The organism is Niastella caeni (assembly GCF_004834005.1).
GTDB lineage: Bacteria > Bacteroidota > Bacteroidia > Chitinophagales > Chitinophagaceae > Niastella > Niastella caeni.
Map to the genome: position 1 here is coordinate 1 of NZ_STFF01000001.1, position 57,671 is coordinate 57,671.

At 42.8% G+C, this 57,671-nt stretch carries 52 protein-coding genes and 3 tRNA genes; 19 read left to right on the plus strand and 36 right to left on the minus strand.

Features of this window, described 5'->3' with window-relative positions; genetic code table 11:
- A partial coding sequence (locus FAM09_RS00005) for an integrase core domain-containing protein (protein ID WP_153825432.1) occupies window positions 1-416 on the plus strand: 416 nt, incomplete at its 5' end.
- 534 nt (window positions 417-950) lie between these two features.
- Here FAM09_RS00005 and FAM09_RS00010 read toward each other — a convergent pair.
- Window positions 951-1,223 (minus strand): hypothetical protein, encoded by a 273-nt coding sequence (locus FAM09_RS00010; protein WP_136575029.1) that lies wholly within the window; start codon window positions 1,221-1,223, stop codon window positions 951-953.
- Between the two features lie 86 nt (window positions 1,224-1,309).
- Between FAM09_RS00010 and FAM09_RS00015 the strand changes: the two genes are divergently transcribed.
- The 5 genes from FAM09_RS00015 to FAM09_RS00035 all read left to right on the plus strand — a co-directional run bounded on the left by FAM09_RS00015 (window position 1,310) and on the right by FAM09_RS00035 (window position 4,412).
- Window positions 1,310-1,888 (plus strand): TetR/AcrR family transcriptional regulator, encoded by a 579-nt coding sequence (locus FAM09_RS00015; protein ID WP_136575030.1) that lies wholly within the window; start codon window positions 1,310-1,312, stop codon window positions 1,886-1,888.
- Window positions 1,889-2,046: 158 nt separating this feature from the next.
- Window positions 2,047-2,253 (plus strand): hypothetical protein, encoded by a 207-nt coding sequence (locus tag FAM09_RS00020; protein WP_136575031.1) that lies wholly within the window; start codon window positions 2,047-2,049, stop codon window positions 2,251-2,253.
- Between the two features lie 179 nt (window positions 2,254-2,432).
- Window positions 2,433-3,236, plus strand: a complete 804-nt coding sequence (locus FAM09_RS00025; protein ID WP_136575032.1) for an SDR family NAD(P)-dependent oxidoreductase — start codon at window positions 2,433-2,435, stop codon at window positions 3,234-3,236.
- Between the two features lie 51 nt (window positions 3,237-3,287).
- Window positions 3,288-4,031 carry an SDR family oxidoreductase gene (locus FAM09_RS00030; protein ID WP_136575033.1) on the plus strand — a complete coding sequence of 248 codons (744 nt, stop codon included), beginning with the start codon at window positions 3,288-3,290 and terminating at the stop codon, window positions 4,029-4,031.
- A 69-nt stretch (window positions 4,032-4,100) separates the two neighbouring features.
- Window positions 4,101-4,412 carry a putative quinol monooxygenase gene (locus tag FAM09_RS00035; RefSeq protein ID WP_136575034.1) on the plus strand — a complete coding sequence of 104 codons (312 nt, stop codon included), beginning with the start codon at window positions 4,101-4,103 and terminating at the stop codon, window positions 4,410-4,412.
- Window positions 4,413-4,493: 81 nt separating this feature from the next.
- On the opposite strand, the gene FAM09_RS00040 is transcribed toward FAM09_RS00035, so the two are convergent.
- The 4 genes from FAM09_RS00040 to FAM09_RS00055 form a co-directional block, all read right to left on the minus strand.
- Window positions 4,494-4,579, minus strand: a tRNA-Leu gene (locus tag FAM09_RS00040).
- A 96-nt stretch (window positions 4,580-4,675) separates the two neighbouring features.
- Window positions 4,676-4,751, minus strand: a tRNA-Gly gene (locus tag FAM09_RS00045).
- 265 nt (window positions 4,752-5,016) lie between these two features.
- Complete coding sequence (locus FAM09_RS00050; RefSeq protein WP_136575035.1) at window positions 5,017-5,220, minus strand: hypothetical protein; 204 nt, start codon at window positions 5,218-5,220, stop codon at window positions 5,017-5,019.
- Window positions 5,221-5,265: 45 nt separating this feature from the next.
- Complete coding sequence (locus FAM09_RS00055; RefSeq protein WP_136575036.1) at window positions 5,266-6,294, minus strand: glycosyltransferase family 2 protein; 1,029 nt, start codon at window positions 6,292-6,294, stop codon at window positions 5,266-5,268.
- Between the two features lie 64 nt (window positions 6,295-6,358).
- Here FAM09_RS00055 and FAM09_RS00060 point away from each other — a divergent pair, with 64 nt between their 5' ends.
- Together FAM09_RS00060 and FAM09_RS00065 are read left to right on the plus strand one after the other, a co-directional pair.
- Complete coding sequence (locus FAM09_RS00060) at window positions 6,359-7,507, plus strand: sensor histidine kinase (RefSeq protein WP_136575037.1); 1,149 nt, start codon at window positions 6,359-6,361, stop codon at window positions 7,505-7,507.
- 65 nt (window positions 7,508-7,572) lie between these two features.
- Window positions 7,573-7,659 (plus strand) — tRNA-Leu (locus tag FAM09_RS00065).
- 1,207 nt (window positions 7,660-8,866) lie between these two features.
- On the opposite strand, the gene FAM09_RS00070 is transcribed toward FAM09_RS00065, so the two are convergent.
- The 9 genes from FAM09_RS00070 to FAM09_RS00110 form a co-directional block, all read right to left on the minus strand.
- A complete protein-coding gene (locus FAM09_RS00070) occupies window positions 8,867-9,310 on the minus strand; it encodes an SRPBCC family protein (protein WP_136575038.1) in 444 nt (147 codons plus the stop codon).
- Between the two features lie 11 nt (window positions 9,311-9,321).
- Window positions 9,322-9,768 carry a DinB family protein gene (locus FAM09_RS00075; RefSeq protein ID WP_136575039.1) on the minus strand — a complete coding sequence of 149 codons (447 nt, stop codon included), beginning with the start codon at window positions 9,766-9,768 and terminating at the stop codon, window positions 9,322-9,324.
- Between the two features lie 17 nt (window positions 9,769-9,785).
- Window positions 9,786-10,112, minus strand: coding sequence for an ArsR/SmtB family transcription factor (locus FAM09_RS00080; RefSeq protein WP_136575040.1), 327 nt, complete (start codon window positions 10,110-10,112; stop codon window positions 9,786-9,788).
- 3 nt (window positions 10,113-10,115) lie between these two features.
- Window positions 10,116-10,877, minus strand: a complete 762-nt coding sequence (locus FAM09_RS00085) for an NADPH-dependent F420 reductase (protein ID WP_136575041.1) — start codon at window positions 10,875-10,877, stop codon at window positions 10,116-10,118.
- 7 nt (window positions 10,878-10,884) lie between these two features.
- Window positions 10,885-11,316 carry an SRPBCC family protein gene (locus FAM09_RS00090; protein WP_136575042.1) on the minus strand — a complete coding sequence of 144 codons (432 nt, stop codon included), beginning with the start codon at window positions 11,314-11,316 and terminating at the stop codon, window positions 10,885-10,887.
- Window positions 11,317-11,728: 412 nt separating this feature from the next.
- Entirely contained in the window at window positions 11,729-12,370 is a 642-nt protein-coding gene (locus FAM09_RS00095) for an alanine--tRNA ligase-related protein (RefSeq protein ID WP_136575043.1), read from the minus strand.
- A 901-nt stretch (window positions 12,371-13,271) separates the two neighbouring features.
- Window positions 13,272-13,562: a hypothetical protein gene (locus tag FAM09_RS00100; protein WP_136575044.1), complete on the minus strand. Its 291-nt coding sequence runs from the start codon at window positions 13,560-13,562 to the stop codon at window positions 13,272-13,274.
- A 96-nt stretch (window positions 13,563-13,658) separates the two neighbouring features.
- The gene (locus tag FAM09_RS00105; protein WP_136575045.1) at window positions 13,659-14,213 is read right to left on the minus strand and encodes a hypothetical protein; all 555 of its coding nucleotides are present in this window, start codon (window positions 14,211-14,213) and stop codon (window positions 13,659-13,661) included.
- Window positions 14,214-14,617: 404 nt separating this feature from the next.
- Window positions 14,618-15,865 (minus strand): TlpA family protein disulfide reductase, encoded by a 1,248-nt coding sequence (locus tag FAM09_RS00110; protein WP_136575046.1) that lies wholly within the window; start codon window positions 15,863-15,865, stop codon window positions 14,618-14,620.
- 566 nt (window positions 15,866-16,431) lie between these two features.
- Here FAM09_RS00110 and FAM09_RS00115 point away from each other — a divergent pair.
- Both FAM09_RS00115 and FAM09_RS00120 read left to right on the plus strand, forming a co-directional pair.
- Window positions 16,432-16,944 (plus strand): inclusion body family protein, encoded by a 513-nt coding sequence (locus FAM09_RS00115; protein ID WP_136575047.1) that lies wholly within the window; start codon window positions 16,432-16,434, stop codon window positions 16,942-16,944.
- Between the two features lie 67 nt (window positions 16,945-17,011).
- Window positions 17,012-17,590: an AidA/PixA family protein gene (locus tag FAM09_RS00120; RefSeq protein WP_136575048.1), complete on the plus strand. Its 579-nt coding sequence runs from the start codon at window positions 17,012-17,014 to the stop codon at window positions 17,588-17,590.
- Window positions 17,591-17,597: 7 nt separating this feature from the next.
- Here FAM09_RS00120 and FAM09_RS00125 read toward each other — a convergent pair whose 3' ends face one another.
- The 5 genes from FAM09_RS00125 to FAM09_RS00145 all read right to left on the minus strand — a co-directional run bounded on the left by FAM09_RS00125 (window position 17,598) and on the right by FAM09_RS00145 (window position 21,453).
- Window positions 17,598-18,245 carry a response regulator transcription factor gene (locus FAM09_RS00125; RefSeq protein ID WP_136575049.1) on the minus strand — a complete coding sequence of 216 codons (648 nt, stop codon included), beginning with the start codon at window positions 18,243-18,245 and terminating at the stop codon, window positions 17,598-17,600.
- 43 nt (window positions 18,246-18,288) lie between these two features.
- Complete coding sequence (locus FAM09_RS00130) at window positions 18,289-19,083, minus strand: sensor histidine kinase (RefSeq protein ID WP_166436977.1); 795 nt, start codon at window positions 19,081-19,083, stop codon at window positions 18,289-18,291.
- Window positions 19,067-19,732 (minus strand): hypothetical protein, encoded by a 666-nt coding sequence (locus FAM09_RS00135; protein ID WP_136575051.1) that lies wholly within the window; start codon window positions 19,730-19,732, stop codon window positions 19,067-19,069. The genes FAM09_RS00130 and FAM09_RS00135 overlap by 17 nt, the downstream gene beginning before the upstream one ends.
- Window positions 19,733-19,774: 42 nt before the next feature.
- Window positions 19,775-20,254 carry a hypothetical protein gene (locus FAM09_RS00140; protein ID WP_136575052.1) on the minus strand — a complete coding sequence of 160 codons (480 nt, stop codon included), beginning with the start codon at window positions 20,252-20,254 and terminating at the stop codon, window positions 19,775-19,777.
- A gap of 206 nt (window positions 20,255-20,460) precedes the next feature.
- Window positions 20,461-21,453, minus strand: a complete 993-nt coding sequence (locus FAM09_RS00145) for a winged helix-turn-helix domain-containing protein (RefSeq protein WP_136575053.1) — start codon at window positions 21,451-21,453, stop codon at window positions 20,461-20,463.
- Between the two features lie 171 nt (window positions 21,454-21,624).
- On the opposite strand from FAM09_RS00145, the gene FAM09_RS00150 reads away from it, so the two are divergent.
- Window positions 21,625-22,305: a YceI family protein gene (locus FAM09_RS00150; protein ID WP_136575054.1), complete on the plus strand. Its 681-nt coding sequence runs from the start codon at window positions 21,625-21,627 to the stop codon at window positions 22,303-22,305.
- 142 nt (window positions 22,306-22,447) lie between these two features.
- Here the strand turns inward: FAM09_RS00150 and FAM09_RS00155 are convergent, their stop codons facing one another.
- Entirely contained in the window at window positions 22,448-23,746 is a 1,299-nt protein-coding gene (locus FAM09_RS00155) for an MFS transporter (protein ID WP_136575055.1), read from the minus strand.
- Between the two features lie 622 nt (window positions 23,747-24,368).
- Here FAM09_RS00155 and FAM09_RS00160 point away from each other — a divergent pair.
- Window positions 24,369-25,220, plus strand: a complete 852-nt coding sequence (locus FAM09_RS00160; RefSeq protein WP_136575056.1) for a helix-turn-helix domain-containing protein — start codon at window positions 24,369-24,371, stop codon at window positions 25,218-25,220.
- Window positions 25,221-25,306: 86 nt separating this feature from the next.
- Window positions 25,307-26,221 carry an alpha/beta fold hydrolase gene (locus FAM09_RS00165; protein ID WP_136575057.1) on the plus strand — a complete coding sequence of 305 codons (915 nt, stop codon included), beginning with the start codon at window positions 25,307-25,309 and terminating at the stop codon, window positions 26,219-26,221.
- Between the two features lie 69 nt (window positions 26,222-26,290).
- Here the strand turns inward: FAM09_RS00165 and FAM09_RS00170 are convergent, their stop codons facing one another.
- Window positions 26,291-26,620, minus strand: coding sequence for a four-helix bundle copper-binding protein (locus FAM09_RS00170; protein ID WP_136575058.1), 330 nt, complete (start codon window positions 26,618-26,620; stop codon window positions 26,291-26,293).
- A gap of 232 nt (window positions 26,621-26,852) precedes the next feature.
- On the minus strand, window positions 26,853-28,490 hold the full coding sequence (locus FAM09_RS00175) for a T9SS type A sorting domain-containing protein (protein WP_166436978.1): 1,638 nt from the start codon (window positions 28,488-28,490) through the stop codon (window positions 26,853-26,855).
- 474 nt (window positions 28,491-28,964) lie between these two features.
- Here FAM09_RS00175 and FAM09_RS00180 point away from each other — a divergent pair, with 474 nt between their 5' ends.
- The 3 genes from FAM09_RS00180 to FAM09_RS00190 all read left to right on the plus strand — a co-directional run bounded on the left by FAM09_RS00180 (window position 28,965) and on the right by FAM09_RS00190 (window position 31,662).
- The gene (locus tag FAM09_RS00180; RefSeq protein ID WP_136575060.1) at window positions 28,965-30,203 is read left to right on the plus strand and encodes an OmpA family protein; all 1,239 of its coding nucleotides are present in this window, start codon (window positions 28,965-28,967) and stop codon (window positions 30,201-30,203) included.
- A 258-nt stretch (window positions 30,204-30,461) separates the two neighbouring features.
- Window positions 30,462-31,016 carry a hypothetical protein gene (locus tag FAM09_RS00185; protein WP_136575061.1) on the plus strand — a complete coding sequence of 185 codons (555 nt, stop codon included), beginning with the start codon at window positions 30,462-30,464 and terminating at the stop codon, window positions 31,014-31,016.
- 169 nt (window positions 31,017-31,185) lie between these two features.
- Window positions 31,186-31,662 (plus strand): hypothetical protein, encoded by a 477-nt coding sequence (locus tag FAM09_RS00190; RefSeq protein WP_136575062.1) that lies wholly within the window; start codon window positions 31,186-31,188, stop codon window positions 31,660-31,662.
- Between the two features lie 137 nt (window positions 31,663-31,799).
- On the opposite strand, the gene FAM09_RS00195 is transcribed toward FAM09_RS00190, so the two are convergent.
- Both FAM09_RS00195 and FAM09_RS00200 read right to left on the minus strand, forming a co-directional pair.
- Window positions 31,800-32,516: a Crp/Fnr family transcriptional regulator gene (locus FAM09_RS00195; RefSeq protein WP_136575063.1), complete on the minus strand. Its 717-nt coding sequence runs from the start codon at window positions 32,514-32,516 to the stop codon at window positions 31,800-31,802.
- Window positions 32,517-32,957: 441 nt separating this feature from the next.
- Entirely contained in the window at window positions 32,958-33,260 is a 303-nt protein-coding gene (locus FAM09_RS00200) for a hypothetical protein (protein ID WP_136575064.1), read from the minus strand.
- Window positions 33,261-34,183: 923 nt separating this feature from the next.
- Between FAM09_RS00200 and FAM09_RS00205 the strand changes: the two genes are divergently transcribed.
- A complete protein-coding gene (locus FAM09_RS00205) occupies window positions 34,184-36,505 on the plus strand; it encodes a YCF48-related protein (protein ID WP_136575065.1) in 2,322 nt (773 codons plus the stop codon).
- An 89-nt stretch (window positions 36,506-36,594) separates the two neighbouring features.
- Here FAM09_RS00205 and FAM09_RS00210 read toward each other — a convergent pair whose 3' ends face one another.
- Together FAM09_RS00210 and FAM09_RS00215 are read right to left on the minus strand one after the other, a co-directional pair.
- Window positions 36,595-37,077: a CAP domain-containing protein gene (locus FAM09_RS00210; RefSeq protein WP_166436979.1), complete on the minus strand. Its 483-nt coding sequence runs from the start codon at window positions 37,075-37,077 to the stop codon at window positions 36,595-36,597.
- Between the two features lie 14 nt (window positions 37,078-37,091).
- Window positions 37,092-37,856, minus strand: a complete 765-nt coding sequence (locus FAM09_RS00215) for a GH12 family glycosyl hydrolase domain-containing protein (RefSeq protein ID WP_136575067.1) — start codon at window positions 37,854-37,856, stop codon at window positions 37,092-37,094.
- A 296-nt stretch (window positions 37,857-38,152) separates the two neighbouring features.
- Here FAM09_RS00215 and FAM09_RS00220 point away from each other — a divergent pair, with 296 nt between their 5' ends.
- Window positions 38,153-38,905, plus strand: a complete 753-nt coding sequence (locus FAM09_RS00220; protein WP_136575068.1) for a sulfite exporter TauE/SafE family protein — start codon at window positions 38,153-38,155, stop codon at window positions 38,903-38,905.
- 7 nt (window positions 38,906-38,912) lie between these two features.
- Here the strand turns inward: FAM09_RS00220 and FAM09_RS00225 are convergent, their stop codons facing one another.
- A complete protein-coding gene (locus FAM09_RS00225) occupies window positions 38,913-39,296 on the minus strand; it encodes a response regulator (RefSeq protein WP_136575069.1) in 384 nt (127 codons plus the stop codon).
- A gap of 561 nt (window positions 39,297-39,857) precedes the next feature.
- Window positions 39,858-41,333: an aminotransferase-like domain-containing protein gene (locus FAM09_RS00230; RefSeq protein ID WP_136575070.1), complete on the minus strand. Its 1,476-nt coding sequence runs from the start codon at window positions 41,331-41,333 to the stop codon at window positions 39,858-39,860.
- An 86-nt stretch (window positions 41,334-41,419) separates the two neighbouring features.
- Here FAM09_RS00230 and FAM09_RS00235 point away from each other — a divergent pair, with 86 nt between their 5' ends.
- A complete protein-coding gene (locus FAM09_RS00235; protein ID WP_136575071.1) occupies window positions 41,420-42,055 on the plus strand; it encodes a pyridoxamine 5'-phosphate oxidase family protein in 636 nt (211 codons plus the stop codon).
- 67 nt (window positions 42,056-42,122) lie between these two features.
- Here the strand turns inward: FAM09_RS00235 and FAM09_RS00240 are convergent, their stop codons facing one another.
- The 8 genes from FAM09_RS00240 to FAM09_RS00275 form a co-directional block, all read right to left on the minus strand.
- Window positions 42,123-44,531, minus strand: coding sequence for an ABC transporter permease (locus tag FAM09_RS00240; protein ID WP_136575072.1), 2,409 nt, complete (start codon window positions 44,529-44,531; stop codon window positions 42,123-42,125).
- Between the two features lie 176 nt (window positions 44,532-44,707).
- Window positions 44,708-45,775 carry a hypothetical protein gene (locus tag FAM09_RS00245; RefSeq protein WP_136575073.1) on the minus strand — a complete coding sequence of 356 codons (1,068 nt, stop codon included), beginning with the start codon at window positions 45,773-45,775 and terminating at the stop codon, window positions 44,708-44,710.
- A gap of 184 nt (window positions 45,776-45,959) precedes the next feature.
- On the minus strand, window positions 45,960-47,354 hold the full coding sequence (locus tag FAM09_RS00250) for a T9SS type A sorting domain-containing protein (protein WP_136575074.1): 1,395 nt from the start codon (window positions 47,352-47,354) through the stop codon (window positions 45,960-45,962).
- A gap of 98 nt (window positions 47,355-47,452) precedes the next feature.
- Entirely contained in the window at window positions 47,453-48,847 is a 1,395-nt protein-coding gene (locus FAM09_RS00255; RefSeq protein WP_136575075.1) for a T9SS type A sorting domain-containing protein, read from the minus strand.
- A gap of 320 nt (window positions 48,848-49,167) precedes the next feature.
- Entirely contained in the window at window positions 49,168-50,523 is a 1,356-nt protein-coding gene (locus tag FAM09_RS00260) for an ATP-binding protein (protein ID WP_136575076.1), read from the minus strand.
- A 14-nt stretch (window positions 50,524-50,537) separates the two neighbouring features.
- Complete coding sequence (locus tag FAM09_RS00265; RefSeq protein WP_136575077.1) at window positions 50,538-51,848, minus strand: eCIS core domain-containing protein; 1,311 nt, start codon at window positions 51,846-51,848, stop codon at window positions 50,538-50,540.
- The gene (locus FAM09_RS00270) at window positions 51,845-52,426 is read right to left on the minus strand and encodes a hypothetical protein (RefSeq protein WP_136575078.1); all 582 of its coding nucleotides are present in this window, start codon (window positions 52,424-52,426) and stop codon (window positions 51,845-51,847) included. Before FAM09_RS00270 ends, FAM09_RS00265 begins: the two co-directional genes overlap by 4 nt.
- Window position 52,427: 1 nt before the next feature.
- Window positions 52,428-57,656: an eCIS core domain-containing protein gene (locus FAM09_RS00275; RefSeq protein ID WP_136575079.1), complete on the minus strand. Its 5,229-nt coding sequence runs from the start codon at window positions 57,654-57,656 to the stop codon at window positions 52,428-52,430.
- Between the last annotated feature and the right edge of the window lie 15 nt (window positions 57,657-57,671).

The following is a 57,671-nucleotide window of genomic DNA, read 5'->3' on the forward strand; positions in this document are numbered from 1 at the left end:
ACCGGCTTTACGCCAAACGGGCTCTTATCCATCATTCTGACAGGGGTTCACAATATTGTTCTGCTGATTATGTGCGCATACTAAAGGAAAATGAAATAGCTATCAGCATGACAGAAAATGGTGATCCCTATGAAAATGCCCTGGCCGAACGGGTTAATGGAATTCTTAAAACAGAGTTTAACCTTTACAGTTCTTCCTGTGGTTTTGAACAAACCTGTGAACTGATTAAGAACAGCATAACAGCATATAATGAGCACAGGCCTCATGGTAGCTGTGATCTGTTAACTCCAGCCCAGGCTCATCTAAAACAAGGCATTTTAACTAAAAGATGGAAGCAATACCCTAAAAAAAGGGTTGATAGCAATCTGCAGTCTGAAAATGTAATTCAGGAAATACAGCCTCTTACCGCAATGTAGCAACCAGTAAAAAGAGGCGGGGCGGCTCCCTTTTTTAAGCCAGGCCCCGCCTCTTTTTACGGATTAACAAAACCAATCCTTATTTTTGAAAACTCAAACTGTAAAGCAACTTCAGGATTATCACTTGCTTGTGTATAGCTTCTTCAGGACTATCTGCCGCTTGTGTATAGTTGCTTCAGGATTTATTCTTCACCTGTATAGTTATGTTAGGACGAGACAAGTAGCCGCATTTATGACTAACTATGCCGCATCTATAACTAACATTGGAGCAATCTGACTAAACACCGGAGCAATCTTTTAAAAATGGAGCACCCTGACTAAACATTGGCGCAACCTTATAAAACTTTGGAGCAACCCTATACAACATTGACCAATAAGTGCATAACTTTCGTGTAAAGTTCTGTACTTACATGCACAAGTTACATACTTATGTTGAATAGTTATGAACTGATGCTCCATAGTGAGTCATAGATGATCTAAATAGAATTATCGATACAAAATAATACGTAATTGATCTATGTTAATGAACGAGGGTTAATACATAGTTAGCAAGGATAACTGCATAAATACGCATTGGAAGATAATAATTGGCCACTTATATACTATACGGATTTTATAAAAATATTCCAGAGTGCCTTGCGGTAATAAATAGCCCATCAATTCTTTTGCCGCATCCGTAGCAACATGGCCGGCTGCCTGTGAAAATAATAACGAACCTAAACAGACTGCTAACAGCTGAAAGAACAGGCTCGCCCCCAGGTGAGGTAGTGGCGTACGCTCACCAACTACAAGAATGCAGTGTTCCATTGTAAAATATGAATTGAAATAATTTTTCAATATTATTTTGTACTTATGGGTACAGTATATATCTTTACACCGGGAATAGAGAAAATATGGCAGGAAGACCAAAAATATATGACGAAGAAAAAGCTCTCGACAACGCTATTGAGGTGTTTTGGGAAAAGGGATATGAAAATGCTACTCCAAATGAGCTCCTGAGTGCAATGGGCATTGGTAAAGGCAGTTTTTATCTCGCTTATAAAGGAGGGAAACAGGAATTGTTTGAAAAATCAGTGAGGCGTTTTTTCAGCCTCTACCCTAAACCTTTTCTGGAAGTACTTAAAACCATCGATAACCCTACAGAAGCCATTAGATCCTATTTCTATGTGATGGCCGATCCAAAAACAGGTTTTTATAAGCGTGGATGTTATTTCGCAAATACTGTGGTGCAGGCGGAAGATAAAGCTTTAAAAAAAATAGCTGGGGAACAAATTTTGACTATTGCACATGCCTTTACGGATGCAATGAAAAAAGCAAAAAAATCAGGCCATATTAAAACAAACCTTTCACCTGAACTTTTGGAATTATATTTTATCAACTTATGGAACGGATTAAACGTTACCAGGAACATAGTAAAAGATCCGGCAAAACTGAAAGCACTAATTGACCTGAACCTTAAAATACTGGAATAAATTTTTTTTGCACAATTATGTACTTGCGGGTACAGTACTATTCACTATAAATCAAAATATCATTATGAACATAGACAGCAGTTAGTCATCAGAGACCAGGCAGTTTAACTATTTTTTTAACCATTATTGTACTCGCAGGTACATATTAAAAGATTTTTATGAAGAATATAAAATTCACTACGTTGCTTTTTGCGACAACTCTATTTGCAATCAATCAGGCACATTCACAAAAAACAAATAGTAAACAAATGGAATCCACTGCTTTGATTGCAACAACACAATACGCAACCATCGACAACAAAAAAATTGGTTACCGCAAATTCATGCCCCTGCGTTCCCGGTCGAAAACTGGTATCCAATGGTAAAGAAAACATCTACGCTTCAAATTATAGTTATGCCCGAAGCTGGCCACGCCACCCAGGACCAATATCCGGAATTAATATCAGGCTACATCAATACTTTCCTTAAGAACTAATCACTAATCAAACCTGGCAGCAGTGGTATTGCAATAATCATCATGTCAGATTTATAAAAGTTTACTACAATGAAAAAGACAATATTAATTACAGGCGCATCATCAGGTTTTGGATTAATGCTTGCAAATAATCTTCACGAAAGAGGTTTTAATGTCATCGGTACAAGCCGGGAACCTGAGAAATTCAAAGGAAAAGTTTCCTTCAAGCTTTTACGATTAGATATTGACGATGATAATTCTATAAGGTCTTTCACTGAGCAATTATTCTCACAAATCAGGCAATTAGATGTATTGGTTAACAATGCAGGCTTTATGGTAACAGGACTTGCAGAAGAAACACCGGTTGAGGTGGGTAGACGACAGTTTGAAACCAATTTTTGGGGTACGGTTAAGGTTACGAATGCCCTATTGCCTTATTTCAGAAAACAAAAGCATGGGCAGATCATCACCGTAAGTTCTATCGTTGGCTTAATCGGCCCACCCAATCTGTCTTATTATTCTGCTTCAAAACATGCAGTTGAAGGCTACTTTAAATCGTTACGTTTTGAATTAAATCAATTCAATATTAAAGTAAGTGTGGTTGAACCTGTTTGGTTTAAAACCAATATCGGTCATAATTCATATTCGGCAACCGGTAACATAGCAGACTATGATGTTTACAGAAAACAGGTTAATGCGCTAACTAAAAAAAGTTTGGAAGAAGCAGAAGCACCGGATGCGGTTGTAAATACGATCTCAAAATTGATTGATACAAAGGAACCAAAGTTTAGCAACCCCGTAGGAAAAATGACTGGTATGATTCTCTTCCTGCAAAGTTATGTACCCAAAATGTTTGAAGGATCAATATTAAAAAGCGTGAAAACAGCCAATTAAGTATGTTATTGGTGTAACGCAATTATATAAAATATTAATTAAAGAATTAAAATGAATATTACAAATAAAACCGTTCTCATCACCGGTGGTGGATCAGGAATTGGTTTCGAAATCGCAAAATTATTAAGCGCCAGAGGAAACAAAATCATAATTATTGGCAGAACTGAAAGTAAGTTAAATGCAGCAGTCAAATCATTGTCCAATACAATTGCCATACGCTGTGACATCAACAGTAAAAGCGATGTAAAAGATCTTATAGCCCAGGTATCAGAAAAGCATCCGGAATTAAGTGTGCTGATCAATAATGCCGGTCGTGCTTTTGCCTATACACATGCAGAGAGCGCAGGCGCTTTTGAAAAATCGACAGCAGAATTTGCTACCAATTATTTTTCACTGGTTCGTTTGACGGAGGGCTTTCTTTCAATTCTAAAAAAACAGCCGGAAGCGGCAATTGTTAACGTAACTTCTATCGTTGCCTTTTCTCCTACGGCAAAGTTGCCTTCTTATTCAGATAGTAAGGCTGCTGTACACTCTTATACGCTTTCACTTAGGCACACCCTGGCAAAGGACACGTCAATCAAAGTTTTTGAACTGATGCCTCCTTTGGTTAATACCGAGTTTTCCAAAGAAATAGGTGGCGAAGAAAACGGGATTCCTCCTATTGAAGTTGCACAGGGATTAATAGACGGTATTGAAAAGGACGACTTTGAAATCAAGATCGGTCAGACAGCAGATTTCAGAAAGTTTTATTTATCAGCTCCTGCTGAAGCATTTGAAATGATGAACCAGGGATAGTTTTTATTTGCTGGAGTTCAATTTGGCATTTGCCTTAAAGAACTCCAGCATTCCCTTTAAACAATTTTTATGAAAAACGATAAAATTATCACACATGTAAAACTCACAGTACGTCCTGAGTTCATAGAGGAGGTATTGCCACCGGCAGATCATATAAGGAAACATACCTTGCTTGAAGAAGGATGCGAAAGCTTCATGCTGATGAGAAAATCCAACGAGCCCAATAAGCTTATAATTATTGCGATATACGCTTCAAGGCAAGAATATGATTGGCATCTTGAGCAGGACTACATAAAAGTCTTTTTTTCTTTTCTCGAAGGAAAGCTAATGGCACCGCCCACGACGTACTATCTCGAAGAATGCCCCAACTTTCCAACCTGATCCAATATTTGTTCGATATACCCACCAGGGATCGCAACAAAAAAGCCTCGTAAACTTTCGTTTACAAGGCTTTACATTTCGTACCCGGGATGGGAGTTGAACCCACACTCCCGTTGCGGGGAACAGGATTTTAAGTCCTGCGTGTCTACCAGTTCCACCACCCGGGTAAACCTTATTCTTAAATCTACACCAAATACCTGATCCCGGTACTTCACCTTAGGATCTTTGTGAAACAAAAAATTCCATCTTTCGGATGGAATTCTTGGAGCGGAAGACGAGGCTCGAACCCGCGACCTCAACCTTGGCAAGGTTGCGCTCTACCAACTGAGCTACTTCCGCTTGTATGACTTTTTTAAAGAACGTTTTATATTTATTGTTTACAGCCGCGACCTCAATCCGCCAGCTGGCGGATTGCGCTCTACCAACTGAGCTACTTCCGCATTCAATCGCCAAAGCGTTTATACAAAGGCGATAATTATTTTGAAAAGATCTCTTTTTCCTTTTTTACTTCAGCTTATCTTTTTGTGATTCACTGCTTTCGTAATTGGGACTGCAAAAATAGGAATTGTATACTTTCAACCAAATTTTTCTCGCTAAAAATCATTTATTTATACTGCGGAGTGTATTGGGTGCTCGCAGGCACTTCCACCTTGGGCTTACCTTTATAACGTTGTGTATACAGGCTGTAGCAACCGCCCAGTACAAATGCAAGAATACAGAATACTTGCAGGTAAAACAGAAATACAGATGAATTTACCCAGTTTCTTTTAAAGTCTTTATCGCGGGGATCTTTTTCCAGATTTTCCATAACTCATTTGATTGCAGTGCAAAAATAATAGTTCAAACCAAAAATTCACCTTTTATTATCAACAATTTCTGTAAAAGTCTTTTTGCCTTTTACAAAATGGCCCCACACCACGCTTTTATGCAGATAACCATGCAGTTCGCTCTTCTTTTTTGGCGGAAAAAGTGCCTTTTTTCGCTTCACGAACAGCCAGGTCAAAAAAGCGGCATGCGCTTTCATTACCGACCGGTAATAGGTTTTTTGTCCGGCCAACAGCGATTTAAAAGCCGAAATATAATCCAGCCAAAACCGGTACGAGATCTTCCAGGTAGCTTCCCACCGCGGCATATTTTTCGCCATCATCACCAGGTTATTCCTGAAATTCAGCAACACCTTGCGGGCATTTCCCTTAGGCAAAGTACCGCCACCTACGTGATACACAACAGATTGTGGACAGGCAAATACCCGGTAGCCCGCCAATTGCAGCCGCCAGCAAAAGTCGATCTCTTCCTGGTGCGCAAAAAAGTATTCATCCAGTCCGCCCAGGGCATGATACACATTGGCCCGTACAAACATAGCCGCACCGCTGGCCCAGAAAATAGGCTCCGCCGTATCGTACTGCCCTTCGTCTTTCTCACAAACATCAAAAATGCGCCCCCGGGCAAAGGGATAGCCCAGGCAATCGAGCCAGCCACCGGCCGCACCCGCATATTCAAACAATTCTTTATTAAAGAACTGTAAGATCTTAGGCTGACAAGCCGCTATCGTTGCATCCTTTTCCAGCAGTTCCACCATGGCATCGAGCCAATTGGGCGTTACTTCCACGTCTGAATTCAACAGCACGTAATAATTCGATTGAACCTGCTTCAGGCCCTCATTGTAGCCTTGCGCAAATCCATAATTGCCTTTGTTTTGAATAATGCGCACAGTAGGCCATTGCTCCTGCAGATATTGAACCGAATCGTCGGTAGACGCATTATCAATCACCACCACTTCTTTATTATTATAGGTAGTCGCCAGCACAGACGGTAAAAACTGCTGCAGAAAATTACGTCCATTCCAGTTAAGGATTACTATAGATACGAGTGGATTCGTCATGCTGGTGTAAAAATAATTCAACCAATTAAAGGATGCAAAGGAACGGTTTTTATAAATTAGACGAATGATTCAACCGCTTTTTAACTGGAGAACCGGATTAGCCCTCATTGCCATAGCAATTGTAAGCGGTACTATTTTCTATTCGCAATACCTGGCGCGGAAAATTGCCCGCGAAGAAAGGCAAAAAGTAGAAGAATGGGTAGAAGCTACCAAATTGTTGCTGTCTGACACCACCGGGTTGAGCGATAAACTGGTAAGCATCATCATTGCCGAAAATAATACCGTACCCATTATAGTTACTGATGAAAAAGGACATATACTCGATCATGTGAACCTCGATTCGGCCAGTGTTGCCAGTGACAGTAATTATGTTCGCAGAAAATTAATTGAATTCCGCTCGCAAAACCCCACCATTGAATGGGTTGATCCGCTGAACCCGGCCGAAAAAAACCTGTACAATTACGGTCATACTTCCTTGTTAAACCAGGTACGGTATTATCCGTTGGTACAGTTATTTATTGTGAGCATGTTTATTATAATTACCATTCTCGCGCTGACCACCAGTTTTCGTTCGTCGCAAAACCAGGTTTGGGCAGGAATGGCCAAGGAAACGGCACATCAATTGGGCACGCCATTAACGTCGCTGCAGGGTTGGGTAGAAATAATGAAAGAAAATTATTCCGACGAAAAGATCGTGCAGGAGATGGAAAAAGATGTGGACCGGTTAAAGCTAGTGTCTGACAGGTTCGGGAAAATTGGCAGCACGCCGCACCTGGAGAAACATAATATTGTAGCCCAGATAGCCAGTATGGTTGAATACATTCGCAAACGCGCACCCGGTAAAGTGCAGTTTGTACTGAACTCCCGTAATATAAATGAGATCTACACCATGATCTCCCCTCCCCTGTTTGACTGGGTAATTGAAAACCTGCTGAAAAATGCCCTGGATGCCATGGAAGGAAAAGGCATGATCACCCTCCATATCTGGCAGCAGGACGCACAAACTTTTATTGATGTGACCGATACCGGCAAGGGGATCTCCAAACAGAATGTTAGCAAGGTTTTTAAACCGGGATTCACCACCAAAAAACGTGGCTGGGGCCTGGGTTTGAGCCTTTCCAAACGGATCATTGAGCAATATCATAAAGGGCAATTATTTGTGAAGCACTCTGAACCGGGAAAGGGAACTACGTTTAGGATTGTTTTGAAATAAGGAGGTTTCAGAAATTCTTTCGCAACATATCAGTAAATCAATTAAATTTGCGACCCAATTAAAGTGCCCAGGTGTTGAAACTGGTAGACAAGCCACTTTGAGGTGGTGGTGCTGGAAACGGCGTGCAAGTTCGAATCTTGTCCTGGGCACCAAAAACAAAAAGGGCTTTAAGTCGTTAGACTTGAGGCCTTTTTAGTTTATGTTAATTTCGCCTTTTATAGCTTGAATTCTTAAGTACTTGTAAAGGAATGGTTTGTATGGTTCGATTCCTGACGCCGGGGTATAGCAGAAAACCCCATGTTGTTTGCTGGCGATCACTCACCCCATAAATGATAAACCGCCATTTCTGATTTGTTATTGTTTATGACAACAAAGTCGTTTAGTTCGATCGAATCGTCAGCGCCTGGCTTAATTGTAATCCAACCTGTTTTGAATTTGTAAATGGACACTTGTCCGCCGAACCATCGCGGAAAATCAGTCAAATGTGCGTCATTTAAAAGAGTGTCAGAAAAACCACTACTTGTCAATGGAAAGATTGACTTGCCATTGTAAGCCCACCTGCTTGTCTGCTCATGAATAAAATTTGAACTATCAACAAGCGTCCAACCAGTTCAACCGGAACAGCAAAACAGCAACCACCACAGTTAGGCGTAGGGTTGCCTTGGCTTGCGCTTTCAAAATATTTCTCTGAAGCATTTCAATATTATTCTTCTGAACGTAACCGCCCTGTTGAATAAAGTACCATCCCATTACCGTTATTATTATACCGCAAACATGAATTTTTTGAAGGACTAAGAGAAGACAAATACGCCGAGTTTATTGACGAAAACCAGCGTTCAGAAAAAGATAAGATTACGTTTTACCAACAGAATACAAATATTGAAGGTTAAGCTCAAAAATTGTCATCATTTCCTCGCAGCTTAGATACTTTCTATCGTTGCCATAATTATTCCAGTTGTCAGCTAACCGATTTAAAAGAATATCTAAACACTCATTAAGTGGTTTCATAGCAAAAGTTTTGGTGTCTTGCGTTAATCTGTCAATTATCAAGGATATGTCCAGCCAGTAAGAGTCTTTACCCCTGTCACTCCCCGAATAAAAAAGCACTGCTCATTAGGCATTGCCACTAACGTTGAAGCATTGGCAATGTGGCGGCATTCATTAAACGTTCAGCCCGGAACCAATGCTGATTAAAGATACAAAAGCTCATTGTTAATTCTACTGCTTGGCGTTATTCGTCTGCCGAAACCGAAGCTAAATAGCGAACAAAAAGCTGAGTATATATTCGTCGCCCCGCCATATACGCCAATGCAATGTTAGCGGGTCGTTGTTTCATCCTGGGCTATTTGTCTTTTGGGGTTATAATTTTGTTTGGCTAATTAAAGGCATTAGTTTGTTTTGCAAATATCTTGTCCAGGATGGTGCACAGGAATTATAACATTCAATTTCAGGTGTTAGTCCTTCGTGAGTGAATGTAAGTTGTGTTTTGTTTTCTTTCTTCGAGATGTCAAAAATAATTTTGCTATTATTCCATTCATCTGATTTTTCTACAAACCCTAATGTACTGTCAGTTACAAGCCAAACTATTCTTTGATTTGGAATTAGCTCAACAATCTTTTGAGTGCATTGGTGCAAGCCACCTGCTGCATAAAAATGAAACACATCATTTAGCTTTTCGGTTTCACCTGTGAACTGTTCATTGTGATAACCTGTCCACCAATCTCTAACTTTAAGAATTGTCTGAAAGACTTCTTTTGGGGGTCGCTCTGTAGATAATACAAGTTTGAAGTTGTCTTTTTCCATAATGCTGAATTTTAAAATCTCTTTCCTTTTACGATTGTTGATGCTATTTGTCCACAATGGTGGGCATTATGGAGAAGAAGAATGGTATAAAGTTTTATCCGTGAAATTTTACCAAACCAACTAGTTTCAATTTCTTCTAACCATCCGTTTTCAGTAGTCACTTTTACAAGCTCCACAAGAGTTTGGTATCCTTTTTCAAACAGATTGCTACTTGTTGTTAAATCATATTCATTTCCTGAATCTACTTGTCCAATTGTAGTACCTTCTATATCTGTCTTGTATCCAAAAAAATGTGCTATTAAATTTGTGGTTTCTCCGATATGTCGGAAAATAAACCCTACGGATGCTGTTTTTTCGGTTAAACGAAAATGTACGTTTTCTAGGCTGATTTTGTCGAGTATCCTCAAGCAATCATTTCTGCTTTGTTCCAATTGTTGAAGCATTATTTCTTTTTTCATTTCCAATTTCCAAATTTTTAGTTAATTGTCTTTTTGTTGTTGAGTAGCTTTTCCAAATTCTTCAATTTGCTATTCCAGAATTGATCGAAGTGATTTATCCATTTTCTGATTTCTTCAAATCCTTTTTTATTGAGAGCACAATAATGTTCTCTGCCTACAATTTGAATGGAGATAAATCCTGCTGTCTGTAAAATTTTGATATGCTTTGAAACCGCTGGTCGACTCATTTCAAATTTTTCTGAAATGCTGTTTATGTTGTAGCTGTCTTTGGTAAGCATTTGTAAAATTTGTCGCCTACTTGGGTCTGCAATAACTTGAAAAACGTCAAGATTTGGTGTTGCCATTGCTTAATTGTTTAAAAGTGTTTCGTAAACAACACGATTATTTGTAACGCAGTCTTTGTACCAGTTCATCCAATTAGTAAACTCTTGCTTTAGTATAAATTGCAACGCAAGCTCACGTTTTAGGGCTAAAATATTCCGCTGAACTCTATCAAAATTATTTTTCAATTCTGGAATAGTTAAGTCGGTGCAATAAATTGGACTACCCGGTTGTTGTTTCCAGGAATTTGATAAATCGCCAATATCTACGGCATCAAAACCACTATCATTTACAAGCGAAGCAACAATTTGCTTTGATTTTTCGCTTTCGCCTGAAATGGGCAAAGCAATTCTGTTCTTTGAGCCTTTTGGAAGACCTTCTTTCAGAAGTGAACCTGCTAATATGCTGTTATATACTTTTATAACAGGTCGTTCGAGTTGGTTTGAAACCCAAATACTTTCAAATATTCCATTTTCTACTTCGCTAATCTTGCCATCTCTAATAGGGTAGTAATTTGTTGTATCAATAATTATGGTATCAGTAGCAATTCTTTTGCACAATTGCTTTGCCAAGTTTGGAATTTCAATGAATGGAATTGAAACAACCAACACATTAATATCTTCAACCACTTCAATTAAGGAAACAGCTTTTGTTCCAGTTTCTTTTTCAAGAGCATTGAGTTTTTCAATTCCACTCGCATTTGTGAATTTTATTTTGTGACCTGCTTTTGCATATTGCCTAATTAAGGTAGAGCCAATTTGACCCACACCTATTATTCCGATTTTCATAGTCAAACTATTTTTGTGTGTTAATGTGGGCAAGCATTTTTTCGGCTAACTTTAACCATCCGTCTGTCATACCAATAAATATTTCTGTATTGTGTTCCTTGAAGCCTGAATGTTTTAACTTCAATTTTGTACCTTTTCCGTATTGTTCTAATGTCCATTCACAAATGGTATTTAATGTATAAATTCCATTTCCTGAACCGCCTTTCCAACTGTATAAAAGTTTTCGATATGTTTCGATTTCGAGGACCTTACAATGAAAAACACCATCTAATTCAAGTTCAGGCATTGGCTTTGTAGTAAACTGAAATTCGTGTCCGAGTTCAAGTTTAAAATTGTTTGGCATCAGCCATAAAGCGATAAGTTCCGCTTGTGTGAGATATTCCCAAACTTCAGTGGGAGATTGCTCATAAATCCATTCGTGATTAATTTCTTTTTGCATATTATGTAACTTTTAGGTTACAAACTTATGCGTAACTTTTGGGTTACGCAAATTTTTGTCCAATTTTTTTCGAAGTCAATGGAAAGTTTTGAAAAAAGTGTCACTTTTTTACGCTTTCTATCACTATTTCTGACACATAATTGACACACTCAATGACACGCACAACCGCCGTAACAGACCGGCACACTTCAGGAACGCAGGAATTCAAATCCTCCAAAACTGCCCTAAAAAAATTCGTCAGCCCAAACCGCCGCTCAGTAAAGTAAATGCAGTTGATATTATATTCTGTTGCTCGGCTTTATTCATCCAGCCCGGACTACAGATGATAAGCGAACGGGACGATCAGTATATATTCTTCAGCCAGCATAGCAGAAAACCCCATTTTGGCTGCTGTAAAATTCGCTTCATTTTTTTAAGCCAAATAAATTTCTATTCGTTCTTTGCTTTTACCTTGTCTATCTCTTTTTAGTTTTAATGCACCAAGTTCACTGGTTCTTTTTATATGTGTGCCACCACAAGGAACTTGCCCAAAACCTTCAATTTTCCAATAGCGTATCTCGTCATCCTCGTTACTAAATGCACTTATAATTGGCTTGTCAGCTGCGATTAATTCTTTTGCCTTTTGTTCTAAAATTGGGAACATTTCTGAAATATTATTTTCCCAAATAAAATCAATTCTTGATTTCTCTGATGTAATGTTTGCACCAATTTTTTCTGGTCTGTTAAAATTTTGGTTCACAAGCTCTAAGATCACCTCTGCGGCAAAGTGAAGTTTCATAATCTTGTAGCGTTTGTCCCAGTCTATTTTTAATAGAACGGTGTCGCCAGTTTTCAAGTTGTGCCCATTGTCAATTGTATAATATATTTCTTTGCCATTTTTTTGTGCCTTGAGAATTTTGTAATCGTTGATAGTTCCATCGTCTGATTGTTGGCCGCCTGAAAAAGCATAAGCAATAGTTTCCTTAAGTGTTATGATATTTTCACTTACAGATGTTACAGTTGTTTGCAACTCGGTTTGATAAGGGTCATCCCAAAATACTTTTCTTACTGACATTTAAATTCCTTTTATGTTACGGCGCAAATACAATATAAATATTATTACCATTCAACAACCGTATCCATATTCCTGATTTTTGCTATTGGATGACAATTCGTGTTCTGCACACAGCTTCGCTTTATCAGTCACGGCATGGCAAATAATCAAAACCTTAGGAATAGGAGTAAGAGTAATGGATGGTAACCTTAACTATCTCCCGACAACGAGATTACTAAAAATCTGATGAAATTACCGAAGATGTTTTCACCCTTTATAATCGTTACAATTGAAGAATTCGGATAAGCCATTAAAAAAGCCTAAAATCACACCAGTAAGTTTATGATATTATTAAAATCTCTGATTGGTAAATCCAGCAGAATGCCTTTTTTCGTTTTGCCCCACCACTCCAGGCATAGAAGGCGAATAAGGTGCAGTTGCCCCGACGCGCACCTTGAAAATCGAAATAATTAACAGTCTGCAGCTGAAATTATTACATTCAATCCGTTTTATTATTAATGGTTTAAGCTTAAAAATAAACATCAAATCCTCCATCTCCTGGTCCGAAAACTCCATATTGTGCTACTATTCGTCTTCGAGTTTAGTAGGAGTAAATTTAATTGACTGTTTAATAAACTTAATCTTAGTTGTGTCCCATAAAACACTATCAGAGTTATAGTTTATCTTATTTCTCTTATAATCAACAATCACAGACTCTTCAAGGGTAGCTTTTCTTAGATTCCATTTCACCTTGTTTGAATCTGAGTTTAGCATATCCATTAGTTTAGCTAATCCGTTCGACTCTATAGTATCTTTTTTTAATCCAATTATTACCCACCGGAATGAAAGTTCTTGAATCAAATATTCTTTTTAACTACCTCAACGACATTTGTTTCTGAGACTTGAAATAGCTTATCGGGTTTTAATCCCATGAAAAGAGGAACATTATAATCGTAACCTGTCCCACAAACCAACCTTTTTGGTCTAATTGATAGTAATACAACTGTCCCGCAGAGTCCACTAAAAAGTGATAATTCATATAAAAAGGAACTGGCGGAGGAAGAGGGCCAGGAAGTAGCCCTTTTTCAACTGAATCCCGTTGCACGTTATAAGCATTAGAAACAAAGAAAATATTATCTGGATGTCCTTTGTCTTGAGTGCAAGAAAGAAAGAGAATTTCAATAAAAAAATAAATTGATATTCTGATGCTCATCCGTGGTCGGTCAGCCGGATATGTAGCTGATAGTAGCACTAAGATGAGGATTTATTCGTCGCCCCCTGCTGACGCAAAACTGAATGTTATGTGCATTTAGTTTGCAAATCTCGAACTAGTCAATACATTATGAAATGATTTTCCAAGTTCTTTGTCATAGTATTCAAAACTGAAGTCAAGTCCCTTACCTTTAAGTCTTCCGAAATAATGGTATGTATAGCCTGTGTCGCTCGTACTTTTTTTTATAAACTTAACTTGTTGAACTAGGAAATCAATGTTGTCAACTTTTTCAGTATAATATTTAGTGTCCAATACTGTCATTGTCGGTAGGTGGCGAATTTCATTGAAATACCATTCAGTGTCTTTGTCATGGTAGTCCTTCCAGCCTTTTGCGTCTAGTGTATCGTTCCATATAAAAGCACCAAGAAATCCTTTTTCTGTCTTACTAACAAAAAGTCTCAGGCTTGAACCATTTTCGGGGATAGATTCATTTAATGTCCCGTCCTTGTTAAAGGACGAGTCATTAAATGAAATGTTGCTTGGCACTTTAAATCTCCATCCAATATCTTTAATAAAGATTTGTCTGTTTGTGTTTGTCGTTGTTGAACATGACAATGTCAGTATGGAAAATATGATAAGTAGAGTCTTCATTAATTGCACATAACACTTAAATATATGCCGTTAACCGGTCTTGACCTAAAAAAACGGCATTGATAATCAAAGTAGTAGTATTCTCCTTTTTCATTGTTACGGCACAAATACAAAATAAAAATTCGATAATTAAGTGGGGCACATAGCCCTGTAAGTCAATTGATTTACAGGTTTTTTTTATTTCAGGCGTGTCAATTTTGTGCCCTTTTTCGGATCAGGTTGAAAAGCGTTCTGCCAACTTTTTCAGGATGAAGTAACCTGGTGCCAATGATCATGTCGAACAGTTCAACATGTTAGAGTCCTCATGTCAGCCACCATATTGCCAAACCGATGTGCATTTGCCTTGTCCATCGCCATTTATCGGTCAAAAGGTTAATTAAACTGTTATAGATAATTATTTTTTTTCACTTCTTTTTTATGCTGATATAAGTAATTTTTTTCTTTTCTTTCTCAATGTATATACCTTCCTTCTTTAAAACAGAAACCCATTCGTTAACGTCATTTTCTTTCCTTTCCATGGCAATGTTTACCTCATAATAATTGTCTGCGAGTGATGGGTTCAGTTCAACTCTATGTTTTATGATGTTCTCAATTTCACGGGCTATTTTTTTTGCGCTTATATAACCTTTAATAAATAATGAGTCACGCAAATTGATCTTGAATTGTTCAGGCTTGCCATCATCTTTTTTCATTAAAATGTCCCCACTTGTTTTTATATCTTTCAAAATAAACACGGTGGTGTCAATTTGTATCTTTTCCGTTTGCAGTCCGAAAACAGCATTTAATTGATTGATGAACAGATCGTCAAAATTGCCAAATAAGTTGGAGGATGAAAAAAGGAGATTATATCTGTTTGCCAGGTTAGTAGAATCAATATAGGCTAATGCTGCAGGAATGAGAAAGTGATACTTCGAAATTTCGCCATATGCAAGCTGGTAGAATTGCAAAACGTTTTGTGCTCTACATTCGTATTCTTTAATTTTTTCTACCGTATCAATAAATGTATTTACAAAATAGTCTTTAAGTATTCTCTTCGGCCTTTGATCATTTGTAATGCTTACTTCAGGCCTGTCGCCCAACTCACTATTAGATAATTCAAACCTGAATAGTTTGCTTGCATCCTCATTGTTTTGATATCTGGAAGCGATTTTCTTTTGCGGTATGTCAATCGACTTACCACCCAATAACAGGTCTATTTCCTTTTCGGTTAAGAAATTAGGTAGGGTCTGCGATTGAATTTTCCCGCCTTTGTCTACTATAACTGTATGTGGAATGCTTTGGTGTGGAAAAATTGCTTTCAACTGTTTGGTGCTATCAAAAACAAAATTGAAAGGATACTGGTTTTTGGTTATGAAATTTATCACTTTTGGCAAGCCTTCACTTGCCACGCAAACAACAAGCAAATCATTAGGATAAGCTTGTTTCAGTCTATTCACATGTGCCATTGCTTCTATACAAGGCATACACCAGGTTTCCCAAAATTCAAGAACTACAATCTTACCTTTTGATTGCCCCTTCAAATCATACCCTTGTAATGTATTCCCCTGAATTGATACAAGCTGTATACTTTCTATTGTTTTTTCAAATTCAGTAGTTTGACAAAAAACTTTTGAACAAACAAGCAAACACAAAAAACTAAAAAAAAATCTCATGATGATATTGTAATAATTAAAACTAAATAAAATTTGTTTTTATTCTCCGGATGTAAGGTAAATAGGTGACGCAAAGCGCTTAAATATATACCGTTAACCGGCTTTGGCTTAAAAAATCAGTATTGACAATTAAAAGTGTAGCATTCGCCTTTTAAATGTTACTTTTTTTAGTAAATGTGTGGCAAAACTATGCCTGAGCAAATGTTCACGTAGAAGAAACTTGCCATTTTATCTGAGACTTCTCAATATTTCACCTAAAGTATACAATCTGCCTATTATTGACCTGACATTATTTGTTAAATATAGAAGATGATCAGGGTATATTAATTTAAAGCAAAATGAAATCATATTTTCATAATGTGTGAGTATGCGTATAAACACCTGCTTGCAAAAATGCCGTAATTCCACGCTTGTAATCAATGTCACATCTGATCAACTTTGTGCATACAAAAGCTTTTGCAGTGGAGCAAAGCCCACTCTAATAAACGAACTGATCCCGTTCAGTTAATTCAGCGGGAGGCGTATTTCTGAAAAGCCTTACGAGTAAGACCTTAATCTATACAATCATGCCGAACAAAGTCATTAATGTCAATATCGTAATTGACACATCACGCCTCATGAACGATATTAAAAATCCAAGTAAAGATCAAAACAATCCTACAGGCATTAACCATACTTATCAGTACATGGTGGTATCTGACGGAGCCAGTATCAGCGGTCAGGGTACCGGCGACCTGAGCTTTCAGGCCAAACAGGGTGATGTAGTACGTTTTTATGCTACATCGGAGTACGACAATTTTGACCAACCTGTAATTGTTTACAGTCTCTTTAAATTTGGCGGAGATGACGTGTTCTTAAAACCAAATTTCGAATTTCAGGCGTTTCCCGGACACGACACAATAGTGCCCAGCGGCTTTAATCCGCTTTCAGTAAAAAAGGTTCAGCAGGATTTCTGGTTTGCTCAAAACACAGTAAACAAAAAGGGAACTGAAAATTATGGTTTGCGATTTGCATTGTACGATACAGACCTTAACCTTTACGGTTATTTCCAATGGGATCCTACCATTATCGCAAAATAATTAAACAAGGCGGGATATATGCAAGTGGCAGTTCCCGCCTTATTCCCTGTCACTCATCTATGTAGTTATGGAAGAAAATACTTCAAACGCTATATGGTTGCATTTCATTGTGCTTACCTCCCTGCTTACAGATCGCTTCAATACTGCAAGTTCAGACCCTTTAGCCCCTACTCCTCTATCAGCGGAATATATACAAGTGGTTAAGGTAAGCAGTACTGTGAATATTAAAGGGGATGATATTCCTGACCTAAGCACCAGTGAACTAAATATTATACCGCATGTGCTTGATATAACTGAAGATAGGGCAACTAACCTATACCTGCATGCAGCGTCGGATAGTTTCAATTATGATTCCCGTGTTATACTGTATAATGTACAGACCTACAAAGGTGATACTATTCTTGAGGGAAACGGAAATTTGCTCTTCTTCGAAGCCAAATCAACCATTACCCCGGTATCTTTCAATCCCCTGGAATGCGGATTAACGCATCGTGATTTCTGGTTTTATCATAATAAGATATTTGGAACAGGAACCGGAAACTATGGTATTTGCATTGCCATCTTTCAGGACAACGGAAACATATTTGGTTTTTTTGAATTGAAGCTTCAGCTTTTAATACGCCCTGAAGATACTTCCGGTGTTTAACGAGGCTTCACACAATCCCATTCTTTACTGCAAAAATTACCAACCCCGCGGTATTCCGCACGCCTACCTTTTCGATCAACCGTTGGCGTATGCCTTCCACACTGCGTTGACTGAGAAAAATGGTTTGACCTATTTCGGCGTTGGTTTTTTCTTCGCAAATAAGTTGCAACACCTCCAGTTCCCGCTCAGTAAAAGCAATATCCTGCCGGAAAGTAGGCTTTACATTTCCCCGGATAGTAAGTTTTCGGAGAAGGGCCTTATTGACCAGGTCGTTGAAATAATAGCCGGTTTCATGAACTGCATATATTGCCTTGTGTATCTCAGCCACATCTGCATTTTTTAGCAGGTAGCCATTGGCTCCCCGTTCCATCAGGTGGATAATAAACTTCTCATCGTCGTACATTGTCATCACAAGTATCTTTATACCCGGAAACCGCTGCCGCAATACCCCTGCTGCCTCCATGCCGTCCATCCCCGGCATTTTCAGGTCGAGCAATACCACATCTACCGGAGTTGCTGCAACACCCTGCACCAGTTCCTCTCCTGCCCCGGCTTCCAGCACCACTTTAAAATTTTCATCCCTCGCCAGGCCCACTTTCAGTCCATCCCGGATAATCGCATAATCATCTGCAATAGCAATCTTTATTTTATCCATAGTTAAGGTTTGAGGGGTATGTGCGAACGGGCCACATTCCCATTCACACCGGCAAATATAGATCAATATAGTAACCATCCGGTCGCTCAGAAAATTGCAGGTTGGCCTTAAGTAGTATCAGTCTGTTCTGAATGATCTTAAAGCCCATACTATCCTTTCTGTACCGCAATTCTTCAAACTGCTGTTGCGTTAGCCCCTCCCCGTCATGAAAAATGGTAAGCACCAGGCTGGTCGCATTAATAGTTCCACTGACCCTAAGTTTTTTCGGATGCGCGTGCCGCAGGATATTATTCACCAGTTCCTGCACGGTGCGGTAAACACTGACTGCATTTTCCCGCGGCACTGTGGTGTAACAGTTCTCCAACTCTACGGAAGCCTCGATCAGGTGTTCGTCTACTGTTTTTTGTATAAAATGCCGGATAGCCTCCATCAACCCGAATTCCTGAAGAATACTGGAATGGAGATTATGCGAGATGCCTCTGATCTTCTGAATAGCCATGTCAAGCAATTCCTGCCCCTTGTTATATAAGGCACTGTTATCTTCGTGCTCCTCGTTGAGCCGGATATTCTGGAAATGCAGTTTAGCCGAGAAGAGCAGGGCGCCCATTTCATCATGCAGTGCCTCGGCAATTCGCAACCGCTCAGATTCTTCGCTGCGCACCGCCGCCTCGATCAGCAATTCCTGTTGCTCTTCTTTCAACTGCTGGAGATGCTTATGATAGCGATATTTCCCGCGCTGAACGGAAATAAAGAACAGGAGGAAGCTGATGAACAACAATAGCATCACCGAAACGCCCACAAGCACCAGCAGTTTAATATTATTATCGGGAGGATTCATACAATGCTTTTGCCAAAAAAAGCTGGAACAGTATATACGAAACATTGTGGATGCTCCAGATATCCACTGCAAAATGAGTATAATGAACGGTCAACTCCTTATACAAGAGAAAAATAAAAAAATTTATTGCAACGTAGATGCCTAGTCCTGTCACTACCCAAAAATCGGGCTGCCGCCGGTTCATATCAAGGTCTTCTTTCACCTTATAAAAATAATACTGAAGGCAATAAAAAAGAAGCAACCCCGCCTCTAAAGCCATCAACTGACTGCTCAGGGTATTGTAATCAAATAAATGTTCATATATGGAGAAATCTATGACCACCAACAGCAGGAACAGCACTGGCACTGCCCGCTTTACTGTTTGCAGGAAAGGCTGGTGCAGTAAAATGAAAAAACGGCTGAATGCCAGCATTCTCACTATAGAATGCAGATTATAAAGCCAGTTGTTGGAATTATAAGGCTGATGTATCAACATTCGCAACTTCCAGATGCAGTCGATAAGGACATTGCAGACGAGGGCGAACCAAATATAAAAAACAACCGGTTTTAAATAAGCCGGTTGTTTTCGATGACGAACCCAAACCCCCAGTGCAACCAGGGGCGCCCATGCTTCGGACCAATCGAGCAGTTCGGAAAAGAAATCGCCCATCGGTGATTGTTTAAGAGGTTACCATAGAAACAAGTGAGCGCATTACAACATTTCCACGTCAACCATGGCAGTGGCTGGTGGAGAAGGATTGGTGTTCAACGATCCGTTGCCGGGAGTAGTTTGTGTGTCTGATAACTTAACAGCCTGAATGATGTACATTACCTGGCAGTTGTCGAACATGGAAGGCGTGAACAGCAGGTAATTGCAATCCGGATTTTGCTGCAGGTAAGCGCTCATTGCCGATCCATTAACCAGGTTAGCCGTGAGGTTAACGCAATCTACTTTAAGAACATTACCCAAAGTGGATTCGAGGATATCGGGACTATTAGGGTTCAAATACCCTGACGAGTTAAGTACATAACAACAGAGCTGCATGGCCGGGTTAGGGTTACCGTTTGATGAGAAATGGTTGTAGAAAACAAATACATCTACATTAAAATTATTTAACCAGTATTTTATTTGTTCGACGGAGTACTTTACCTGGTTAAAGTTCAGGGTTTGCGGGTTAGAGGATTGTGCCATGGTATTAATTTTTTACAAAGCTATCAGCCCCATACATTAAAGGAAAGCGTATAAACACGTATTTCGAAGAATGCGCGCTTTCACGCAAATGAATTACCACACAATTCCCGATTTGATAACCGCATATTGTTTGATGTTATAATGTAATATTATTAAATTAGCCGCATCCGGAAACAAACCAGCAAAAGCATTTAGGAAACCGACGTTCAGCACGCCATTTGACCGATGACCAGCTTATATCCTTTGCCATGCACATTCAGGATGCTTACGCGCGGATCAGCCTGCAACTTTTTACGCAATTTCGAAACGAACATATCCAGGCTCCGGCCAACGATCACGCCTTCATCTTCCCACACTTGTTTCATCAACTGATCACGATCTATCATTTCCTGCTGGGCGTTGGCAAATACGTGCAACAGTTTGGCTTCTTTGGCTGTGAGCAGAATGATGTCGGCACCAGCTACCAGTTGCTGACTTTCCCGGAAGAAAAGCAGGTTACCAATAGCAATACCGGTTGGCGTTGGGACTTCCTGTTTAATTGCTTCCGGTGGCAGATCTGGTTGAATATTTAGCGGTCCTGAACTATCCATCGTTATCCCGGATGAGGTACCCAGGGCTGGCATACTGCCTGGCTTGTGGGCAGTTCTTCCTTTTCTTATATAAAGTGCGCGGAATAGTAGACTTACCAGAATAGCCACCAGGCTACCTGCCAGCAGGCCGCTTGAAAACGGGTCCATGCCGGGTGCCCCGGATTCTGTAAACCTGATCCGGATATTGTAACAAGCTTTTTCCTGCCGGCGACCCAGGCAGGGTATTACATCGCGGGCATTGTCTTTATATATCTGAAATCCGAAGATCACTTCTGCCGATGGGGCGCAATGGATCACTTCCACGAGGTAACTGGAGGGGAGGCCGTTGGCCGCTACCACCCGGCGCACAATAGCCACCAGGGTATCGGGCACAAAGGTAAAAGGTGCCGCAAACCGGATAAGGTATTCCTTGTTCGCCCGCTCTTCCACAGGGAGGATGCGGGAGGAGGAATCGCCGGCCTGTAACAGCAATTGGTGACCGATCTGCCGGATCACCAGCTTTTCAGTCGCCTGATCTATAACAGGCAGGGCAGCCCGGCCACGGATGGCGGTCCAGGAAACGATGACTATAAGGGCGGTGCCTATTGCCAACAAGACTTTCCAGCTCATACTTAAAATTACAGTATTCCCTGCAAGCCCCCCTAGCGCCGGGCAGATTTTACATTCGTTTACATATTTTTTACCAGGTTTTTACCACTCCTGTGATCGCGCACTGTAGGTTTGTATCAACAGCCCGGGCTTCTTTGTTTCCGCTTTCATCATCACATAAATCAACATCTTATGCGGTCAATCTTATTGTTCGTTTGCGCACCCTTGTGCCTCACCGGCGCCATCGCCTGCCGGGATCGTTCAACGGCGGCTATCGCTGCTTCTACACTTGCTATTACAGCGCCGGCGCCTTCCACCCCGGTGGGAAGTGTAGTGGGTTATTCCCTTGTTATACCTGAAAGTTTTGTCAATTGGAAAGGCATGCAAGTCATAGGAGGAAATGGACATCAGGGCTATATCAAACCCCTTACAGGCAACCTGGCTTTGGATGCCAACGGCACAATTGCAGGAGGCTATTTTGAACTGGATATGAATACAATTACCCTAACAGACAAAAATGACACGAGCAGCGATAACGGACTGGTATCGCATTTGAAAGACCCTGACTTCTTTGATGTGAAGAAGTATCCCAAGGGTACGTTTCAATTAACCAAAGCCATTAAAGCCTCCAGCGATTCTTCCTATTATATTACCGGGCAACTGACCTTGCGGGCCATCACAAAGGAGATCCATTTTCCGGCCACGATTGTCAGGAATGAGGAGAATATTGTTGCCACAGCGTCGCTCACAATAGACCGTACGAAATGGGGGATCACTTACCACGCAGGCAGTATATTTGGACTTGCGAAAGACAAATTGCTGGAAGACAGGGTACCGGTGTCACTGGCTTTACGATTTCACCAGCAGCAGTAGGAAGCGGTTCAGGCAGGAACACCTGGAAAAAATATACAACCTGTTTATATTTTTGGAAGAGCAATTTGGTTCACACCAAAAAGGCAAGTCAGAAAATGGCTTGCCATTTTTTATTTCTTTTTCCGTTAACCTTATAGTAACATCAGCGAATTTCTTTATCAATAAGTGAGGTATGTTTTGTATCTCTTACAACAGCATATACTGTGAGGGAGATGAGGATACATCCCGTAACATACCAGTAAAACAGCGACTCATGGCCGATCTTCTTGAAGTATAACGCAATATATTCAGCGGTACCACCAAAGATCGCAACCGTAAGTGCGTAAGGCAATCCTACCCCCAGCGCCCTTACTTCAGCAGGAAACAGTTCTGCCTTAACAACGGCATTGATGGAAGTATATCCGCTGATGATGATCAGCGCGGCTAATATCAGGGAAAATGCACCCCACTCAGTGGTGGTTTGACTGATCGCCGTAAGAATGGGTACTGTGAATAAAGTACCCAGGATACCGAAGCCCAGCAGAAGAGGTTTACGGCCTGTCATATCACTCAACATACCGAACAGCGGTTGCATACACGCGTAGATCAGCATCAGCCAGAAGGTTAGTTGTGTAGAACGTTCTTTGCTGAGATGTACCGTATTTACCAGAAATTTCTGCATGTAGGTAGTATAGGTATAAAAAGCCAATGTTCCACCCATGGTAAGGCCAACCACAGTCAGCACTGCACGCGGATGTTCTTTTAATAACGTGATAACAGATCCACGCTTTGCATTCTTTTTCTCCACTACAATTGTCTCTTGCATATGCTGACGGATGAAAAGCGCAAATAACGAAAGTACCGCACCGATTACAAAAGGGATCCGCCAGCCCCAGTCGTGTAACTGTTCAGAGGTCAGAAATACCTTTTGCAGCAACAATTGTACACCCAGCGCAATAAGCTGACCACCTATAAGGGTAACATACTGAAAGCTGGAATAGAAACCACGTTTTCCCGCCGTAGAGATCTCACTTAGGTAAGTTGCGGAAGTACCATATTCTCCGCCCACGCTAAGCCCTTGTATTAACCGGGCCGTAAGCAGTATAATGGGAGAAAGGATACCGGCAGAAGCAAAGGAAGGAGCCAGCGCGATCATAAGACTACCTGCTGACATTAGCAGAACAGACAGCGTCATAGAAGTTTTACGTCCAGCCCGGTCTGCAATACTGCCAAATAACCATCCGCCGATGGGTCGCATAAGAAAGCCTACTGCAAAGATGGCTGCCGTATCGAGTAATTGAGCGGTGGGGTTACTTTTGGGAAAGAATACGGGTGCAAAGTATAAAGCAAAGGCTGCATAAGCGTACCAGTCGTACCATTCAACCAGGTTACCTACGGAGCCTATAAAGATCGCTTTCAACCGTTTTGCCGAATCGTATTTTTTAATATGTGTGGTGTTCATATTTTGCAGTGGTGGCTTCCAAAAGTAATTCGAAATGCTTGCTATTTTGTCTTTTCCGCATTGAAAATAATCTTGTTCCGGGCACAAAGCCCTTTCGACGTAAGTCGTAGGGAATCCTGCAACGATCCCCATTGCAACCTGCAATAGGGTAATATCAACCAGCAATGGGGAAATAACAGCTTGCAACGACGAAAATACAACCAACAACGGTCCGTTGCAGGGCTGCAACGATAAAATTGCAACAACTTCAGTTCATTGCAGCCATGGAATGGGGAAAAAGCCTGTTTAGCGAAACGATTTTTGAATATCTGGTTGGGCTTTTGAGTAAGGCCTCTGGCGTATTGCTTCCAGTAATATAAGAAAAGGGTAAAGAAAAAAGAGTGGTTGTACTTTTTCTTCCTTACCCTTCCCCAATGCCTGCTGACAACAATACACACAGGGAGAAGAGATAGAATAATTTTTTCATAGAAGAAAGTTTTTTGTTGCTAACCAAATTATGCAAAAGCAACTAAAACAGTTCCATCTATACGAAAACTATTTATAAACATAGAAAAAAACATAAACCAGGCTAAAGAGCAGCATTTAAAACCTATTCCCTTACTTTGTATTACAAACTCAATCAATGACTGCTCTCTTTCGTCAATTCATTTATAAAAAGTTCGGCATACTGCCGTTTGAAACAAACGTTGCAGGGCAGGTGAATCATGCAGAATATCATCCTTATATTAAAATACTCTTTCTAAAGAAAGACGGTCACATTACCATTGATTTCAATAAATACACATTACAGCAAGACGCATTATTTTTTATCAACGTTAATCAATGGTACGAGCTCAGCACGCCAAATAATGCATGCAATGGCGCCCTCCTGTATTATAACAGGGACTTTTATTGTGTAGAAATTCATGACAAAGAGGTTGCCTGCGATGGCATTCTATATAATAATGTATATGAAATTCCCGTCGTGTACCTGTCGAAAGAAGAATCAGGCCTGGTGGAGGGCATTCTTAATGAAATAGTGCAGGAAGTAAAAAATGATGAACCTGCCATGGAAGAAATGCTTCGTATTCTATTAAAGAAACTGATCATTAAGGCTACCCGCATATGGAAAACCGAACACGACATTGCTTCAACAGAAACCAGGCAGGATATTGAATTCCTCCGAAAGTTCAGCCAATTGGTAGAACTGCATTTTAAAACGCAGCATACAGTAGCCGATTATGCAAAAATGTTGTCTGTTTCTCCTAAACTCCTGAATAAACGTATTACGCAATACGGCAATACCGCTCCCAATGATTTAATTAAAGAAAGGATTATACTGGAAGCAAAAAGATTGTTGGCACATACGCAGCTATCTGTAAAAGAAATCGGTTACTCGCTGGGCTATGACGATCCTGCTTATTTTGTCCGGCTCTTTACTAAACAGGCCGGTCTATCTCCTGTTGAATTTAGAAAACAATACAAACCTGCCTGAAGGGAAAAAAGTACAATAAATGAAGTAATTGATGCATTGACCCGCCCTCCCCACGAACGTAGCTTTGTGTTCTAAAATTAATAACAATGAACATAAAAAATGCTTTCGTAATCCCCGTCCTCTTCGCTGGTTTATTTACTGCTGATAATAGTCTGGCCCAAACAACAAGACCACCTGCTGCTTCAAACAGACAGGAATTTATTGAAGTAGAGAAAAATGTACGAGTACATGTTACTGATCTTGGTGAAGGTGAGCCAGTGGTACTTATTCATGGCTGGCCGCTGAGCGACGCCATGTATGAGTATCAATACCAGGAACTGGTTGATAAAGGTTTCCGGGTGATTGGTATTACCCTGAGAGGCTTTGGTAAATCAGATAAACCGTATGGCAAATACAATTATGATGTATATGCCGATGACATTAAAGTAGTGCTGGATAAACTCAATATTCAAAACGCTACTCTTGGCGGGTTCTCCATGGGTGGCGCCATTTCCATTCACTACGTAGCAAAATACAACGGCGCTCACGTTTCAAAACTGGCTTTATTTGGCGCGGCTGCTCCTGTGTGGACATCACGCACTGATTATCCTTATGGCTTTTCAAAAGAAACCGTAAATGAATTGATAGCGCTGAGCAAAACCAATCGTCCGCAGTTATTGGAAAACTTCGGAAAAATATTTGCCGCTACAGAAACAGCGTTAACGCCTGGCATTGGTAACTGGTTAGGCAGTATTAATATGGAAGCTTCTCCTTATGCCGCCACGCAGAGTTTGATCGCCCTTAGAGATACGGACTTGCGTTCTGAATTAAGTAAGATCAAAGTTCCCACTGCTATCTTTCACGGCGTAAAAGACAAAATATGTGAGTTTGCTTTAGCAGAACAAATGCATAAAGGCATTGCCAATTCAACCATCATTCGTTTTGAAAACAGTGGTCACGGATTGTTTGTAGAAGAAAGAGAGAAATTCAATAGCGAGCTGATAAAATTTGCAAAACAATAAAACAACCGGAAATATTAAAAAGCCTTGTAAGTCGTTTAACTTACAAGGCTTTTTCTTTCCTATTCAATCTTACGCAACGTGCAAACAGGCTTCTGCACAATGCCTGCAAGCTTCAGCACATTCGCGACAATGATCCATGTGCGCATGTTTTTCACATTCTTCCGCACAGGCTTCGCAGATCTCGGCACATACTTTCAGCAAATGATTAGCATGTTCTGACCCTCTTGCAACAAAAGATGACGTCAACTGGCAAATAGCTGCACAATCCAGGTCCAGCCTGATGCACCTGGCAAGCATGTGCACATCCTGTTCGTTAAGGCAGGCTGTTGCACAATAATTGCATTTCCCTGCGCAAACGCCCAATGCTTCCATTAACTCAACACTAATTTCGTGTGGCATAAATGTTTATTTTGATTGATAAAATATTGTAGGCTGTAAATTTTATACCACGCCGATTGCTAACTTTTACGCTCAGGCAGTTCAATCGTCTCCTCCATTATATTTAGTTTCCGGGTATTTGGTTCTACATGATTAGCACATGATAAATAATAACAATACTTATAACAATAAAAAGCCCTGGCCAGTATCATGTGCCAGGGCTTTGAAAAAGACTCTATTGAACTCTCTAAACTTATTGTTTCAACAATTTTTTCTGCACTAACCGGTTATTGCCGGCCCACAGTTCCAACACATACATACCAGCACTTAAACCTGACGGAACAGGTAAGCTCAGCGAATTAACACCAGCGCCTAATTTTTCTGATCTGGTAAAAACAGTTTTTCCATAAAAATCAATGAGGCGTACCTGAACAACTTCCGCCTTATTTAACTGTACCTGCGCATTCAACACTTTATTGAATGGGTTGGGCTGAACTTTTGCCACAATTTCACTGCCAGGTTGAAGCGCATCGAGATCATTCCTGGTTGAAATATCATTTGTTGCAACCCGCAATGGTTGTATCGACAGCGTGCAACTGGCGAAGTCTCCGCTCATCCAAACATTGGTACTAGTAGTGTTAATTTGAGTAAGGCTAAAAGTTGTAAGGTTGACTTTATAAACATTTGAATAAGCGCCACCCATATATATATTACCAGACTGGTCCATAGCCAACGAATTGCAACCCCGGGCAGGCATCCCGGTTATTGTACCCAGGTAGGTAGCTACCCGTGTTGATGGCTCGATCCTGTATACATTCCCGGAATTAGGGACCAGGAACAATTTGCCTGAACCATTGCTGATAATATCGCCGCCTCTTTCGGCAAGCACATCAAAGGCATTGATAGCGTCGTTTACAAGCGCTCCTGACCGCGTAATAGCAGGGATATTTCCGGTAACAGTAAAACTAATCAGGTCCTGTCCATTATCTGTAAGTGAATAAATTTTTCCGTCGGTACCAACCGTCATCCGGGTGATATTATAACCTGCTGCAGTATTTGTTTCAAGCGGATAACCAGTAAACCGGTATGCGGCAACATTTGCAGGAATACCGTTTAATGCATCAACATAACAAAGATCTTTGTCGGTTGTAGTAGAGTTATTCACAAAATACAGCCTCAATGAACTTCTATCGAAAGCCATGGCTGAAACGTCCTTCAACAGCGTACCTGCTGGTAAATTAAAAGTTCCATTGCCGGTGATCTCTTTACAAGCCCCTGTAGCGCCGTTATAAATCAGGGAACCGTTTGTTCCGTTATTGAGATTTACCTGGCTGATCTTAAGGTAAGGAGAAGACGTAGAACCTGCCTGTGTATTTGGAGTAACCTGGAATACAACATTACAAGCAGCATCCCTGGTGAGCAAGGTAGTTGTTACAGGCGAAGTTAAATGAACGCTGCCGGCACCACTGTTCCCCTGCAACGTAGCAGCGTTGTTAGTAATACTGCCCGCATTGGCAGTAACCGTTACGCGAAATACAATTGTGACCGTAGCTCCGGCATCAATGCCGCCAGGTGTACCGGATGAATTAATTAACCCACCCAAACCGGCAAAGGGCATTTTACCATTTGCATCAGCCACAGCAATTCCGTTCATAAAAGTAGATCCCGGTAAATAGGATGTACCCGCCGGAATAATTTCGGTAACAAGAGCATTGGTCATCGTTGAAGAACCGTTTGTAACCGTAGTGATATATTCCAGGATATCGTCAATCCCGGCCACAGTTCCATCTCCACCAGTTGTCCAGTCGTAAACCATTTTGTCGATCGTTTGTGCATTAACGGCATTTCCAAAACCAATCAATAGTAAAAAAGAAAAAAACAGGACCCTCATAGAATAGAATTTTGCTTTCATAAAACAGGTTTATTGTTATTAAATAAGTGATTGAAAAGAGCATCCGCAACGAATATGATTCGTTGATATAATATTTTTAGCAGACCTGAAATTTACAGGAGTCGATTACTAACAGTGAAGTATAGCCAAAATTAATTCAACCAACAATATCATCAAACTAATTCTGACAGACGTGCTATTTTAGGGTATAAGTGTGTTGTTTTTGCCAATAAGTGTGCAAGAGAGGCTACAGGAGAAATAAAAATTCGGGTATAGAAAGAATAATATTAATTTTATAAACCAATCAACCCCTACCCCTCAGTACCCGATACATTTTCTTGCCCTCCTTCCCTATATTATATTATATCCAATCCAACCCTGACTTTTTCCTATTGACGGCCAAAGCTGTCTCCTGCCTTTCATTCTGTAAACTCATTTCCGGGTTCACACCGGTTTGAAAAAAATTATTTCTTTATGAGAAATATACTGCTGCTCATCAGCTTTCTTGCAATTACGGCTGGTATTCAGGCCCAATTCCCCAAAAAAATATTAGACAAAGCAAAAGAAAAAGTAAATAAAAAGGTAGATGATGCCACCGCTGGAAAGACGGAAAAGGCAGAAAAGACGGAAGAAAATAACACTGAAACTAAAGAAACAGAAGCCAATCCTGCCGCTAAAACAAATGAACCGGCATCTTTTAAAACATACAGCAAGTTCGATTTCATCCCGGGTGAAAAAGTGATCGGGTTTGAGGACTTCTCAACCGGTGCTATTGGCGATTTTCCTGCCGGCTGGAACACCGATGCTTCTGCCGAAATTGTAACCGTAGAAGGCAAACCAGGCCGCTGGCTATGGTTTACAAAACGCGGGGTTTTTACTCCGGAATTCCCCGCCCCCTTTCCTGATGATTTTACCTTTGAATTCGATCTGCTGCATGGCATACCTATTAACGGCGCTCACTTTCTCGTTATTATTTCTGAATTGTCGAATCCCGATCAGCCGCAATACTATTCCAATGCCACCAATGTATTCACCATTGAATTAAGCACGGCCAATACCACTTCCTCATCTGGTGTAACCAGGTTCAGTGGAAGAAAAAATTCGTCAACCGATATCCAAAATTCCGACGATGCACCCATGCTGAATGATAAAAACAACCCTGCACATATTTCTATCTGGCGACAGAAAGAAAGAGTAAGGGTATATGTAAATGACCAAAAGATCTGGGATATACCCAAGGCAGCATCAAAAGATGCAAAATTCAATGCCATCGTATTTTATGTTACCTATGCGGAAGAAGTGGTAAAACATTTTGTAGGCAATCTTCGCTTTGCAGTTGGTGCGCCTGATACCCGCAACAAATTACTCACGCAAAACAAATGGGTAACACATGGAATTCTGTTTGATGTGAACAGTGATAAAATAAAACCCGAATCGTATGGCACATTAAAAGAAATGGCCTCCGTTCTAAAAGAATTTCCCGAGCTGAAAGTAAAAATTGTTGGTCATACAGATGCCGATGGCAGCGATGCCGCCAATCTCGATCTCTCCAAACGCAGGTCAGCCGCGGTGAAAGCATCATTGGCCGCAGATTTTGGCATAACTGAAACCCGCATGGAAACCGATGGAAAGGGTGAAAGCGAACCGATAGATAAAAATGATAGTCTGGTAGGCAAAGCCAACAACCGGCGGGTAGAGTTTATAAAACTGTAACGTTTACTTTGGATAATTTTTACGAAGAACAGGAAACTCAGCAAGAACGTTCACGAATGAAAATAATGTTGTTTGATCCCGGCTGAAAATATACCTATTAAAACTGTTGAAGATATATTGCAAAAAGCACTGGATTTATATAGGAATGGGACAATAAAATATAGGAGCTCTAAGAGGAAACGCTACTTCCATGAACAAGAAAAATAGTATAAATTAGCGCTTTGTAAGTATCGCCGTATCCCTGAAAAATCCGACATTATGAAAAGACCTGGTATCCGTGACGCAGTAAAAAATCAAGGTTCTGAGGACATTACAAATTCAAAAGAAAAGAATTCTTCATTACGCTGGATCTTACTCATTCCTTTTATTCTCGTACTGGGTATGTTAGCCGCACTTTACAGGCAGGATCAACTTCCAAAAAGCATAGAACGTCTCGAAAAAATTAAACCAGGTAAACAGGGAGCTGTTACCGGTGGTAGCGGAAATGATGGATCAAGCGTAAAAAAGATGGTTCGGAATAACATCAGGTTATACGTAAAAGCAGAGAGCAATGACTATGAACACAGCCGCCTCGGTGGCATTTCAGATCTGGAGATCAGCGTTACCAATTCTACCGACTATACCCTCGACAAAGTACGGGTAAAAATAATGTACGTAAAAGCCAATGGTAATATCTACGAAACGAAATACGAAGATTTCCTATCTATAAAACCCAATTCGAAAACTACCCACAAGATCCCTGATACCAGGCGAGGCACCAGCGTTAAATATGAAATTTCTTCTATAAAGTCAAAAGCATTGGGGTTGGGATGAGGAATTTATCCGTATCTTAGTAACAACTGCCGCTACCACAAAAGACTATCACCTTTTCCGCTTGCGCTGCTTTTTAGCCGCTGTTTCCATAAATCATCCCTTCCAAAGTGTTTAATAAATCCATCGTCCTGTATGGTGTAATTAATAGCTTAACCCCTAAATCAATTTTATGTGGAACATCAGCTCCCTCTCTCTCGTTATTTTGCTGGTTGGTACTGTTTCTCTTTCCGGCTTTAACCGATTCCAGGATTGCAATTCCATCGATCGCAAACAACTTCGCGAGATCCTCGTTCAATTAGGCTACGAGACCAAGGACCTTGTTACTGATCCTGGTAAAGAAAAATATTCAGTCACTTTAACCCGCTCTGGTCTCGATGTACCAATTGGTGTAGAGATCAGTGGTAATAACAAGTACATCTGGTTAACAGTTAGCCTGGGAAGTGCAACGGCGGAAAATGTCACCAAGAATTTCGGACTGCTTAAACAAAATGCGAAAACACAACCCTGTCATTTTTACGTTACCGAAAGCGGGCGGTTAATGTTCGGTTTGCCATTGGAAAACAGAGGTGTGTCTAATACGTTGCTGCGCGAACGGTTAGAAACAGTGGCTACGCGCGTTGGTGAATCGGAAAGTTTATGGAAGTAATGGTTGTAATAAAAAGGGTGTCCCGCCGCAGCGGAGCACCCTCTGGTTGCGTGAAGCGGTTGGTTCCGCTTCTCTTCTCTATTGTCCCGTTTTACAATGCGTTTTTAATAACGGCTTCAGTAGCCGCTGATACATCATTAATTCAACATCGTTCTTAGCTTCACTTCATTCACGATCGTAATGTACCCTTCGTTTATTTCAATCAGCTTTTCCTGTCTGAACTCACCCAATGTTCTGATCAATGATTCCGTAGCCGTTCCGGCAATAGCCGCCAGATTATCGCGGCTGATCTTTATTGCGTCTTTATACTTCCTGCTTAATAAGATCAATGCTTCCGCCACTTTTTTGCGGAGGGAATTGTAGGCCAACCCCAACAGCAATTGCTCTTTCTCGGTTATATCATTGGCCAGCATGGTAATGAATTTTCGCGCAATCTGCCAATCGGTCTCCATTAAAAATTCAAATTCTTCTTTGGGAATAGCCGCCAGCTCAGCATATTCAACCGCTACTGCAACATCCTTATACACTGTTTCTTCCAGCAATGCCACATAGCCCAGGTATTCTCCCTCTCCATATATGCCAGTGATCAGTTCCTTCCCATCCGTATTACACTTATATGTTTTTACAATTCCTTTCTTTATATAGAATAACTGCAACGGGTGATTCCCTTCTGAATAAATAATCTGCTTCTTTTTGTACTTATTGATATTCGAGTTCTGGGTGAATAATGCCGCCAGTTTATCTGTTTGTTTATTACGAGTGTAGGCGCCGGAGCCATTTTCATAAGCAGCCTTACTTTCTATTATCTTATGGCTCTCAGTAGTATTATTTTCAACAATAAGCATTCTTTTCATTGTATAGTAAGTTTTAAAATGGTCATGGCGGTAAAAACCGATGACAACGGTATAATTAAATTCTACTACAAACTTATTCAAATTGTTTTCAGAGAATTCCAGGACTTGGAGAAAGCACAATGTACTTTTGGCCAGGATCTATTGATTAACGATCGGTTTTCAGCAGAATCAGAGTTTAAACGATACTAAAGAGGTAAGTAAATAATTCGTCCGTTAGCGTTAGTTACCAGATCAAGTCTACTGCATAACAAATATAATATTTTTTTTAAATACCCGTAATCAAAATGGCTCTCATGAGGGCTTTATTTCATAATCTCTAAGTATAAAACATTAGGACTACCAATGTGCCAATACGATGATCTCCCAACGCGTCGCTACAAATTGTGCTAATATGCCAATGAAAATACAGGCAATATATTTTCGCGAGCTTTTATTAGCACATTAGCTAATCAGCACATTCGCCTTTTCCATTGTATCGGTTAACATCTTGAACGCCGCTTTTTCTTCTATGGTAGCGTTTGCAAATTGGGCCGGACAAAGAGATATGCCTGTTGATGGGTCATACTTCAACACAATGATGCCGGTGCCAAAATAAAATTTCCAGTAAATACTATTTTGTTGCTTCTCTTTATTGCAGAATGAAATGCCTATTTCATGCCTTAACCAATCTGCAGTGGTATAAAAAAAAGAAGATTCGCATGGTGCGGCCAATACTACCTCGGGATATCCATTTTTAGTTTGCATTATCATATAGAAGTTTTTAGCAGTGATCTCCTGGTGTGAAATTCGAAGGATATCTGGAAGGAAGTTGATATGATACATCAAGATATGTTTTTATTACATGAAAACCTATGACCACCGTCATAGCTCACATAGATTGATATTAATCAAAAAAGCACTACAGGGTGCCGATGTACTGCATCATTCTACTTCTTCTTCGTATATTAGTATCAGTTCGGTCGGGTGAGGTTGCCATGAATCACCCGATATCATTTGGTATTTCAAGTATAATTTCAACTTCCGGTCCGTAGCATGACCGGATTAGTTTTTTACAGCATCAACGGGCGCACAAAACATTCTTATCCTTTGTAGTTTTTGCGCTGACAATAGATCCGGCTTTCACTAACCGGATCTATTTTTTTTACTCGCAATACAGCCGAAAGCTTTTAAGCTGTATAAGCAAATACAGCTACACGCAGCACTCGAATACAAACAGAAAGCAGTAATACAGCTGCACGCTTCAAGCTACACGCTGCACGCAAATGCAGGGTGAAAGCAAACTCTTACTTCCTACTTCTTACGTCACATTACATCATACTACCTAATTCCAAACACCTAATTCCTAATCCCCCTCTTCTTCCTATCCCCCGCCCTACTCGCCACCCACTACTTACTACCAGCCCCACTTCTCACTACTTACTACTCGCTACTTTCTTCTGTACAACCACCTACATGAAACCCATTAAAAACACCCTTACTCCAGCCGATTTCTGGAAAAAAAATCTCAAAACGGGAAAAAATTAATAACATATTTTATCCTATTTCATTATTAGCCAATCACTTGTAAAAATGGCAAGGGTATTGCCTTAGTGATATTTCGAAAAACCCTTATACTTCAACTGTCGTATCCTATTATGAAAACCGTAATCCCTAGTACCCAACCCTTTATGAAATTAGCTTTATGCGCTAAAGCCAGGGCCTTTTTTGCCCTGCTTGCCACATTATTTATGGCCATCGGCGCTTCAGCCCAATGGTCAGCCCAAACAAGCGGAACTACACAAACCCTTCGCGGCGTTCATTTTGAAGATGCCAATACCGGCTGGGCAGTCGGAAGCAATGGCACCATCCGCAAAACCACCGACGGCGGTTCTAACTGGAACGCACAAACCAGCGGCACTACCGAAAGATTGAATAGTGTTTTCTTTACCAGCACTACTACCGGATGGGTGGCAGGTAACAACGGCGCTATTCGCAAAACCACAGATGGCGGCGCCAACTGGAACGCACAAACCAGCAATACAGGTGAAGAAATAAACAGTATTTTCTTTATCGATGCCAATACCGGCTGGGCAGTTGCCGACAATGGTGATATTCAAAAAACCACCAATGGCGGCACTACCTGGACAGACCTGACAAGCGGCACTACCCAGGACCTTCGCGATGTAAAATTTATTGATGCCAATACCGGCTTCGCAGTTGGCACCAATGGTAGAATTATAAAAACTACCGATGGCGGCGCTAACTGGAGCGTTCAAACCAGCGGAACCACCAACACCCTAAATAGTGTTTACTTTCTCGATGCCAATACCGGCTGGGCTGTGGGTAACAGCGGCGTTATTCGTAAAACCACCAATGGCGGCACTAACTGGAATGCACAAACAAGTAATACTGGCGATGATATCAACAGCATTTATTTTACCAGTACAACCACCGGTTTTGTAGTGTGTGAAAATGGAACGGTGCTTAAAACTACCAATGCAGGCACTTCATGGGGATTACAAACCAGCAATACCGGCGAAGATCTGCTTGGTGTATTTTTTATAAATTCAAGTACAGGCTGGGCTATTGGCGGCAATGGCACCATTATTAAAACCACCAATGCCGGTAGCTTTACCTGGACGGAAGAAGCAAGCGGTACTACTAATAATTTAGAAGATATTTTCTTTGTGAGCGGCACTACCGGCTGGGTAGCTGGTGAAAACGGTACCATTCGCAAAACCACCAATGGCGGCCTCAGTTGGAGCGGACAAACCAGTGGAACAACAGAAGACCTGCGCGCCCTGGATTTTGCCGATGCCAATACCGGTTGGACTGTTGGAACAAACGGCACCATTCGCAAAACCACCAATGGGGGTACTAACTGGAGTGGCCAAACAAGTGGTACAGGAACTACATTGCGTGGAATAGACGTTATAAGCACTACCACCGCCTGGGTGGTTGGTTCAAATGGCACCATCCTAAAAACCACCGATGGTACCAGCTGGAGCGCACAAACCAGCGGCACTACCAGAGACCTGTACGACGTACAATTTGTTACCGCCAATACCGGCTGGGTGGTGGGTGAAAACGGCACCATTCGCAAATCAACGGATGGCGGTGCTAACTGGTCGGCACAAACCAGCGGTACTACCCAAACATTATATGGGCTTTTCTTCCTGGATGCCAACACCGGATTTGCAGTTGGCGGCAACGGCGTCATACGTAAAACAACCGATGGTGGCACTACCTGGACCTCTCAAACAAGCGGTACAACACAACGCCTGAATGAAGTATTTTTTACGTCAGCCGCCAATGGCTGGGCTGTGGGTGATAATGGCGTGATCCTGTATACAGCAGACGGCGGTTCTACCTGGACGGATCAGACCAGCAACACCAACAGCGATGTGAATGGCGTAGTGTTTGTAAACGGCACTACCGGCTGGTCGGTTGGTAACAATGGCGATATACAAACATACCTGCTTATTCCATTACCGGCGAATTTCTCTTCGTTTGAAGTGAACAACGCCGATTGCAGCACTGCCCGTTTGCAATGGCAAACAATTGGTGGCACCAACAACAACCGCTTTGAAGTACAATGGTCAACCGATGGCAACAACTGGCAAACTGTTGGTACAGTGAAGGCATCTGCATCGCAATCTTACTGGTTCACTTATGCAAGCCTGGCACAGGGCGCCAATTATTTTAAATTGTTGCAAGTGGATAATGATGGCCGGTACGCGTTTTCAAAAATGGTTGCTGTTTCAAAAACATGTGGCATAGCCAGTGAAGTAGCTGTATATCCTAACCCAACGCGGTCGTCAGTAACCGTGCAGTTAAGCAATCTTTCACTGATAGGTTCTACAGCACGCCTGGTTAACCTGCAGGGACATGTGCTTCGTCAGTTCACTATTAAGAACATCAGGGAACCATTACAACTGACCGGCTTACCTGCCGGCACCTATTTCCTGATAACTGCCAACAAACAATCGTTTAAGATCATAAAACAATAGCTTCATTATAATAATAGCAAAAAGGGTGAGCTTCTGTCAACAGAGGCTCACCCTTTTTTTGTGAGTTGTCAGCGGTGAGTGGTGAGTTGTCAGTGGCCAAACTCCTGCACCCAATACGTATTCACATTGGCAGCGCCCATTTCGGTGGGCAGGCTATCCATCATAGCCTTACAATGACTTTCACTTTGCTGCCAGGCTTCCATCAAAGTTTCTATTGATGTATACCCTTTGGCAATATTCTCCGTTACCGTATTGCCGGCATACCCCAGGGCCATAGCCCGTTGAATGGGCGACGTACCGCCTGGTGAAATGTGATTGAAATAATTGTTGGCATCCATATCGCGGGCATGGGCCAGCGCTGCTGAGGCCAGGGTATCATGCCAGATCAATGGTTTCACCGGCGGCATGTAGGTAGCGCCACAGGTACACCCTGTCTGTCTAAGCGCATTCACTGCCGCCAGCATCTCCGCTTTAATATTCCGTTCAACGGTCGTTTCCTTACGGCATGCCGGCCATAATACTATAATAATAGCCAGTTGTAACCAGCTTTTGACTGCAACGGTAGGCATCATAAAGGGAGGGTGCATTAATTAAAGCTAACAGAATAACTATTGGTGGTCCATTGCAGGCCGCCGCCATTGTTACCCCAGCTCGATGTGATCTCGTACCCAAATTGCACATCGCCAACCGTAATATTACCAAACCAACCCTGGTTCCTGATCCAGTTAGCTATGGCCCTGATATCAACCGTGGTGTTGTTGGTTTTGGACGTGCGCAGGAAAGAATACACATTATTCCCGCCGTTGTGTCCGCGGAATACATTCCAGGTGGTGCCGCCTACTGAAACATTGGTAAACACCGGTATGGGATTGCCTTGCGCATTCCAGTTGTAAGAAATAGGTTTAATGTTCCCTGAACCATTGCTGTTGCTGGTGTAATTCATCCACAGCATAATTTCATGCTGGTGGTTATTATCCCAGATATCATACGCCGACGTCCAGGCGCCACCGGAAGGTGAGGTAACGCTGATGCTGCTGGTAAGTGAATTCAGTGAACCGAGGGCCCTGTTAACATTTCGTGTACTATTTGGATACGATTTGATACCCCCGGTATTAGGATGGTTGGCCCAGATGCCCCAGTTGCTATAACTGTTGGCCCAAATAGATTGTGAACCGGCCCCGCTGCCCCAGATATTATTATACAAGGTATAACCGCCGTTACTCCAGGTACCCCACTGGGCGCTGGACGACCAGGCAGCCTGCACTTCAGGCTGTGGTGCAACGGCGTCTTTTTTACAATGTGCAAACAAAATGGCAGAACAAGCAAACGCAATCGTTAGTTTTCGATTCATGGTAATGAAATTTTTATGGTTTTAAAATAGAAAGAATGTTTACCGGTTACCGGTTGCCTGTTACCGGACGTGAATCGGCAATCGGCAATGAATTATTCAGAACTCCGACTTCAGGCTTCTGCTTGCAGCTTGCAGCGTGAAGCGTGCAGCCGTATTCCAGCTTTCGGCTTTAAGCTTACAGCTTTTAGCTGCTTTATGAAATTACCCCCCGGTACCCACAATGGGGGTAGTGGAATGTTTATAAAAAGGGGGGCGTTTGTTATATTTGGCTTTTTTTATAATTATACTGATCGCACATGGGATTGTTTGCTGCGTACTCTACTACCAGCCTGTTATTGATAGCGTTGTCGGCCTTTATTATTGGTCTTTCCAAAGCGGGGCTTAAAGGCATCGACATGCTGAACGTAACTATTATGACCATCGTTTTTGGGGGAAAGGCATCAACCGGTATTGTACTGCCGTTGTTATGCGTGGCAGATATTCTGGCGGTGAAATTTTACCACCGGCATGCTAAATGGGAGCATGTTTTTAAGTTAATGCCCTGGATGGTAATAGGCATTTTAGTGGGGGTATTTGTGGGGAAAGACCTGAACGAAGCTATTTTCAGAAAGATCATGGCCACCATTATTGTTCTTACGGTGGTGATCATATTGATAATAGAGTTCCGCAAAACGGTTATCATACCGGGCAATAAAGCATTTACAGCCAGCATGGGCCTGGTATCGGGCTTTACCACCATGCTGGGCAACCTCGCGGGCGCATTTTCAAATCTCTATTTTTTGGCCATGCGTTTGCCAAAAAATGATTTTATTGGAACCGGCGCCTGGATCTTCCTCATCATTAATTTATTCAAGCTACCCTTCCAGGTATTTTATTGGAAGAATATCACTGCCACCTCGCTGTTGACCGATCTGGCATTGGTGCCCTTCCTTATCCTCGGTTTCTGGTGTGGATTAAAGCTGGTGGCCAGAATAAAAGACGACCTGTACCGCCAGGTAGTGATCGTACTTACACTCATTGGCGCCATTTTTATCTTCTTAAAACGATAAACGCTCCCTACAGTTTCGCCACTTTTACCAATGCCTGCTTCAATTCTTCAAAAGAAGCATCCTTCGGTAAAAAACCTTCCGCGCCAATTTGCTGGGCTTTACAAATAAACGCTTTACTGTTGTGCATTGAAAAGAACAGGATCCTGATCTGAGGCCAGTTCTTTTTAAGCTCGATGGCGGCTTCAAAACCATCCATCACCGGCATATTAATATCAAGGAGGCAAATTTGTGGTGGCGAAGGTAATTTGGGTAGCTGGTCAAGAAATACCCGCCCATTTTCAGCTTCCAGTACAACTTTATATCCAAGTAAGTTAAGTCGCAAAGTCATGGCCTGTCGCAACATCGCATGATCATCCACTATAGCAATCGTAACCGGCTGTGCATTTTCCATAGCAATTATTGAAAAAAATATTTTTAAGCGAACAATACAACCCTTGCCATTTGACAATTATCAACGGCAAAAACAATGTCTGTACAATGAATAGGATTTAAGCTACAGGAGGGATTAAAATGAACCGGGTTCAGGGCAATAATTATTCAGGCCACAGCATACGCGGTATTATAAAAGCATTCGAAGGGTGCGAACAACCAACAGGCTGGTAAGAACGGCTATGGTGTTTGGGTAGCTGCTGCATTTATCAGATGTCCCTGTTAGTTACATGCGAAAATAATTTAATAATAGCAATACTAACAAATAAGGACGTGTGTAAATCGTAAAAAAGCGTTTCTTTTTTTTAATTGATAAATATTTTTATTTATTCGACCTTATCATTGAGTTGCGTTAGATCAATGGGTTATATTACTGCTGTACCATAATGTATAACCGCATTTAGGGCATCCGGTTATTATACAATGCGTTGCTAAATGCATATTTAGGCTACACAAAGGATTTTGCTTTTCCCGGGTCAAGTTGTATCTAAGGCCGTGGCCCTCTTTTCTTCACCAATCACAATTAGCCTCCCTTCAGCAACCTGACCATAATTTCAACACAGCTTTCCAGTTCGGCAGGAGTTGAAGAAGCAAATCCCAGCCGCGTGGCATTGAGTACCGGCGACAGATCGTCGTTCCTGTAGCCCGAAGCAAAATATAATTCATGTTGCAGGGCCTTTTGCGAGAGGATATTCAAATCGATGGCAGGATCAAAATGCGTCCATACAGCCATGCCGCCTACCGGTACCTGAAATTGCACATAATTGCTCAGGTTGCTTTTCAACAGGTCGCAAAACACATCGCGCCGTTGTTTATAGGTACGCAAAGCTTTGCGTAGGTACCGTTGTATGATGCCGTTCTGCAACAGTTCGGCAATGGCATTCTCCAATAAAATGTCGCCCTGCCGGTCGATAATGCGGCGTAACTGCGCCAGGTGGCGGATCACATTTTCCGATGCCACCAGGTAGCCCACCCGAAAAGCCGGTGAAATGGATTTTGTGAAAGAACCGCAATACAATACCATGCCTGCTTTATCGGCACTGGCCAGCGGCAGCAGGGGTTTGCTCAGGTAATGAAAATCGTAATCGTAATCATCTTCAAAAATGATAAACCCGTATTGCCCGGCCAGCTTAAGCAACTCAAGCCGCCGGTCGGCCCGTAAGGCTGTGGTGGTAGGGTAAAAATGATGCGAGGTTACATACACCATGCGTACCCGTTGTTTGCGGCAGATGTCTGCCAGCGCTTCAACCACAATGCCATGCTCATCAACCGGGATCTTTAATAACCTGGTACCCGCCTGCAAAAAGTTCATATTGGCGCCATTGTAGTTCAATTCCCCTACCACGGCAATGTCGCCGGGTTGCAAAAAAGCCGTGCACGAGAGGTACAGCCCCATTACGGTACCGCGGGTTATCAAAATATTCTCCGAAGTGATCTTCAACCCCCGCGTATCGTTTAAATAGGATGCCAGTACCTGCCGCAACCACAACGAACCCAATGTATCGCCATAGCCTAAACGCACATAAGGGTTGCCGGTAAGCAACTGGCTTCTGTACGCGCGGGCCAGTTCTTCCAATGGCGCCAGCCGCGAATCGGGGAAACCATCATCCAAATGGTGTTTTTGCTTCGACCAAACGGGCGGTGTAGCCAGGTGCGGCAGTGTCTCAAATTCGAACCCGGCCGTATGCGCGGGATTAATGGGTTTGGCAGAACCGTTCAATAAACTGCGCGGGTGTATTTCCGGTAAATGCTTGGCCACATAGGTGCCGCTGCCCGTGCGGCTTTCCAGCCAGCCCTGGGCCAGCAATTCATCATATGCCTGGATCACGGTTTTACGGTGCACCTGCAGCCAGTCGGCCATTTGGCGGGTGCTTGGCAACCGGTGGCTCGCCTGTAAGTTGCCATCTTTAATAAAGACCATCAATTGGTTGGCAATCTGCAAATACACAGGTTGTACGCTGTTCTTATCAATTATTATAAGGGTAGAAAGTGCTTGCATGGTAAAAATTGGACTACCGACTTTACACAAATCGGATGATAATCCCCATCCAATAAAGATACAATTTTGTAAAAAAACCAACCAATATGGCACCACAATCACACCTTATTCCCAGCAGATTGGCCAAAAGGGCCCATTATGATAAAGAAACGATCTACTCCATTTTGGATGAAGCCCTTTTTTGCACCGTCAGTTATGTGGCCGACAACAAACCTTTTTCTATGCCCACCGCTTTTGTACGGTACGAGAACAAACTGTACATCCACGGTTCTGTAGGCAGTCATTTCATTTGGGCATTGGAAAAAGGCGCACCGGTATGCATTTCGGTAACCCTGATCGATGCCCTGGTAGTTGCCAAATCGGCTTTCTCGCACTCAGTGAATTACCGGTCGGTAGTGTTGTTTTCGCAAGGAGAAAAGATAGAAGATGCCAATGTGAAATCAGCCGCGTTGGAATGGTTAACCAATAAAATAGTGCCTAATAGCTGGAGTTATTTGCGGCCCATGAAGGAAAATGAAGTGAAAAAAACAACGGTACTGGCATTTGAGATCGATGAGGCTTCTGCCAAAGTGCGCACCGGGATGCCGAATGACGAGGAAGAAGACAAACCGCTGCCTATTTGGTCGGGCATTATTCCTATTGAAACAACCCGCCGCGATCCCGTACCGGATGACCTGAGCCGTGAGATACCGTTGCCCAAACATTTATTACCAATTATCTAATCCACACTTCATCGGTGACAAGTGGTGCTAATTGAAACATTTTTTGAAGCTTGTACTGATGAATAAATCATTCGGTTTTTAAACTCACTACCGGATTTAACAACGCCGCTTTGATGGCCTGGTAGCTAACGGTTACCAGGGCGCCTGTCAAAGACAATACACCCGACAAGGTGAATACCCAGCCATCGATAGGAATGCGATAAGCAAAACCATCGAGCCAGCGCGTCATGGCCCACCAGGCAAAAGGCCAGGAAAGCACAATACCGGTTAGCACGAGGACCATAAAATCTTTTAATAGCAGAAAAGTTACGTTCGACACAGAGGCGCCGAGTACTTTGCGAATGCCTATCTCACGGGTGCGTAACTGGGTGCTGTAAGCAGAAAGTCCAAACAGGCCGAGGCAGGAAATGAAGATGACAAAAACGGCAAAGACTTTAAACACGCGGCTTAATTGATTCTCAGCTTCGTATAGCCGTTTCATTTTCTCATCGATAAACGTATAGGTGAAAGTGCTTTCTGGCGATAGTGATTTTATATTCGACTCCAGGAATTGCAGGGTTTTCGGCATTTGATGTGGTTGCACTTTCACCAGCAGGTAATTGGCCCGGTATGGATCATACTTTATTACAAGCGGCTCTACAGCGGAATGCAGGGATGCAAAATTGAAGTCTTTAATAACACCCACTATTTCGCCGGTATCCCGGTCAAGGATGAATTTTTTACCAATGGCATTTGTAAGACCATACGCTTTTACAGTTGTTTCATTCAGAATAAATTCTTTATTCTTTATGTCGGGGAACTGATTCACAAAGTTCCGCCCTTCTTTTAAAGCGATCTTTAAAGTAGGTAATAGCCTGTTATCAGCCCACATTATACGGCAGGAAGGTTGATCATCCTCCGTTTCATTTGCCGGGAAGAACGGTTGCATACTGAAGCGATCGCCCGGAAGCGTTGATACCACGCTGAAATTACTGATAGCCGGATTCTTTTTTATATTGTTGATCAGGGCGCTGAAATGCTGCCACATAGAGCCGTACATGGTGATGGCCACTACCTGTTCCTTATCAAACCCCATATTTTTATTATGGAAGAACCGCATTTGTTGGTATACGATGATGGTGCTGAAGATCATGAAGACAGACACGGCAAACTGAAAAATGATCAATCCCTTACGCACGAAGTTTAAGGAGAAACGGGTATCCTTCTTGCCCTTCATGGAATTAATGGGATTGAAATTGGCAACAAACCACGCGGGATAACAACCCGCAAGCAGTCCGCAACACAAGATCAGGAGCAACAGCAGTGCAAGGTTCGACAAAGTAAACAATTCCTCAAAGCGAATGTCTTTTTCCGTGAGCCATGCATATAATGGCAAGGCAGCTTTAATGAGTAACAATGCCACAAGGGCCGACAGCATGGTGATTAAAAACGATTCTCCCATGAACTGCCGGAGCAGTTGTTGTTTGGTTGCGCCGGCTACTTTTCGCAAACCAATTTCTTTCATTCGGTTAAACGCCAGCGCCGTAGAAATATTAATAAAATTCACAGCCGCTACCAACAGAATGAATACCGCTATGATGGAAAAAATGTATACATACCTGATGTCGCTGTTGGCAGACATCTCCTTCTCCAGCTTTGAATGCAGATGAATATCAGCAACTGGCTGCAAATGCAATTTGCGGGAAGTAAGTATCTCGTTCGGGGTTTCACCCGTTGGCTTATAAAAGCCCAGCATATAGTTGGGAAACCTTGCTTCCACCGTTGTCTTTGAGGCCTTTTCATTAAGCAACACATACGTATAAAAAGCAGACCAGGTCCTATTCTCCAAAGATCGCTGATCCTGGTACTGTTGTATAGTAGGTATTGAAAGCAGGTAATCGAATTGCAAATGCGAAGGAAATGGAAATGATCTTACAACCCCTGTTACTGTAAACGGCACTTTGTTCAGGTCTTCCTGAATGACTTTGCCCACTGGATCTTCGTCACCAAAATATTTCCGGGCCATTTTTTCAGTAAGCACAATGCTATTGGTTGCTGACAAAGCTGTTTGCGCATTACCCCGGCTAAAGGGTATATCGAATATGTTGATGGCAGCTGCATCTGCGAAAAAACCGGCTTTCTCTTCAAACTTGTTTATCGTACCCTGCGTTGTTGCATAGCTAAATACCTGGAAAGGATATGGCCGGTAGAAGCGGGCCATTTTTTCTACCTGTGGAAAATAGCGCTGCATTTCAGCTCCAGCTGGAAAAGAGATGGGCGCCCAATGGCGTTCATTTTCGCCAATATTCTCTAAAGTGACCCTGAAAATTCGATCAGATTTTGTAAAACCTTTATCGTAGTTAATTTCATTTTTTATATGTAGAATAATGAGCAACGCGCACGCAATGCCCATGGAAAGTCCTGTAATATTAATGGCGGAAAAAGTTTTATTCTTCCATAAATGGCGCCAGGCAATTTTTATATAATTCAGGAACATACAGCTAATTTAATCATTGGAGTGATCAGATTCAGCAATGACAATACCGCACATATTTACGGTATATTGATCCAACAAAATGCCGGATTATCGGCACGTGCAAATCAACCTTTTACATGTATAGGTAAATTACAGTTGTCCGGTTTTGATACAACCACTGTTCAAAAATGACGGATTTATACTTTATTTGGGATCTGCTTAACTGACGGTTCTACAGCAGCCTGAGACACAGGTACCTTATTCCTTTGCCGGTATAAAATAAACCCATAGGCAAACATGGAAATGGCCACGATGGCTATCAGCACGCTCCATTTTTTATTGCTGTTATCAAGCGAGTGCTTGCTTTCGTTGTAGGAATCGATCGTTAATAATTGATCGCCGTTTAACGTAAGACTATAGGTATATATGGTAGCCCATTGGTAATGTTTTTCGAAATAGCCCGGCACTTCTGTTTTCTTGATCTTGACCGCGTATTCATGCTTGAGGATCGACAGCTCAACCGCCGTGCCGCGGCCAGCGCCCTGCAGTCTTTTTACATTGATAGAATTAAAGCCTACGCCATCAATATGAAAATTGATGCCGGGGTATTCCAGTAAATACAATTGCATGTAACCATAGGCCTTTCTGCCAGATGGAGGTTTAATATCCGGCGGCATGCTGAGGCGTCCGCTGAGGGTGATCAGCTTGCTTCCATCGACTGACAACTCAGGCGAAATAACCGACTTGATGGTGAACCCTAACAGGAAGGAACCCGCGATCATCAGCACCACGCCTACCCCTCTGTTCTCATAGCGGGAATGCCGGGTGATGGGAAGGTCAAACCTGCGTTTTATTTTCCATTTCAGCAGTTGCTGTATAACTTCTTCGTGATTATTGATCAACGGTTCGGGCAATACCACATCTTCGTTGTTTGTTTTAATGATGATGTATTTGACCTGCTTACGTTCTGTTTCTGAAAATGCGGTAATATCGTCTTTGTTGATAATACGGGAAGAAAAGCGCCATTTTATTTTTAGCTGGTCTTCGAAAATGTCAACTGCTTTAAAGCCCTGGATGGTCACCATCAGAATGAAAAAGAAGAAAAGGGTTAAACTGGTAGCAGCAACCAGTACATCGATCTGCACATACCGGAACGCAAAGGCATGTCGAAATATAGAGAACGAAATGACCGACATCATGCCTAGCAGGATCAGGATTAAAAGCCATTGCCGGTTGTTGAATTTACCTTTTGAAATTGCCGCCATGGTTGTAATGTATATTATCCCCTTTGTATATAAGTAAGAAAGATAGAAAAAAATTGTCAAGGTGGATAAAATACATGAGGAAGCTAGTGGCTAGTAGTAAATAGCCAGTGGAGGGCTTGCTTTTCACCCCTGCCATTCCCTGCCTTTACCACTCGCCACTAGCTACTAATTACATGCTATTTTCCTACTTTACAAAACGTCTTGTTGCTAACTTTCCCTGCTGCATATATACCATCACATACACCCCGGGCGTCAATGACGAGATATTTATCCGGTTCGAAATGGGTCGAACAGTCATCACCTGCTGGCCTTTGATATCATAGATCCGTACGGGAATACCGGCCAGGTTAGACCCTTCAAAAAACTTAATTTCCTGTTGACCGGGCATGCTGGAGATTGCGTTGTCAGTTGCCGGCATATTTTGCACGCGGGCAGCACTGGTCACCGATGCACTATTGATCCTTATGGATGATACCTTATCGTTCCAGCCATCATCTACCAGGCAGCCATCGCTGGCAGTTTTGCTGAGCGTGGCGCCTGCAAAATTATCATCCCAATACAAGGTGACCGAGTAACCGGGCTGCACGGTAAGGGAAGAAATATCATCATTTAAAATACCATATGAAATGAGTTGAGAAAGTGTGTAACTGCCAACTGCCAGGGTTACCGCATAGCCTGTGTAATTGCAATCTTTGTAAAAAGTAGCCGCCGGATTATTTACACCACCACCGCCAAACACGTTGTTGATGGCCGCGGCATACGCCTCTGTGCCGGTTGTATTATCAAAATCATCATACAACCACATAAAGCCACCGTCAACGCCACAATTATTCCGCCAGGTGGTTAACTGACTTTGCACCTGGCTGGTTGTTTTCTCCTGGTCCCACAAGCCGGCGTACACCGGAATATTACCGAAATTCCAGTTACAGGGATTATTTCCCGCACCACCGGCATAGCATTGCAGGTCTACCCGGTCAACAGTGCCCGGGCGCTGGTTATTGGTATTGGCGGCTACGCTGGTCCAGAAGGAAGCAGCCGTATATGGCACCAGCGAGACCTTAAATCCCAAACCACCCAGCATTACGGCCAACGCAGTGGCCGAGCTAACATCATACGTACTTTCATCATCAAAGCCAATGGCATCAACGGCAGGAAAAGTGCATTTCAATGCCTGGAAGTTACGGTACAGGATACTGGTAGCACCTGTGCCCTGCGCATTGATCAGGTTCCTGATATTGGCAAAGGTGGAAGAACCCCAGGCGCTCAAACAAAACTCCAACCGGTTAATGGTGGTGGGCGCTGATTTCAGCGAAGCAATGTCACTTGCAAAATTGGGGTAACTGCCTGCGCCAACATATGTTCCATTTTGAACGAGCGGAAATTCGGCATTGAAATTAAAATTGCCGCCTGCATCGATGTGGATCGTCCATACCACTACACAGGTATAGCCGGAGCCTTTTAATTCACTGATGGAATAGCTGCGGTTCTTGTAGACTGGCCCGCCGGCGTATATACCTGAGTTGGCGAGTGCGCTTTGCACAATGCAGCTTAGTAAACATATATAAATAAGTTGTTTCATAGTTCATAGTTTTAAGTTCGTTAGTTCATGCCTTCGTGAGTTATTGAGTTAGTAGTTCACACTTAACTAATGAACCTACTAACTCAATAACATAATAATTAATTCTTCACAAATCGCTTCGTGATCGTTTTAGAATTATTCGTCATCACCAAAGTATATACGCCCGAATTGAGTTTGGAGACATCGATATTGTTTGTTGTTGAACGGGTACATAATACTTCTCTTCCCATTACATCTAATATTCTTATCGTTGCGCCCGATAGCGGTTGCATGGTACCGAACCGTAACTCATTCATAACCGGGTTGGGATAAATGATCAATTGTTTGTCAACTGGTAAAGTAGTTGCGGTTCTTGCGGTAGCCGCGCCGGTAGCAGTTATCCTGACCGAAGATGCTCTATCATTGAAACCGTTAGCCACCAAACAGTTGTTATCGGCCGTGAGGGTAAGTGAAGTACCACCAAAATTATCATCCCAGAATAGTTGCACCTGGTAACCGCTGCGCACTTTAACAGAAGAAAGATCGTCATTCAATACACCCAGGTTTAGCAACTGGCTCAATGTATAATCACCAACTCCCAATGCAGTGACATAGCCACCATAATTGCAATCCTTATAAACACTTACTACGCCGGTGCCATAAGCAAAGGGGAAATCAATACGCGCCTGGTTGAATTGCGATTCGAAAGTGGTAGTCCAGCCAAAGGCGGAAGTAGCCAGGGGTTTCAAGCTGACACCTGCGGCGCCGCTCCAGAAGTGAATGAATTCACCCCAGTTCATATCACGGGCATAGCTATTGCCATTTTTGGGGAAATGTTGGGCAAGCATTGTAAAGAAGCGGTTCAGCACCTGTGTGCCACCATAATTATTATAAATGGGATAGAACCAATCGCGGAACCAATGGGTGCCGGCGACGGGAAAAGTAGCGGTACTGCTTTGCATCTGGTTATACCAACGAGTGGCTTCACTGGTTTTGCCTAAGGCCAGGTACACATCATAAATAAAGATCTCGGCCCATTTGCTATCGCCCCAAATAGGAAAAGCCGGTGAACCATGTATGCCCTTGCTGGCGCCCTCAACAATATGCGCCACTTCATGGGTTACAATATCCAGGTCGCCACCGGTGCCGCTTGTCCATGGGCCCGGGCCAACATCAATTACATTACGGTTATCGTGACTGGCATCGAAATACGTGGATGGATGACCACCACTGTATTTATTGGTATGAAAGATAGCAAACAGGTGCTGATCATTGCCAAAACTGCCATATACATTCTTTGTATATCGCCACACATCGCCCACAAAAGTGTATGGCCAGGTAACAGCAGCACTGACGTCATTGTCGTAATACACCGCAAGATCATTGTCGTAAAATTTGCGATTGAGCAACTGGTTGTGTTCAAACCAATGCTCCTGCCAGGTAGCCGGCGGCGTTTGCGCGGTTACAGTTTGCACAATAATTGTAAGCAGGAGAGTGTAGATTGTTTGTTTCATAGTATGGTTTTAGTTTAAACAATAGATTACCTATGCCCCTTATTACGGGCGCAGCATATTAGCACAATACAAAAAAGTTGATCCAGTCTGTACGGGGAGTTGTACGACTTATCTTTTAAATGAAGAAGGTAGCCTTTCTATACTATCTCGTATAGGCATACTAATTTACCTTGTTTAGCAAGTACGGGCCAACAGGAAGTTACCCGGGCGGGAAATATTTTATTCACATGAGTGAGATCCTATATATTTTCAGCCTTCAGGAATAAAAGCCTTCTGCCTTCCACTTCAATACTCAACATTCGTAATTTAATATTCGACGTTCAAAACGACTTATCTTCCTTCAGGTATTCTTTCCTTACACCATCGATCAGATCTTTCTGACAAATAACGCCATTGTTGCGGGCATAGGTTTGCAGAGTAGCGTATTGAACGGCATTTAAAATACTGGCGCCACTGATCTCGTATTGTTTGGCCAGTTCTTCGAGTTTGATATCGGCATGCCGTTCCAAGTTAGCAGGCATCGATCGTTGCCATAATAACAACCGCTCCGCTGAATTGGGCATGGGAAAATGTATGAGGGAATGAAAACGCCGTAAAAAGGCTTCATCAAGATTACTCTTAAAGTTGGTAGCGAGAATAAGCAGTCCGGGATAATCTTCTACCCGCTGCAACAAATAACTTACTTCCTGGTTGGCATATTTATCATGCGCGCTTTGCATATTGGTACGCTTTCCAAAGAGCGCGTCTGCTTCGTCAAAGAACAAGATCCAGTTCTTGGTTTCCGCTTTTTTGAATACACTTTCGAGGTTCTTCTCCGTTTCACCAATATATTTACTTACCACCTGCGACAGATCAACTCTATATACATCTTTTTGAAACTGCTTACCGAGCAATGCCGCGGTAAGCGTTTTACCGGTACCGGAAGGACCATAGAACAACACGCGGTACCCCGGTTTTATCTTTCGCTTCAGGTTCTCATCTTCATTAAACTTATGATGCAGTTGCAACCAACTGCTGATCTCATTAACATAGTTTCTTGTTTGCTGGTTCAACACCACATCTTCCCAGATCATGTTGGTAGTAATGCGGCGGGCGGGGAAATCGAGCCCGAAACGCGGCACGGTTTCTTTATCAAGCAATATCTTATCTATCCAATCCTGCGCCATCACGATGCGGCCGCTCATAACCGGTTCGCCCTCTTTAACCGGTTCCAGCCATAAAATACCATGGCGATAAAAGAAATGATCTTCACTGAACAGTTGGTGTATTTGCAAACGCTGTTCAATAGCTGTTCCAGCTAAAATGAATTGAACCGTTTCGCCCGTAGGTAAAATACTGCGATGATTGCTTCCCTTCACGCCGCCAAACTCGGCAAAGTCGCCGCCATTGGGCAGGTGCTCTGCAATGATGGATTCAAAAAAACTGGGCTGCACATGCGGCACCAGGGATAATAACAACGTGATCCACTCTTCTGCAGAAATTTCAGCAGGCAGTGATTTGATGATCTCTTCCCTGATAAGCTGATCACCGAAAGTCTCAGCCAGCCATTTATCCAGTACAAGGGAATGCTGGTTAAAATGCGTTTGCATTCTATGCACTATGATCTGTCGCAGATCGTTCAGCGCGGCTTCTATTCCAAATGATGGAGCGGTATGTTTGTGGAGCGGGTAAAGCATATTGGTCAATTATTTTATTCGGCTTGGCTTTGCTGAGCCGTATCCGGACAGTCACAAGGTATGGGAACATTAAAAGGATCGAGTGCGGCGCTTAATGCATCGGAACTGGCACGGCGGGTAACTTCAATATTATCGTGTATTTGTTGCAAATGAGCATCCAATCCGCTGGCGCAGCCTGTATAGCTATAAGGCGTGCGAACGATGCCCCGGTAAGTATTAAAAGCCGCCACATGTTGCTGTTCGTGTTGCCGTAGCGTAGTATTTATAAAATTCCGTACTGCGGTATGCTCACATTCAGATAAACCGGAAGGCACTGCAGGCAGTGTTACCTGTGGGTTGGTGGTGAAAACCGAAATAACAGTACCGGTATTGGTAATGCATTCGTCGCCTGTGCAATCGGTACAATTATTAGCTTTTCTTTGTCTGCCTGGAGCCGTGAACGAATTGCTGTAATTGGCATCTGTACGTCCCTGTACGCTTACACCTGCACAATTGGCAAAGTGTTGGGTATTGTGGTGTACCCAATCACGCATAATAAAGGTGGGCGTTTCAGGTATCACTTCTTCGGTATTCTCTTCAACCGCACGGCTTACAACAGCATCTGTTTGTTCATTCTGTTGAATGACATGGGTGAGTTCGTGCGCCATCAGTTTTTTTCCTTCCTGCGATTCGGTATTGTATTGTCCTTCATTGAACACAATGTTATTGCCGATGGTATAGGCTTTGGCATTGATTGCCTTCGCCGATTCTGCAGCTTCCTTATCCGTATGTATCCGTACGTTACTGAAATCGTACCCGATTCGGGAAGAGAAAAAATGATTGTCTGTAGCAGACATAGTCTGTCCCTTGCCATTTAACGATGATACATAATTGCTGACGTTACCACCGGAAGGCGAGCTATCACCTGCCTCCTTTTTTTGCATTTTTTTATCCTCTTCTTTTTTCTCCTCTTTGCGTTGCACCTTCTTTTCTTCTTCCTCCTTCTTTTCAGGGGCGCGCATTACTTTCTTCTCTTCTTCTTTTTTCTCCTCTTTGCGCTGCACCTTCTTTTCTTCTTCCTTCTTTTCAGGGGCACGCATTACTTTCTTTTCTTCCTCCTTTCTATCCTCTTTTCGTTGCGCCTGCTTATCTTCTTTTTCGCAATCTGCGCATTTACGCTGTATGCTTTGTCCCTGTGCAGCAGTTACTGCAGGTTGAAAGAAGGCACCATGCGCAGCTTCGCCAAAGAAACTGTGCTCATGCTGGCTTTCCTTTTTGAAGAAAGACCCTTCTGTTTTGGCCGGTTTTGTTCTGCGGCGATAGCGGCGGGAAAATGATGGTTTCATAAAATCATTTTATTGTATTTAGCAATATCAAAGTCGGGGAAAAGCGTCTTTAATTTTGATAGCCTTTCTTTCAGGTCTTTTTTAACTACTGAATATTGCGGCTGTTTCCATGCAACATCAGTAAACAGGTATTGCCATCCGTATATTGCTTTCAGGTTTACCAGTTCGGTAAAATAACCAGGCAGATCGAGGCTCATCCGAAACTGTTCACCGTTCTCGTTCAACAGCCATAATTCATGATTGTCGTTACTGAATTGTATACAGGCAGCAACACCGTCTCCTCCCTGCGGATGATCGTCAAATTGTTTCAGGTCGGCACTGTCAGCAACAATTTGTTCTATAGAAATGAAATGAAGCTCCCCCATTGGATAGGATTCACTGCCTGATTGATATTCCCAATAGTGGCTATTATCATTAAGCACAAAGATCTCGTCCTGGATCTCTTTCAGAAAAGGGTATTTTTCAATAAACTCCGGAAGAACCTGTTCTTTCAGATAAAAATCTTCCGTTACCACTTTAATACCCGCATTCTCTTTCAGGTCTGAAAAAAACTTCGTGAATAGGTTATTATAGTCCATATTATTGAATTGTATAGGTAGTGCCTGCCTGTGCTTTTAAGGCTGCCACCTGGTTATTGAAATTGGCTATTTCAACAGTTCTGCCTGCATACCGGTTATTCAGTTTTGTTTCCATATCGTTGGCATCGGTGAAGGAACTTAATGCTCTAACCTGTTGTATGAATTCAGCAAAAGGACGACTTAATCCAGGCGCCAGGTTTTCCAGCCTTACCCTTCCTACCGTGGTGTCATTGATATTCGGAATGGTAGCTGCACCGGAAAAATCAGGCGGGTCGGGATTTTGGCTCCATAGCTCACCTACTGCCGTTCCATCTATACTGGTGCCCCTGTCTTTTTTCTCCCACTGATTTGATGCTGCATTCAATTGATAAGGTCCAAATTCAATGGCTATATTATTCGGATAATCGTCATTTGGCGCACCATGATAACTGATACTAATTTTATACCAGATCACTTTACCGGCTGCTACTGCACTGATAGCCTGTCTTTCCACACCATTGTAAGCAGCCGTATTAGTAGCTGGTCCCCTTGCCGGTGTCAGGTTCGAATCCAGTGCCGGGCCACCCAATTGCTCTGTCAACAGGTGCATTTTCACCCAGGCCGAACCAGTTGATAAACCTGCCTGGTTGATCCTTTGCCAGCCCGGTAATGTAGCGCCGGAGTTTGTATTGGCGCCTGAGCCACCGCTTGTTCTACCCCTCTTAATAAAGGCCACTTCAAAGCCGCTTGCTTTTACGCCATTCATGAAGGAAGGCTTCACTAACGGTGGCGGTTCTGTGCCACCTACCATGGTCATAAGTGGTGGCAGTTTAGTCGCCAGTAAAGTAAGCTTTTGGTTCAATGTTTCATTGTCCTGTGTGGCAGTCGGGCTGCCCGGGTTCGCCAGTCTGCCTTTAATGGTATCTATCTCGCCATTCAACTGCACGGCATCCTGGTAAGATTGCTGGTGAGCAGCATTGGCTGGTAAATTAATTACACTGGCCGCTGCATTCAACAGGGTCCTCACAGTTCTTGGGTTATAAGAGGCCACATAAAGTTGTGCCGAGGCGCCACTTCCCTCGAAATAGATATTGTGGTCTCCGCCAGCAGTATCTGTAAATGGTTTTCTTAATCCCAACCATCCCAACACTGCTCCTGCAGCGCTTCGACCCATTGCCATCAACCTGTCGAACAATGCCATTCCCGTATCCACTGCCCTGTTCACCAACCATGTCAATGCCTGGTCTACCATTTCGCGGGCTCGACCTATCATTTCGCCTACCCGTCTACCAATACCGTTCAAACCTACCTGGTTGGCCAGGAATCCTATTACGATCGGCATGGCTCTTGCCAGCGTGCGTTCGAGGTAGTTGGCTGCTGTGGTTACATTGCCATTGGCTATATCTACCACACCTTCCACAAAGCTGTTCACTACTTCCAGCATTTCGCGCAGGTACCGCATGAACGATTGTATAGCCCTGTACAATGCAATGGCGCTGTTGATCACGGCCATGATACCGGTTGGGTCGAGCATACTCAACAGGCGGGTAACCATCTGGTTTACGATCTGCTCCATGATCCAGTTCTTCACCGCGTCGATGATGGTATCCCACAGGTTGGTGAGCTGTTCCTGGATCTTATCCCAAATGGCGGCCATACCTCTTTCCTGTACATCTTTAATAAATGTCCAGATGCCTTCGAGGGTATTGATCATGCTTCGGATACGCGCCACTCTTTCGGGACCAATACGCGGATGGGCGGCCAGTTTTTCCCAGATCTTTTCCATGCTGATGCCTAATACTTCCAGTACCCAGGAAATGATACCACGTAAAGAAGTATCCGAGAAGGCGGGCACACCGGCATCGCGCAGCTCGCTGGTGAGCCAACCTACCAATCCACTTAACAGGTGTTGTAAAATATTATCAAAGAACTGTATGAAGCCCTGCTTGATGGCACGCAGCAGGTTCTTCAGGAAGCCTACAGGATCGCGCTTGATGAGCTGGAAAGCCTGCATGGCTTTGGTGATGATATTGTTGATGAGATCGAATGGGAAATTCATCACTATCAGGATCGCTTCCACAACGATCTTCACGATCTCTATTACAAAGTTCACCAGTCTGCCGATCGGTTCGCCAAATGTGGCGAAGATGCGCCTGAATGCTGCCGGCGGATTCATCAGGTCGTCAAGACTAAACGAATTCCACAGATCAATGAACAACTGTATAATAGCAGCCGGCGTCATGTTCAACCGGTCGACCGCTGCATTTATCTTCGCTACCGTTCGGTCTATAGCTCCACTTTCCTTCAGTTGGTTATACTGCTCGCGGCCGCCTTCCATCAGGCTCATAAATCCTTTGATGAGGTTTTCGGCCGAACGCGGCACTACTTCTTCGGTAAACGGATCTTTTTCTATGATCACTGTTACCAGTTCGTACCCACGCTGCTCTTTTGCCCAGGCGCTGAGGCGTTGCATCAGCACTTCTTTTATCAGCTTCAGAATTTCCGCTCCTACCCGAATTACAAACTCAAGCACCGTACCCACTGGCCCTGCAAACTGGTTGTAGATCTCGGTGAAGGTACCACGCGGATCCATCAGGCTTTCGATGCTCACTATGTCCCAGATGTTCCTGAACGCCTGCAACAGGTCGTCATAAGTGTTGCTGAAGATGCTGATACCTTCATCTATATAACCTACTACTTTCTGGAAGGTGCCGGTTTCCTGCATCTGATCCCGCTGTTTTCTTCCTTCTTCACCACCCAGTTCCAGCAGGGCGTTCAGGATATTGGTGCCGTTGGTTGCTACTTCCTGTTCTGTTACCGGGTCTTTACCCAGTATTACTGTCAGCAGCGGGTAAGCTGTGGTGTTTTCTTTAATGAAATCAACGATCTTCGTAAGCAGCCAGTCTTTGATCATTTTCAGCAATTCCAATGCTGCTTCTTCGGCAAAGCTTACCACATCTTCTATGAAACCGAATACTATATTGGCGCCTTCTTCCAGCACCTCCATGGGCGATGTAAGGTCATCTATGCCCAGCCTGTTCCAGAAGGTTTCAAAGCTGCTGAACAAACCGTCTACCAAACCTTCAACCCTGCTGATCTGCTCATCTATCCAGGCAGCGGCTGCATCGAGCTGGTGTTGTTCATCCAGCTTCTGGTGTATCAGGCGCCCGCCCGGCATAATATCAAAGGCTGCCTCTATAAAGTTGCGGCCGTTGCGCTCGATGTTCTCGCCGGTTATCGGGTCTTCACCCAATACTACCCGCAATGCCCTGTAACCGGGTATGTGCAGCGCTACCTCCTGCGCTTTTCGTAATGCGCAGGCTTTTGTTTCGCTCAGGCTGGTTATATCCACACAACCTAATACCGAACTGGTGCTCAGGTACGACAAGGCATCATCTACTACCGAACGCTGTACCTGTTCGCCTGACTGCGTTACTGTTGGCAATTCGAATTCCTTCCTCTGTACTGCCTGTTGCTGTATTGTTTGCTGTTGATCTTCCTCTTCCTTATTACCTTCTTCTTTCGGCTGTACAGTTGTGTTATGTATGTTGCCTGAAGACGGAGGGCCGGTTTGTAACTGACCACCGGCATCTACGCTCCAGCTACTAAGTTCTGATTTGGTTTGAATGTCATAGTCATCAGATGAACCTGCTTCTTCTTCCTGGTGGCCATCTTCTTTCCTGCTTACATTAAAGACTTCCTTACGCAGTTCACGTAGGGTCTTTGGTTTCTCCGGCGTGGCGCCCTCACCACTGCCTAACGAACCTTCCATGGTTGCGAGCGGGTTGAAGAATGCTGTCCAGTTGCTGAGCGGGTGTTCCCTTGTTTGCACCTGCCCGCCCATATTATCTTCACCGGCTGTATTACCATTTACGGTGCGCACGGTGCCGCCCGATACGCTTTCTACCAGCGCAAAATGCGAGTAGGCGTTTCTAAAGGCTATGTCGCCCGGTTTGGGTGTTGAACCCGGATTTCTTACAGCTTCCCGCTTCAACATGTTCTCGCCCAGTTTCCATTTTGGCATGGGCACACCACTTTTATTCAATGCATAGAATACGTATATGCCGCACCAGCTTGGCATGGCATCACGCAATCCTTCGGGGTCGGTGCGTTTAGGATCGCCATCGATCATCACATTACCTTTCGCTTCACGGTATTTCTTAATGTCCATTTCAGCAACGGTACCCTGTTCAGAGGTGCCACCGCTGCCGCTTACTATTTTATCTTCACCAAAGGTGGTTTTAAATATATCCAGCAGTTGTTCCCAGCCCACACGATAGCCATCGGGGCCTTCTTTGCCTGCATTTATTTTTCCTTCATGGCTTTTTGCTTTAGTGATCGCATTATCTAACTGCGATACCGGTGCGCCATAACTTCTTTGTATAACAGGTTTACGTGCTACAGATGTATTTGTAGCACCGGAAGTATTGGATTTACTGGCCCCCTGTTGTATGGTATGCGTTAATTCGTGGGCCAGCAATGTACTACCGCCGGAAGTATGTGGATTATACTTCCCGCTATTGAAATAAATATCGTTGCCATGCGTAAAGGCCTGGGCATGTATTTGCGTGCTCAGGTTTTCAGCATAGCTGCCTGTGTGAATACGAACGCCGCTGAAATCGGCATTGAAGCGGCTTTCCATAAACTGACGGGTGCCGTTGGGCAATGCACTGCCGGCTCCTTTTGAAGAAGACAGGGATTGCTCAAACTGTATGGAGCTGGCGGGTGGGCCCCGGCCGCTTCGTTGAACAACATCGGAATGATATAATGAGGTCGCTTTTCTGTTGATGTCGCTGCCGCCGCATCCGCTATCGCACACTACATCTGAACCCGAATCGTAGTCGCCGAAGGCGCTACGCTGAACAGTGGAGAATAATTTAGCCTGCAGGGCTTCGTCTTCCTTGCATTGTATGCGGCTGATGGTGGGATGCTCGATCTTTGTTTGAATGACCTCTCCTTCCTGTTCTTCTTCTTTTTTCTGCAGCTTGTCATCTTCTTTGGCAGGCGCCGGCGTACTAACCGGTTCGGGCATTCGCATTACCTGGTCGGCTACGGTATCTGCCTCTTTTTCCTGCGGATCATCAGGACTGCTCACGGAGAGTTTTGCCTGTACTACAGGATTGAAAAAGGCCCCTTGTTGTGAGGGACCAAAAAAAGAATCCTCCCCTGCCTTACGGAAAAAGGTAGTGCCGGCAGTTTGTTGCTGCCTGCTTACGCGTACCGTATTTGATTTTTCAGCAGTGGAGAACATAAGTTAAATAACGAA

Coding starts and splice junctions, on each gene's coding strand:
- FAM09_RS00010 (WP_136575029.1), bottom strand. CDS start 1,223: ATGGAACACTGCATTCTTGTAGTTGGTGAGCGTACGCCACTACCTCAC.
- FAM09_RS00015 (WP_136575030.1), top strand. CDS start 1,310: ATGGCAGGAAGACCAAAAATATATGACGAAGAAAAAGCTCTCGACAAC.
- FAM09_RS00020 (WP_136575031.1), top strand. CDS start 2,047: ATGAAGAATATAAAATTCACTACGTTGCTTTTTGCGACAACTCTATTT.
- FAM09_RS00025 (WP_136575032.1), top strand. CDS start 2,433: ATGAAAAAGACAATATTAATTACAGGCGCATCATCAGGTTTTGGATTA.
- FAM09_RS00030 (WP_136575033.1), top strand. CDS start 3,288: ATGAATATTACAAATAAAACCGTTCTCATCACCGGTGGTGGATCAGGA.
- FAM09_RS00035 (WP_136575034.1), top strand. CDS start 4,101: ATGAAAAACGATAAAATTATCACACATGTAAAACTCACAGTACGTCCT.
- FAM09_RS00050 (WP_136575035.1), bottom strand. CDS start 5,220: ATGGAAAATCTGGAAAAAGATCCCCGCGATAAAGACTTTAAAAGAAAC.
- FAM09_RS00055 (WP_136575036.1), bottom strand. CDS start 6,294: ATGACGAATCCACTCGTATCTATAGTAATCCTTAACTGGAATGGACGT.
- FAM09_RS00060 (WP_136575037.1), top strand. CDS start 6,359: ATGATTCAACCGCTTTTTAACTGGAGAACCGGATTAGCCCTCATTGCC.
- FAM09_RS00070 (WP_136575038.1), bottom strand. CDS start 9,310: ATGGAAAAAGACAACTTCAAACTTGTATTATCTACAGAGCGACCCCCA.
- FAM09_RS00075 (WP_136575039.1), bottom strand. CDS start 9,768: ATGAAAAAAGAAATAATGCTTCAACAATTGGAACAAAGCAGAAATGAT.
- FAM09_RS00080 (WP_136575040.1), bottom strand. CDS start 10,112: ATGGCAACACCAAATCTTGACGTTTTTCAAGTTATTGCAGACCCAAGT.
- FAM09_RS00085 (WP_136575041.1), bottom strand. CDS start 10,877: ATGAAAATCGGAATAATAGGTGTGGGTCAAATTGGCTCTACCTTAATT.
- FAM09_RS00090 (WP_136575042.1), bottom strand. CDS start 11,316: ATGCAAAAAGAAATTAATCACGAATGGATTTATGAGCAATCTCCCACT.
- FAM09_RS00095 (WP_136575043.1), bottom strand. CDS start 12,370: ATGTCAGTAAGAAAAGTATTTTGGGATGACCCTTATCAAACCGAGTTG.
- FAM09_RS00100 (WP_136575044.1), bottom strand. CDS start 13,562: ATGAGCATCAGAATATCAATTTATTTTTTTATTGAAATTCTCTTTCTT.
- FAM09_RS00105 (WP_136575045.1), bottom strand. CDS start 14,213: ATGAAGACTCTACTTATCATATTTTCCATACTGACATTGTCATGTTCA.
- FAM09_RS00110 (WP_136575046.1), bottom strand. CDS start 15,865: ATGAGATTTTTTTTTAGTTTTTTGTGTTTGCTTGTTTGTTCAAAAGTT.
- FAM09_RS00115 (WP_136575047.1), top strand. CDS start 16,432: ATGCCGAACAAAGTCATTAATGTCAATATCGTAATTGACACATCACGC.
- FAM09_RS00120 (WP_136575048.1), top strand. CDS start 17,012: ATGGAAGAAAATACTTCAAACGCTATATGGTTGCATTTCATTGTGCTT.
- FAM09_RS00125 (WP_136575049.1), bottom strand. CDS start 18,245: ATGGATAAAATAAAGATTGCTATTGCAGATGATTATGCGATTATCCGG.
- FAM09_RS00130 (WP_166436977.1), bottom strand. CDS start 19,083: ATGAATCCTCCCGATAATAATATTAAACTGCTGGTGCTTGTGGGCGTT.
- FAM09_RS00135 (WP_136575051.1), bottom strand. CDS start 19,732: ATGGGCGATTTCTTTTCCGAACTGCTCGATTGGTCCGAAGCATGGGCG.
- FAM09_RS00140 (WP_136575052.1), bottom strand. CDS start 20,254: ATGGCACAATCCTCTAACCCGCAAACCCTGAACTTTAACCAGGTAAAG.
- FAM09_RS00145 (WP_136575053.1), bottom strand. CDS start 21,453: ATGAGCTGGAAAGTCTTGTTGGCAATAGGCACCGCCCTTATAGTCATC.
- FAM09_RS00150 (WP_136575054.1), top strand. CDS start 21,625: ATGCGGTCAATCTTATTGTTCGTTTGCGCACCCTTGTGCCTCACCGGC.
- FAM09_RS00155 (WP_136575055.1), bottom strand. CDS start 23,746: ATGAACACCACACATATTAAAAAATACGATTCGGCAAAACGGTTGAAA.
- FAM09_RS00160 (WP_136575056.1), top strand. CDS start 24,369: ATGACTGCTCTCTTTCGTCAATTCATTTATAAAAAGTTCGGCATACTG.
- FAM09_RS00165 (WP_136575057.1), top strand. CDS start 25,307: ATGAACATAAAAAATGCTTTCGTAATCCCCGTCCTCTTCGCTGGTTTA.
- FAM09_RS00170 (WP_136575058.1), bottom strand. CDS start 26,620: ATGCCACACGAAATTAGTGTTGAGTTAATGGAAGCATTGGGCGTTTGC.
- FAM09_RS00175 (WP_166436978.1), bottom strand. CDS start 28,490: ATGAGGGTCCTGTTTTTTTCTTTTTTACTATTGATTGGTTTTGGAAAT.
- FAM09_RS00180 (WP_136575060.1), top strand. CDS start 28,965: ATGAGAAATATACTGCTGCTCATCAGCTTTCTTGCAATTACGGCTGGT.
- FAM09_RS00185 (WP_136575061.1), top strand. CDS start 30,462: ATGAAAAGACCTGGTATCCGTGACGCAGTAAAAAATCAAGGTTCTGAG.
- FAM09_RS00190 (WP_136575062.1), top strand. CDS start 31,186: ATGTGGAACATCAGCTCCCTCTCTCTCGTTATTTTGCTGGTTGGTACT.
- FAM09_RS00195 (WP_136575063.1), bottom strand. CDS start 32,516: ATGAAAAGAATGCTTATTGTTGAAAATAATACTACTGAGAGCCATAAG.
- FAM09_RS00200 (WP_136575064.1), bottom strand. CDS start 33,260: ATGCAAACTAAAAATGGATATCCCGAGGTAGTATTGGCCGCACCATGC.
- FAM09_RS00205 (WP_136575065.1), top strand. CDS start 34,184: ATGAAATTAGCTTTATGCGCTAAAGCCAGGGCCTTTTTTGCCCTGCTT.
- FAM09_RS00210 (WP_166436979.1), bottom strand. CDS start 37,077: ATGATGCCTACCGTTGCAGTCAAAAGCTGGTTACAACTGGCTATTATT.
- FAM09_RS00215 (WP_136575067.1), bottom strand. CDS start 37,856: ATGAATCGAAAACTAACGATTGCGTTTGCTTGTTCTGCCATTTTGTTT.
- FAM09_RS00220 (WP_136575068.1), top strand. CDS start 38,153: ATGGGATTGTTTGCTGCGTACTCTACTACCAGCCTGTTATTGATAGCG.
- FAM09_RS00225 (WP_136575069.1), bottom strand. CDS start 39,296: ATGGAAAATGCACAGCCGGTTACGATTGCTATAGTGGATGATCATGCG.
- FAM09_RS00230 (WP_136575070.1), bottom strand. CDS start 41,333: ATGCAAGCACTTTCTACCCTTATAATAATTGATAAGAACAGCGTACAA.
- FAM09_RS00235 (WP_136575071.1), top strand. CDS start 41,420: ATGGCACCACAATCACACCTTATTCCCAGCAGATTGGCCAAAAGGGCC.
- FAM09_RS00240 (WP_136575072.1), bottom strand. CDS start 44,531: ATGTTCCTGAATTATATAAAAATTGCCTGGCGCCATTTATGGAAGAAT.
- FAM09_RS00245 (WP_136575073.1), bottom strand. CDS start 45,775: ATGGCGGCAATTTCAAAAGGTAAATTCAACAACCGGCAATGGCTTTTA.
- FAM09_RS00250 (WP_136575074.1), bottom strand. CDS start 47,354: ATGAAACAACTTATTTATATATGTTTACTAAGCTGCATTGTGCAAAGC.
- FAM09_RS00255 (WP_136575075.1), bottom strand. CDS start 48,847: ATGAAACAAACAATCTACACTCTCCTGCTTACAATTATTGTGCAAACT.
- FAM09_RS00260 (WP_136575076.1), bottom strand. CDS start 50,523: ATGCTTTACCCGCTCCACAAACATACCGCTCCATCATTTGGAATAGAA.
- FAM09_RS00265 (WP_136575077.1), bottom strand. CDS start 51,848: ATGAAACCATCATTTTCCCGCCGCTATCGCCGCAGAACAAAACCGGCC.
- FAM09_RS00270 (WP_136575078.1), bottom strand. CDS start 52,426: ATGGACTATAATAACCTATTCACGAAGTTTTTTTCAGACCTGAAAGAG.
- FAM09_RS00275 (WP_136575079.1), bottom strand. CDS start 57,656: ATGTTCTCCACTGCTGAAAAATCAAATACGGTACGCGTAAGCAGGCAG.